The organism is Marinobacter sp. (genome assembly GCF_048269445.1).
Lineage (GTDB): Bacteria > Pseudomonadota > Gammaproteobacteria > Pseudomonadales > Oleiphilaceae > Marinobacter.
Genome location: NZ_JBLXIQ010000004.1, coordinates 113208 through 170878 on the forward strand (window position 1 = coordinate 113208; position 57671 = coordinate 170878).

At 57.1% G+C, this 57671-nt stretch carries 49 protein-coding genes (2 of these 49 cut by a window edge); 10 read left to right on the forward strand and 39 right to left on the reverse strand.

All coding sequences use genetic code 11. From position 1 onward, the window contains the following. Together ACN0XM_RS09595 and sohB are read right to left on the reverse strand one after the other, a co-directional pair. A protein-coding gene (locus ACN0XM_RS09595) for a YhdH/YhfP family quinone oxidoreductase (RefSeq protein ID WP_417566716.1) crosses the window boundary here: on the reverse strand, positions 1-616 show its 5' portion. 383 nt of this gene lie to the left of the window's left edge; the window shows 616 of its 999 coding nt (coding positions 1-616); the start codon lies at positions 614-616; its stop codon lies off the left edge, out of view. A 24-nt stretch (positions 617-640) separates the two neighbouring features. After that, positions 641-1705, reverse strand: a complete 1065-nt coding sequence (gene sohB / locus ACN0XM_RS09600; protein ID WP_417566717.1) for a protease SohB — start codon at positions 1703-1705, stop codon at positions 641-643. 233 nt (positions 1706-1938) lie between these two features. Here sohB and ACN0XM_RS09605 point away from each other — a divergent pair, with 233 nt between their 5' ends. Next, positions 1939-2253, forward strand: a complete 315-nt coding sequence (locus tag ACN0XM_RS09605) for an SCP2 sterol-binding domain-containing protein (protein ID WP_417566718.1) — start codon at positions 1939-1941, stop codon at positions 2251-2253. A 63-nt stretch (positions 2254-2316) separates the two neighbouring features. On the opposite strand, the gene ACN0XM_RS09610 is transcribed toward ACN0XM_RS09605, so the two are convergent. The 5 genes from ACN0XM_RS09610 to ACN0XM_RS09630 all read right to left on the reverse strand — a co-directional run bounded on the left by ACN0XM_RS09610 (position 2317) and on the right by ACN0XM_RS09630 (position 6924). Then, positions 2317-2964: a multidrug transporter gene (locus ACN0XM_RS09610; protein WP_417566719.1), complete on the reverse strand. Its 648-nt coding sequence runs from the start codon at positions 2962-2964 to the stop codon at positions 2317-2319. A 4-nt stretch (positions 2965-2968) separates the two neighbouring features. Next, positions 2969-4675 carry a chemotaxis protein gene (locus ACN0XM_RS09615; protein WP_417566720.1) on the reverse strand — a complete coding sequence of 569 codons (1707 nt, stop codon included), beginning with the start codon at positions 4673-4675 and terminating at the stop codon, positions 2969-2971. 218 nt (positions 4676-4893) lie between these two features. Then, positions 4894-5604 carry a DNA polymerase III subunit epsilon gene (gene dnaQ / locus ACN0XM_RS09620; RefSeq protein WP_417566721.1) on the reverse strand — a complete coding sequence of 237 codons (711 nt, stop codon included), beginning with the start codon at positions 5602-5604 and terminating at the stop codon, positions 4894-4896. A 39-nt stretch (positions 5605-5643) separates the two neighbouring features. Next, on the reverse strand, positions 5644-6087 hold the full coding sequence (rnhA, locus tag ACN0XM_RS09625) for a ribonuclease HI (RefSeq protein WP_417566722.1): 444 nt from the start codon (positions 6085-6087) through the stop codon (positions 5644-5646). 33 nt (positions 6088-6120) lie between these two features. After that, positions 6121-6924: a class I SAM-dependent methyltransferase gene (locus ACN0XM_RS09630; RefSeq protein WP_417566723.1), complete on the reverse strand. Its 804-nt coding sequence runs from the start codon at positions 6922-6924 to the stop codon at positions 6121-6123. 96 nt (positions 6925-7020) lie between these two features. On the opposite strand from ACN0XM_RS09630, the gene gloB reads away from it, so the two are divergent. From gloB to ACN0XM_RS09665, 7 genes are all read left to right on the forward strand, one after another. Next, complete coding sequence (gene gloB / locus ACN0XM_RS09635; protein ID WP_417566724.1) at positions 7021-7815, forward strand: hydroxyacylglutathione hydrolase; 795 nt, start codon at positions 7021-7023, stop codon at positions 7813-7815. 168 nt (positions 7816-7983) lie between these two features. After that, on the forward strand, positions 7984-9684 hold the full coding sequence (locus ACN0XM_RS09640) for a LysM peptidoglycan-binding domain-containing protein (protein WP_417566725.1): 1701 nt from the start codon (positions 7984-7986) through the stop codon (positions 9682-9684). Between the two features lie 12 nt (positions 9685-9696). After that, positions 9697-11520, forward strand: coding sequence for an extracellular solute-binding protein (locus ACN0XM_RS09645; RefSeq protein ID WP_417566726.1), 1824 nt, complete (start codon positions 9697-9699; stop codon positions 11518-11520). A 15-nt stretch (positions 11521-11535) separates the two neighbouring features. Continuing rightward, a complete protein-coding gene (locus tag ACN0XM_RS09650; protein ID WP_417566727.1) occupies positions 11536-12621 on the forward strand; it encodes a microcin C ABC transporter permease YejB in 1086 nt (361 codons plus the stop codon). Continuing rightward, positions 12618-13646 (forward strand): ABC transporter permease, encoded by a 1029-nt coding sequence (locus ACN0XM_RS09655; protein WP_417566728.1) that lies wholly within the window; start codon positions 12618-12620, stop codon positions 13644-13646. The genes ACN0XM_RS09650 and ACN0XM_RS09655 overlap by 4 nt, the downstream gene beginning before the upstream one ends. A gap of 1 nt (position 13647) precedes the next feature. Beyond that, positions 13648-15270: an ABC transporter ATP-binding protein gene (locus tag ACN0XM_RS09660; RefSeq protein ID WP_417566729.1), complete on the forward strand. Its 1623-nt coding sequence runs from the start codon at positions 13648-13650 to the stop codon at positions 15268-15270. Between the two features lie 66 nt (positions 15271-15336). Continuing rightward, a complete protein-coding gene (locus tag ACN0XM_RS09665; RefSeq protein WP_417566730.1) occupies positions 15337-16122 on the forward strand; it encodes an enoyl-ACP reductase FabI in 786 nt (261 codons plus the stop codon). Positions 16123-16223: 101 nt separating this feature from the next. Here the strand turns inward: ACN0XM_RS09665 and ACN0XM_RS09670 are convergent, their stop codons facing one another. Further along, on the reverse strand, positions 16224-16637 hold the full coding sequence (locus ACN0XM_RS09670; RefSeq protein WP_417566731.1) for a PilZ domain-containing protein: 414 nt from the start codon (positions 16635-16637) through the stop codon (positions 16224-16226). A 23-nt stretch (positions 16638-16660) separates the two neighbouring features. Then, positions 16661-18484, reverse strand: coding sequence for a DUF1631 family protein (locus ACN0XM_RS09675; RefSeq protein ID WP_417566732.1), 1824 nt, complete (start codon positions 18482-18484; stop codon positions 16661-16663). A 175-nt stretch (positions 18485-18659) separates the two neighbouring features. On the opposite strand from ACN0XM_RS09675, the gene ACN0XM_RS09680 reads away from it, so the two are divergent. Next, entirely contained in the window at positions 18660-19736 is a 1077-nt protein-coding gene (locus tag ACN0XM_RS09680) for a 3-deoxy-7-phosphoheptulonate synthase (protein ID WP_417566733.1), read from the forward strand. A gap of 42 nt (positions 19737-19778) precedes the next feature. Here the strand turns inward: ACN0XM_RS09680 and cobA are convergent, their stop codons facing one another. From cobA to leuC, 20 genes are all read right to left on the reverse strand, one after another. After that, the gene (gene cobA, locus ACN0XM_RS09685; protein WP_417566734.1) at positions 19779-20630 is read right to left on the reverse strand and encodes a uroporphyrinogen-III C-methyltransferase; all 852 of its coding nucleotides are present in this window, start codon (positions 20628-20630) and stop codon (positions 19779-19781) included. Further along, positions 20627-21901, reverse strand: a complete 1275-nt coding sequence (gene serS, locus ACN0XM_RS09690; protein WP_417566735.1) for a serine--tRNA ligase — start codon at positions 21899-21901, stop codon at positions 20627-20629. Before serS ends, cobA begins: the two co-directional genes overlap by 4 nt. Before the next feature lie 87 nt (positions 21902-21988). Next, positions 21989-23326: a replication-associated recombination protein A gene (locus ACN0XM_RS09695; protein WP_417566736.1), complete on the reverse strand. Its 1338-nt coding sequence runs from the start codon at positions 23324-23326 to the stop codon at positions 21989-21991. Beyond that, complete coding sequence (gene lolA / locus ACN0XM_RS09700) at positions 23326-23913, reverse strand: outer membrane lipoprotein chaperone LolA (RefSeq protein ID WP_417567078.1); 588 nt, start codon at positions 23911-23913, stop codon at positions 23326-23328. The genes ACN0XM_RS09695 and lolA overlap by 1 nt, the downstream gene beginning before the upstream one ends. 78 nt (positions 23914-23991) lie before the next feature. Then, positions 23992-26580: a DNA translocase FtsK gene (locus ACN0XM_RS09705; RefSeq protein ID WP_417566737.1), complete on the reverse strand. Its 2589-nt coding sequence runs from the start codon at positions 26578-26580 to the stop codon at positions 23992-23994. 6 nt (positions 26581-26586) lie between these two features. Beyond that, positions 26587-27828, reverse strand: coding sequence for an O-succinylhomoserine sulfhydrylase (locus ACN0XM_RS09710; protein ID WP_417566738.1), 1242 nt, complete (start codon positions 27826-27828; stop codon positions 26587-26589). Between the two features lie 27 nt (positions 27829-27855). After that, positions 27856-29382, reverse strand: coding sequence for an amidophosphoribosyltransferase (purF, locus tag ACN0XM_RS09715; RefSeq protein ID WP_417566739.1), 1527 nt, complete (start codon positions 29380-29382; stop codon positions 27856-27858). A 34-nt stretch (positions 29383-29416) separates the two neighbouring features. Further along, on the reverse strand, positions 29417-29986 hold the full coding sequence (locus ACN0XM_RS09720; RefSeq protein WP_417566740.1) for a CvpA family protein: 570 nt from the start codon (positions 29984-29986) through the stop codon (positions 29417-29419). 92 nt (positions 29987-30078) lie between these two features. Then, positions 30079-30747, reverse strand: a complete 669-nt coding sequence (locus tag ACN0XM_RS09725; RefSeq protein WP_417566741.1) for an SPOR domain-containing protein — start codon at positions 30745-30747, stop codon at positions 30079-30081. 137 nt (positions 30748-30884) lie between these two features. After that, complete coding sequence (gene folC, locus ACN0XM_RS09730) at positions 30885-32210, reverse strand: bifunctional tetrahydrofolate synthase/dihydrofolate synthase (RefSeq protein WP_417566742.1); 1326 nt, start codon at positions 32208-32210, stop codon at positions 30885-30887. Further along, the gene (gene accD / locus ACN0XM_RS09735; RefSeq protein ID WP_417566743.1) at positions 32194-33120 is read right to left on the reverse strand and encodes an acetyl-CoA carboxylase, carboxyltransferase subunit beta; all 927 of its coding nucleotides are present in this window, start codon (positions 33118-33120) and stop codon (positions 32194-32196) included. Before accD ends, folC begins: the two co-directional genes overlap by 17 nt. A gap of 46 nt (positions 33121-33166) precedes the next feature. Further along, positions 33167-33979 (reverse strand): tryptophan synthase subunit alpha, encoded by an 813-nt coding sequence (gene trpA / locus ACN0XM_RS09740; RefSeq protein ID WP_417566744.1) that lies wholly within the window; start codon positions 33977-33979, stop codon positions 33167-33169. 19 nt (positions 33980-33998) lie between these two features. Further along, on the reverse strand, positions 33999-35207 hold the full coding sequence (gene trpB, locus ACN0XM_RS09745) for a tryptophan synthase subunit beta (protein WP_417567079.1): 1209 nt from the start codon (positions 35205-35207) through the stop codon (positions 33999-34001). After that, complete coding sequence (locus ACN0XM_RS09750; RefSeq protein ID WP_417566745.1) at positions 35200-35829, reverse strand: phosphoribosylanthranilate isomerase; 630 nt, start codon at positions 35827-35829, stop codon at positions 35200-35202. The genes trpB and ACN0XM_RS09750 overlap by 8 nt, the downstream gene beginning before the upstream one ends. Next, complete coding sequence (truA, locus tag ACN0XM_RS09755; RefSeq protein WP_417566746.1) at positions 35826-36734, reverse strand: tRNA pseudouridine(38-40) synthase TruA; 909 nt, start codon at positions 36732-36734, stop codon at positions 35826-35828. Before truA ends, ACN0XM_RS09750 begins: the two co-directional genes overlap by 4 nt. A 106-nt stretch (positions 36735-36840) precedes the next feature. Beyond that, positions 36841-40092 (reverse strand): FimV/HubP family polar landmark protein, encoded by a 3252-nt coding sequence (locus ACN0XM_RS09760; protein ID WP_417566747.1) that lies wholly within the window; start codon positions 40090-40092, stop codon positions 36841-36843. Positions 40093-40406: 314 nt separating this feature from the next. Further along, entirely contained in the window at positions 40407-41522 is a 1116-nt protein-coding gene (gene asd, locus ACN0XM_RS09765) for an aspartate-semialdehyde dehydrogenase (RefSeq protein WP_417566748.1), read from the reverse strand. Positions 41523-41652: 130 nt separating this feature from the next. Further along, on the reverse strand, positions 41653-42726 hold the full coding sequence (leuB, locus tag ACN0XM_RS09770) for a 3-isopropylmalate dehydrogenase (RefSeq protein ID WP_417566749.1): 1074 nt from the start codon (positions 42724-42726) through the stop codon (positions 41653-41655). 132 nt (positions 42727-42858) lie between these two features. Beyond that, on the reverse strand, positions 42859-43506 hold the full coding sequence (gene leuD / locus ACN0XM_RS09775; RefSeq protein ID WP_417566750.1) for a 3-isopropylmalate dehydratase small subunit: 648 nt from the start codon (positions 43504-43506) through the stop codon (positions 42859-42861). 16 nt (positions 43507-43522) lie between these two features. After that, a complete protein-coding gene (gene leuC, locus ACN0XM_RS09780) occupies positions 43523-44941 on the reverse strand; it encodes a 3-isopropylmalate dehydratase large subunit (protein WP_417566751.1) in 1419 nt (472 codons plus the stop codon). A 420-nt stretch (positions 44942-45361) separates the two neighbouring features. Between leuC and ACN0XM_RS09785 the strand changes: the two genes are divergently transcribed. Beyond that, a complete protein-coding gene (locus ACN0XM_RS09785; protein WP_417566752.1) occupies positions 45362-46234 on the forward strand; it encodes a LysR family transcriptional regulator in 873 nt (290 codons plus the stop codon). Positions 46235-46237: 3 nt separating this feature from the next. Here the strand turns inward: ACN0XM_RS09785 and ACN0XM_RS09790 are convergent, their stop codons facing one another. The 10 genes from ACN0XM_RS09790 to ACN0XM_RS09835 all read right to left on the reverse strand — a co-directional run. Continuing rightward, the gene (locus ACN0XM_RS09790; protein WP_417567080.1) at positions 46238-47386 is read right to left on the reverse strand and encodes an MFS transporter; all 1149 of its coding nucleotides are present in this window, start codon (positions 47384-47386) and stop codon (positions 46238-46240) included. Between the two features lie 226 nt (positions 47387-47612). After that, complete coding sequence (locus tag ACN0XM_RS09795; RefSeq protein WP_417566753.1) at positions 47613-49088, reverse strand: gamma-aminobutyraldehyde dehydrogenase; 1476 nt, start codon at positions 49086-49088, stop codon at positions 47613-47615. A 29-nt stretch (positions 49089-49117) separates the two neighbouring features. Beyond that, a complete protein-coding gene (locus ACN0XM_RS09800) occupies positions 49118-49930 on the reverse strand; it encodes an ABC transporter permease (protein WP_099616370.1) in 813 nt (270 codons plus the stop codon). After that, entirely contained in the window at positions 49920-50867 is a 948-nt protein-coding gene (locus ACN0XM_RS09805) for an ABC transporter permease (RefSeq protein WP_417566754.1), read from the reverse strand. The genes ACN0XM_RS09800 and ACN0XM_RS09805 overlap by 11 nt, the downstream gene beginning before the upstream one ends. Then, a complete protein-coding gene (locus tag ACN0XM_RS09810) occupies positions 50864-51919 on the reverse strand; it encodes an ABC transporter ATP-binding protein (RefSeq protein ID WP_417566755.1) in 1056 nt (351 codons plus the stop codon). Before ACN0XM_RS09810 ends, ACN0XM_RS09805 begins: the two co-directional genes overlap by 4 nt. Before the next feature lie 84 nt (positions 51920-52003). Then, positions 52004-53158, reverse strand: a complete 1155-nt coding sequence (locus tag ACN0XM_RS09815; RefSeq protein ID WP_417566756.1) for an ABC transporter substrate-binding protein — start codon at positions 53156-53158, stop codon at positions 52004-52006. A 247-nt stretch (positions 53159-53405) separates the two neighbouring features. Continuing rightward, positions 53406-54311, reverse strand: coding sequence for a LysR family transcriptional regulator (locus tag ACN0XM_RS09820; protein WP_417566757.1), 906 nt, complete (start codon positions 54309-54311; stop codon positions 53406-53408). Between the two features lie 97 nt (positions 54312-54408). After that, complete coding sequence (gene aroC, locus ACN0XM_RS09825) at positions 54409-55503, reverse strand: chorismate synthase (protein ID WP_417566758.1); 1095 nt, start codon at positions 55501-55503, stop codon at positions 54409-54411. Positions 55504-55540: 37 nt separating this feature from the next. Beyond that, positions 55541-56443, reverse strand: a complete 903-nt coding sequence (prmB, locus tag ACN0XM_RS09830; RefSeq protein ID WP_417566759.1) for a 50S ribosomal protein L3 N(5)-glutamine methyltransferase — start codon at positions 56441-56443, stop codon at positions 55541-55543. 95 nt (positions 56444-56538) lie between these two features. Beyond that, positions 56539-57671, reverse strand: the 3' portion of a protein-coding gene (locus ACN0XM_RS09835; RefSeq protein ID WP_417566760.1) for a patatin-like phospholipase family protein. It continues 82 nt past the right edge of the window; only the last 1133 of its 1215 coding nucleotides appear in the window; its start codon lies beyond the right edge, outside the window — the gene reads right to left on this strand; it ends in the stop codon at positions 56539-56541.

The following is a 57671-nucleotide window of genomic DNA, read 5'->3' on the forward strand; positions in this document are numbered from 1 at the left end:
TTTCGCGGCCAACGACTTCTTTGGCGCCGAGGGCTTTGAGGTCATCCGCGTGGTCGGCTTTGCCGCTGATCGCGACAACGTCGAAGCCGAGGTTCGAAAGCAGTTCGACAGCGACGGAGCCGACTGCCCCGGAGGCGCCTGAAACAGCTACTTTGCCCTGCTCCGGTTTGGCGCCCATGGTCAGCAGTTTCTGGACGCAGAGGCCCGCGGTAAGGCCGGCGGTACCATAGATCATGGCGGTTCGGGCGCTCCAGCCAGCGGGCATAGGTACGCACCAGGCCGCCGGCACTCTGATGTATTCACCAAATCCGCCGTCAGTGTTCATGCCCAGATCGTAGCCGGTGACGATGACCGGGCTGCCTGTTGATGGGGTTCCCGTGGCGGATTCCACCACTTCGCCGGCGGCGTCGATGCCGGGGGTGTGGGGAAAGGAGCGGCTGACGCCTTTGTTGCCGGAGGCCGAGAGAGCATCCTTGTAGTTGAGCGAGGAGTGGCTGACCCGAATGAGGACTTCGCCTTCAGGGAGGTCAGCGGTACTGAGGGTTTTCTCTGCACCGACATACTCTCCGTTGTGTTCTTCAACACGCCAGGCTTTGAACTCGATGTTGGTTGTCATAGTTGTTCCCCGTTTTTCGGTAAGCTACTGGAATTTCTGGTTGCGGAAGGCACCCAGTACTTTCCAGACGGTATGTTCAAGCGCTGCACTGGTGGCCAGCCCGAGCTTTTCCGGGAGGGTCCGTTTGCGCTGGTATGCTACGGAGACTACGTCTGCCCGGTCGCAGGCCTCAATAAGATATTCGTCGGAGGTCTTGATCTCGTCGATCAGCTTCACCTCCAGTGCCCGTTTGCCAAACCAGATGTCGCCATTGGCGACTGCGGCAATGTCCAGATCCGGCCGGCGTTCACTGACATATTCCTTGAACAGGACGTGGGTATCTTCCAGGTCTTCCAGGAACTTCTGGCGCCCTTTGTCGGAGTTCTCGCCAAAGATGGTCATGGTCCGTTTGTGCTCGCCGGCGGTCAGCACTTCGAAATCGACATCGTTTTTCTGGAGGAAGCGGTGGAAGTTGGGAAGCTGGGCAACCACGCCGATGGAGCCCAAAATGGCAAAGGGTGACGCAACTATTTTGTCTGCCACGCAGGCCATCATGTAACCGCCGCTGGCGGCGACTTTATCGACACAGGCCGTCAGGCGGATACCCTTGGTGCGGATGCGGTCCAATTGGGCGGCTGCAAGGCCGTAGGAGTGAACCAGTCCGCCACCACTTTCGAGGCGAATGACGATTTCGTCTTTTTCCGGTTCAGCCACGCTCAGCACAGCAGTTATGGCCCTGCGTAGAGGGTCAGTGTCGCTGGCTTTGATGTCGCCGTCAAAATCAAGCACGTAGACGCGCCCGCGGCTCTCTTCCACGACCTCATTTTCCTGCTTTTTCGCCTTGGCCGCTTTTTTCTCCGCTTTCTGCTCTTTCTTCCGGGCCTTTTCGAACGCCTTACGTTCGTGGTCAGCCATCAGTCTGGACTGAATGGTCTCACGAAGTTTCCGGTATTTATCATTGAGATTCCGGATCTTGAGCTCTCCCTCGCCTTCATGATCGCCCCGGTCCTTCTGGGCTGCCGACATGATGACAGAGATCACAACCAACGCCGCCACCACAAAGGTCACGATCTTGGCCAAAAACAAACCGTATTCTGTCAGGAACTCCAAAGTGCTTCTCCAACTGATAGTGCAAAGACAAGAGTGTAACTTACCGAATTTATGGTGATAAGGAGAGCAAAAAAATTAAAACAAGCGTTCGATCGACCTTGACAGAACCGACCACTCACCATAAAGTCGGACTCCGAGGTCGGCTCCACGCGGGCGCCCGAACAGGCTCGTGAAGCCACGGGGCATCAAGCCGCCGTCACCATGACAAGACAACCATCAAAAAGGGTAAAACAATGTCTGTAGCTCAGGTATTTGAAACGCTCGAACAGAATTTCAACGCAGACGCTGCGCAGGGCCTGGACCTGGTTTTCCAGTTCGACGTCGAAGACGACAAAACCTACCACCTGGTCATCAACGATGGCACCTGCAAGATGCACGAGGGCGACCATGACGACCCCTCCGTTACCCTGATCATGAATTCCGAAACCCTGAAGGGTATCGTTTCTGGCGAGACTGACGGTATGCAAGCGTTCATGGCTGGTCAGCTGCGCGCTGAAGGCGACATGATGCTGGCTACGAAGCTGGGTGAGCTGTTCAAGATGGGCTGATAGCCCTGACTGAGCAAACAGAAAGCCTGCGCTGTGCGCGGGTTTTTTTATGCCCGGAATCCCTTACTGGTCCCAGAACTGGACTGCTGCCCTCGCCTGGTCATTGACCGGAACCGCGACCAGCCCGGTGGACGATATCCGAACGTCAAAGGTGGCGCCATCACGCATGGGCATGAATGTCGCATTACCGGAGACACCCTCCAGGAATGGAAGATTGAACATCCGGTCCAGCTGCCACAGATCCACCCGGAGTTTCCTGGAAAGACTGATAACGGTCCGGGGTGCGTTGCGTTCTTGCTCCAGAGAAGTATAACGGCCACTCAGGCTTTCGAGTCGGTAGGCAGGGGCGATGCCTAGCCAGTGGACAGGCCCGGTAAACCGGATGATCCTGGCGTCCATCTGCCACTGATCACCGCGAAGTGAGCGCTCGTTGGATGCGCCGCCTTCAACCTGAAGGGTTACCCGCCAGACCTGCTCTGTCTGACGCTTAGTGGAGATAGTTGCAACGGTCTGCAGGCCTTCAAGAGGTTGATAGCTGCCAAGGTTCACCGCAATCACCAAGCTGTACAGGCCCACCAGAATGAGGCTGAATACAACCATCCCCTTCAGCCAGTCGAGCAACCATCGCGGGCGCAGAAAAAACAAAAGGCCAGCAAATACCAGCACTCCACCTGTTACGGTGAGTACAATGATTGCGAGCTCATGGGACATGGGATTAAAGGCCTACATCGTCCAGCGATGATTGGGCGAGTTTCAGCAGGTCAATGTTGCGGTCTTCGCTCTTGCCGATGCTTTCTATGTAATATTCCAGGGACGTCAGGGCATCAGCCAGCGCCTCCAGAACCTGTTCAGCCGGCGCGTCTTTGGCATCCAGAAGGCGGTCCTGAATTGAGGCGGCAACGCGCTCAAGAACGCTGGCAGCGGCAGGGTCGTTCACCATTCGCAAACCGCCCCAGATGCTGTGGAGTGTGGCCGGCAGGTTAGCCAGATGGAGTTTATCGTAGTCGGATTCGATAAAGGCTGTGATCGCCCGTTTTGCCAGGGTCAGCGCACCGCGAGCTTCATCGGCAACCACATAGAGGGCTTCCCTCAGATACACGGACTCTTCCCGCTTTCTCTCGCCGCTGGCCAGACCATCGGTCTCCGAGGTAATGCCACGGGTGACAATCTGCATGACGGCGTCTTCGATACCGAGAACCGAGTCGGCAAGGCGATAGAGTTCTTCTTCACCCGGCAGGCGGGACTCCTCCTCCCAGCTACGCAGTTTACCGGCTTCCTCCCGTGAAACAGCTGCCAGCTTGTTCAGGTCAAGCATGACCAGGGTGTTGGCCAGGCGTTCCAGAGCATCGGCAATAGACGACAGCTCCGCAAGGTCGGGCTCGATTCCGCGCTCGATGATGTCCAGTTTGTCTTTTAGCTGGTTCAGTTCATCCTGTAGAGCTTCCGACAGAGATTTGAGCACGTCCGTCCCCGGACCATACAGACGACGGGCATGGGCTTCGAGCATGGCGTCCGAATAATCGGCCGGGGCGAGGTGGTAGGCAGAAAGAATCTGGGTAATTTCCGGATTGGCGGAGCCGCTCCGGTAAAGCAAATAAACCAGATCACGGATCAGCGAATCCGGTGCGTCTTTGGTTGTTGCGACCTTACCAACATAAACCACTTCCCGGGCGTACTTTTCAATCCGCATGAACATGCGCTTTCGGGCTTTGGTGATCATCATCGCCCGATCAAGCATGGTCTCAGCCACAATACCCACCAGGCACCACATCTGGCCCATGGGGGCGCCCTGGCAAAGCCGGGCGAAACCCCGCGCCGCGCGCCCGATCAGCTTTTTGTTCACCGCATCATTGCGCTCGTGGAGCATTCCCAGAAGTGCAACCTGGAAGGTAAGTCGCATGCGCCGGGCCAATATTTCGTACTCGGCTTCATCACCTTCGAACAACGGAACAGAGAAACCGGCACAGAAATCCGGCCGCTCCTTGACGTCGACATCAAAAAAACAGGATTCTGGATAGGGCTTTTCCTTGCGGGCTTCCCGGAGATCGTTGATGACCGGCAACAGAAGCTCCGGGTGATCTTCCCGTTGCTGGTGGTAGTACTCCACGTACCGGCGAAGAATAAACAGTGCGCTGTTCAGTGTGGTCAGGAGGATGTTTTTATCGTCATTGGCGCCAACGGGTACATCGTTGGCCATGGTCACCGCTTCCTGGCAAAGCAGGGTGCCGCCCCGCAGTTCCACCAGAATAAAAATACCCCTTAACTGGTTGATGAAATCAACACAGTTCTGGAGATCCTCACCTCTTTCGCGGTTTTCCTGAAAGCGTTCAAGGCTGGATTCTGCCTGCTTGATGGTCTGTTCTATTTCACTTTTGACCAAATCAAACGACTGCGATTTCGTCGCGAGAGACGACTGAACCATAAACGCTTCCCGTTAACTTTGCGGAGACTACCGCATCCTCTTTGGTGGATATTGGCCCGGCGATGGCGAACAAGGCCTTTTTGTTATGAGCCGGTCTAACCCTTTTCCGGCCAAAGCGAGCTCGCAAAAAACTCGCGAACTTATCATTACTTATAACACAAAACTCAAGTAGCTCAAGAAAGGCGGAATGTAACATTTGGTACAGGCCGACGCAGTTCTCATTCCGTGCTCTGGAGTTTGCCCCACACGGTTTCGCCGGCCTGTTTTTCAAGGCGGGACATGAATTCTTCGTGGGCATCACGTTCCGATTCGGAAGCCCGGACCACGGTCAACGGTTCCCTGTCTGATGACAATCTTCGGATACCGCTGGCACCACCCCCATTTTCGGCATTGGCATCCAGAGACAGCGCGGTCTGTCCGCCCGTCAGCAATAAATAGACATCGGCCAGAATCTCGGCGTCCAGCAACGCTCCGTGAAGATCCCGGTTACTGTTATCAACACCGTAGCGCTTACACAGGGCATCCAGGTTGTTTTTCTGCCCTGGGTGTCGGGCCCGAGCAATGGCCAGGGAGTCCACGACGCCACAATGGTCGGCGGTTTTTCGCACCGGTTTCAGACGTGCGAATTCGGCATCCATGAAGCCCACGTCGAACGCGGCATTATGGATAACCAGCTCTGCACCCTTGATAAACTCGAAGAACTCGTCGGCAATTTCGGCAAACTTCGGCTTGTCGACAAGGAATTCGTTGGTAATCCCGTGAATGGTGATGGCTTCAGCCTCAACCTCACGCTCCGGATTAACATATACATGGTAGTTGCGCCCGGTGAGTTGGCGCTCCATTAATTCAACGCAGCCAATCTCGATGATCCGGTGGCCGTCTGACGGGTCGATGCCCGTGGTTTCTGTATCCAGTACGATCTGTCTCATTACCTGTACCCGGTTATCTACATTCTGTTATTCGGGAGCCTAAGCATTTGCGAGCTCTTCAACCCCACGGTTAGCGAGTTCGTCGGCCAGTTCGTTGTCAGGAACGCCGGAATGGCCCTTGACCCAATGCCAGTTGACTTTGTGTCTTGCGACCTCGCCGTCCAGTTCCCGCCAGAGATCTTCATTCTTCACCGGCTTTTTGGCTGAGGTTTTCCAGCCATTGCGCTTCCACCCTGCCATCCATTCGGTGATACCTTTCCGAACGTACTGCGAGTCAGTGAACAGCTCCACCTCACAAGAACGCTTGAGCGCTTCCAGCCCCCGGATAGCGGCCATAAGTTCCATTCTATTGTTGGTGGTCGCTGCCTCGCCGCCGTGCAGCGTTTTCCGACGATCGCCGTAACGCAATACAACGCCCCATCCTCCGGGGCCCGGGTTGCCTTTACAGGCGCCATCGGTGTAAAGGATTACCTTGCCGGCCATTCAGTCTCCTGGATCAGTCAGTCAATGTGTCATTCAGTTTTGGTATTTGTGTTCCGTTTCCGCTGCAATTCCCCGGCTACAACCCCGTGAGGCACCGACCGTCCCGGTTCCCGTCAGGCTGATTACCTTGCTCTGGCGCCAGGCAGGTCGCCTGGGAATCCGGGCATGCACGCGTTTTTTCGCAAGGATACAGTAATAGGCTCCCACCGGCAGGAATCTGTTTCCCGATAGGCGGTTATCAATCCGGCTGACAGCCTTCCGGCCACTTCGTTGTAGAGGTGATCTGAAAAACCGCGTAACCGATGCCTCAACGTTGAAGCCTAATAGATGAAGCCAGTCCTCCATGCGCCCCCGCAGCAGGAAACGACCGCCCCACGGCCCCTCGTTGCTCCGGGATATGAGTTTCCGAACACCCCAGAGGCTGAGGGGATTAAAACCGATCAGGGCCATTGTGCCCTCCCCCCTGAGCACTCGCGCAGCCTCCCGGATAACTTCGTGCGGATAGGGTGAAAAATCGGCAGTGTGGTGCAGCACCACCAGGTCCATGGAATCACCGGGAAATGCCAGCTCGTCGGCGTCACAAATGGCGACACCATCGGGTATCTGAGGATTCCAACGGGGAGTTGTCATGATTCGCTGAGCAAAATCAGTACCGGTAGCCAGAGGAAGCCGGTGGCTCACGCCAACCTGAAGTTGCCTCGCGCCGGTCAGGCGCTGCAACTCCGCATCGACAAATCGCCGCTGATCAGCGAGCAGTGCCCTTCCCAGAGGCGTCTGGAACCAGCGTTCGAAACTTTCGTGCCTGGCCGAAAAATCAACTGCGTCGGATTTAATCACCGTTGCGCCACTCCAAGGAGGCCGAACCTGTGGTTGGGGCCTTGTGTTTAATGCTCTATCATATCAGTCACATTCGATAAGCACATGTGGGGCCCTATGCTGACCATTTCCGCGATACCTGCCTTCAGTGACAACTACATCTGGTGTCTGTCTGACGCCTCCAGTGGCAAGGCCCTGATCGTGGACCCCGGACAGGCACAACCGGTTCTCGACCACCTGACCGCACAGCATCTGACTCTGGATACCATTCTGGTTACCCATCACCATCCGGACCACGTCGGAGGCGTCAAGGAACTCCGAGCAGCCTTCCCTGACTGCCGGGTGACGGGTCCTGCCGACTCTCCGTTCCAGGGCGGCACCAACAAAGTCCACCCGGGCGACGAGGTGATCTGGGAAGACATAACCTTCCAGGTGCTCGGTGTGCCGGGCCATACCCTTGATCACATTGCCTACTTTACCGATGTCGAGGTTGCAGGGCGGCCGGTTCTTTTCTGCGGCGACACCTTGTTCGTATGTGGTTGCGGACGGTTATTTGAAGGCTCGCCAGAGCAGATGCGCCAATCCCTGCAGACCTTGCGGGCTTTGCCGGGCAAGACCGCAGTCTATTGCGCTCATGAATACACTCTGGCGAACCTTCGCTTTGCCCGCAGCTGGCTGCCCCGGGATGACGCATTGAAGGATTTTGAGGAACAGTGCCAGACGGCGAGGGCCGCAGGCAAAGCCACAGTTCCCTCGGTTCTGGAAGATGAAAGGCGCCTGAACCCGTTTCTGCGCTGGGACGATCCTGCGGTTGTTGATGCTGCAAGGTCCTACTGTGCCAGAGAGGGACTGCCCGCCGATTCGGATAACGCCATATTTGCCGCCATAAGACACGGCAAGGACAACTTCTGACGCCGGGGTGTACGCGATTAACAAATCCTCTCATCGACGTAACGAGAGGTTTCTTGACCCCCTGAAAAGCGGTCCCATAGAATCATTTCAACTTTGTGACCGTAAATTATTCAATATGCCGGAGTTTCAGACGTGGAACCCGGCTTCAACTGGAACCGGATGTCTCTTATGTCGGTCAGACGATTGTCGTTTGTGTTTCTCACCGGAGCCCTCCTTAGCGGATGCAGCATTCTGGACGGACAGGCTCAGGAAAACCCCCTGAACTCCGAAAAGGTTACTGTGGCAGCGGGTGACGACGGCCTTAAACAGTCCGTTGAATCCGGAAAGAACGCAGAAGCTGCCCGTAATGAGCCGCTGGATGAAGCCATAGCGCCTGAGCTAAAGGCCGCGGCGAGGAATGCCCGCGACAAACTTGACAACCCGCTCCAGGATCCCCCTGAAGCGGAGGTTGCCGAGAAAGATCTTTGGGCAAGACTCCGGTCCGGGTTTGAACTGAATCATGACGTGGATAACGAGCGCGTTCGTGACCAGCTGAACTGGTATGCCAGTCACCCGGGTTACATCGACCGGGTGGTCGAGCGGGGAAGCCGTTACCTGCATTACATTCTGAACCAGACGGAAAAACGGGGGCTTCCTGCGGAATACGCCCTGTTACCCGTGGTTGAAAGCGCTTTCGATCCTTTCGCTTACTCTCATGGTCGCGCCGCAGGCCTTTGGCAGTTTATTCCCTCAACCGGTAAATATTTCGGACTGACCCAGAGCTGGTGGCATGATGAACGCCGAGATGTGGTGTCTGCGACCGATGCCGCCCTCACCTATCTTGAGCGCCTGGCAAACCGGTTCGATGGTGACCCTACCCTGGCATTGGCCGCCTATAATAGCGGTGGTGGCACTGTATCCAGCGCCATGCGCCGTAATCGCAATAGCAAGAGACCCACTGACTTCTGGTCACTCCAGCTGCCACGGGAAACCCGCCACTACGTGCCGAAGCTCATCGCGCTCGCGAAGATCTTTGACAATCCCGAGGCCTATGGCATCGAGTTACCTCCACTAAAAGACGAACCCTATTTCGAAATCGTCGAAACCGGATCCCAACTGGATCTTGCCCAGGCGGCCGAAATGGCCGGCGTGGATATTGATGAAATCTACCTGCTCAACCCCTCTTATAACCGCTGGGCAACCACCCCTGAAGGCCCGCACCGTTTGCTAATACCAGTCGAAAATGCGGAAACCTTCCGTTCAATGCTGGCGCAGATGCCGGCCAAAAACCGGGTTTCCTGGCGTAATTATGTGGTGAAATCCGGCGACAGCCTGAACTCCATCTCCAGAAACTTTTCGACAACGCCCTCGGTGCTTCAGCAAGTCAATAACCTGAACAGTGACCTGATCCGGATCGGCCAACGTCTATTGATACCCTCTGCCTCCAAGGCCGGTGCCGCCTATGCCCTCAGTGCTTCCCAACGGCTTGAGCGCAAGCAGTCCCGAGAAAGGGACGGCAACAAGGTTCAGTACACGGTTCGCAAGGGAGATACTTTCTGGGACATTGCCCGCGAGCACCGGGTGTCGGTACGTCAGGTTGCGGCTTGGAATGGCATGGCACCGGGTGACCCTCTGATGCCTGGCAAGAATCTCGTTATCTGGTCCAAAACCAGCCAGCCGACGGTGGTTGCAACCAACAGCACCCGTGGCAAGGCGATGGTTCGCAAGGTGGGCTACCGTGTTCGCAAAGGTGACTCCCTTGCTCGCATCGCCAGCCGGTTTTCCGTGAATGTGCGGGACATCGCAAGCTGGAACGACCTGAACACCTCGCGTTATCTGCAACCTGGACAAAGTCTGGTACTCTACGTTGACATCCGAAACAGTCCCTGACGTGCGAGACTCATGACAAGAAACCGGAAAGCCTCAACCCTTACGTCACTCTTTTCAGCACTGGCGCTCGTCGCTCTTCCCGTTTTCTCCCAGGTTTCTGCCGCAGAACCGGCAGAACCTAGGCATGGCATTGCCATGCACGGGGAGCCGAAATATCCGACCGGGTTCAGCCACTTTGACTACGTAAATCCAGAAGCGCCTAAGGGCGGCACCGTGAAGATGGCCGTCGTCGCCAACGGGTTCGATTCCTTCAACCCTTTCGATATCCGGGGCGTGGCCGCAGCGGGCATCAGCACCTACCTTTACGACACTCTGCTGGAATCCTCCGATGATGAGCCGTTTTCAGCCTATGGCCTGATTGCCGAATCCCTGGAAACACCCGAGGACCGCAGTTACGTGGTGTTTAACCTCCGGGAACAGGCAAGATTTCAGGATGGCGAACCGATCAGCGCCGAGGATGTGAAGTTTTCATTCGAGACCCTGACCACGAAGGGCCACCCCTTTTTCAGAAACTATTACGCGGACGTCAGCAAGGTAACCATTGAAGGGCCTCGTCGTATCCGTTTTGACTTCAGCGACACAAGTAACCGGGAACTGCCACTAATTCTCGGGCAAATGCCTATACTTCCAGCCCATTACTGGCAAAGCCACGAATTCGGAGAGAACGGCCTTACCCCCCCGGTTGGCAGTGGCCCTTACCGCATCGGCAGCTTTGAGGCCGGGCGCTCGATCACCTATGAGAGAATTGAGGACTACTGGGCCAAGGATCTGGGTGTTCGCAAAGGCCGGTTCAACTTCGACCAGATTACCTACGACTACTACACCGATGACACCGTTGCCCTGGAGGGCTTCAAGGCTGGCAGCTTTGACTTTCGGCTGGAGTCCTCGGCCAAGAACTGGGCCACCGCCTATACCGGTGACAGGTTCGAAAACGGAACGATCGTAAAGGAAGCCATTGAGCATCATCGTCCGACCGGTATGCAGGGCTTTGCCTTCAACGCCCGCAGAGACGTGTTTTCCGATCCTCTGGTCCGCGAAGCCCTTGCCTACGGATTCGACTTTGAGTGGGCCAACAAAAACCTTTTCTTCGGCCAGTACACTCGCACTGACAGCTATTTTGAGAACAGCGAACTTGCATCATCAGGCCTTCCCCAGGGCCGAGAACTGCAAATACTGGAACCTTTCCGGGATCGGCTCACCGACGCTGTTTTCACCGAGGAGTACACCCCACCAAAAACAGAAGGCCAGGCTGGCTTGCGGCAGAATCTGAAAACCGCGCTGGAACTCCTCAGGAAGGCCGGGTACGAAATTCGCGATGGCAAGATGGTGCATGGGGAAACCGGAGAACCATTGGCGTTCGAGATCCTGTTGTTCCAGAAAAGCTTTGAGCGGGTTGTGCTCCCCTTCAAGAACAACCTCACCCGGCTGGGTATCGATGTCACCGTCCGACTGGTAGACAGCAACCAGTACATTCAGCGCCTGCGGGAGTTCGATTACGACATGATAACCCAGGTTATCGGGCAGTCAGACTCACCGGGTAATGAGCAACGGGAATACTGGCACTCGTCCACGGTCAACGCGAAGGGATCCCGTAACTACATGGGCGTGAGTGATCCGGTGGTCGATGCACTGGTCGAGATGGTAATTCAGGCTCCCAACCGGGAAGAGCTGGTGTACCGGACAAGGGCCCTTGACCGGGTTCTGCTGAACGGCCATTACGTGATTCCTCACTGGCATCTGACCACTGACCGCGTCGCCTATTGGAACTTCCTGAAGCGTCCCGCGGAGACACCGAAAAACGGCGTCGATCTGAACAACTGGTGGGCGAAGCCCTGAGGAATCGGCCGCTACATGGGCATTTACATACTCAGGCGTCTGGCGCTGATCATCCCCACCCTGATCGGCATCATGCTACTCAACTTTGTGATCGTTCAGGCCGCCCCGGGCGGTCCGGTTGAGCAGCTTATCGCGGAGATGGAAGGCCACGGCGGCAGTGCCCTGGCTAGGGCGTCCGGTGGCGGCAGCGAAGGAGAAGTTTCCAGTTCTTCCGGCGATACCCGGGGCTCCAGGGGCATTCCCGAGGAGCTTCTGAAAGAGATCGAAGTGATGTACGGCTTCGACAAGCCGGCCCACGAGCGGTTTTTCAAGATGCTGAGAGACTACGCCACTTTCAACTTCGGCGACTCATTCTTTCGCGAAAAGAGTGTTATTGATCTGATCCTGGACAAGATGCCTGTGTCCATCTCGCTCGGCCTCTGGTCGACCCTGATTATCTATTTCATTTCTATTCCCCTGGGCATCCGCAAGGCCGTCAACGACGGCTCCCGATTTGACGTCTGGACCAGCTCGGCCATCGTGGTCGGTTATGCCATACCGGGTTTCCTGTTCGCCATCCTGCTGATTGTCCTGTTCGCCGGCGGCAGCTATTTCGACTGGTTTCCGCTGCGGGGGCTCACGTCTTCGAACTTTGAGGAAATGACCTGGTACCAGAAGGTTGGTGATTATTTCTGGCATCTGGCCTTGCCGGTTACGGCTAACGTCATTGGCGGTTTCGCCACGCTGACGCTGCTCACCAAGAACTCCTTCCTTGATGAAATCGGGAAGCAATATGTGGTGACTGCAAGGGCCAAGGGGCTCGACGACAAAGAAGTGCTTTACGGGCACGTCTTCCGCAACGCCATGCTGATTGTTATTGCCAGCCTGCCCGGAGTTCTGGTTGCCCTGTTCTTTACTGGCTCGCTTCTGATTGAAGTCATCTTCTCCCTGGATGGCCTGGGGCTGCTCGGGTTCGAAGCAGCCCTGAACCGGGATTACCCGGTAATTTTTGGTACGCTGTATATATTCACGCTGATGGGCCTGATACTGAAACTGATCAGCGATATCACCTATGTGCTGGTGGACCCCCGAATCGACTTTGAAAGCAGGGAGGGTGCGTGAGCTTCCGGTCGCTGACACCCATCCAGCAAAGACGATTAAGGAACTTCCGGAAAAACCGCCGGGGATTCTGGTCACTCTGGCTGTTCCTCGGGCTCTTCGGCCTTTCCCTGGTGGCCGAGCTGATTGCCAACGACTCCCCATTGATTGTTTCCTACAATGGAGAGTTCTATTTTCCGGTTGTTGAATCCGTTCCGGAGGAAACGTTTGGCGGCTTCCTGCCGACTGAAGCCAATTATCGGGATCCTTTCATTTCCGACGAGATCAAGGCCAATGGCTGGATGCTCTGGCCTCCGATCCGGTTCAGTTACAATACGATTAATTACGATCTGGATGTCCCTTCGCCGGCTCCGCCCAGCGCCGAAAACTGGCTGGGAACCGATGATCAGGGCCGGGACGTGGCTGCCAGGGTTATCTATGGTTTCCGCATTTCCGTGCTCTTTGGTCTGACCCTGACCTTCGCCAGCTGCATAGTCGGTGTTGTTGTCGGGGCCATTCAGGGCTTCTACGGCGGCAAAATCGATCTGGTTGGCCAGCGTTTCATCGAAATCTGGTCGGGTCTACCGGTACTTTATCTTCTGATCATCCTGTCCAGTATTGTTCAGCCAAATTTCTGGTGGCTGCTCGGGATTATGCTGCTGTTCAGCTGGATGGGGCTGGTGGATGTGGTACGTGCAGAATTCCTGCGGGCCCGTAATTTTGAATATGTGAAGGCTGCCCGGGCCCTGGGGCTGGACAACGGCAAGATCATGTTCCGGCATATTCTGCCCAACGCCATGGTAGCCACCCTCACCTTCTTGCCCTTTATCCTGACCGGCGCAATTACGGGTCTTACCTCCCTGGATTTCCTGGGCTTTGGTCTGCCCTCGGGCTCACCATCCCTCGGCGAACTGATCGCCCAGGGAAAAGCCAATCTACATGCACCGTGGCTCGGTATTTCCGCGTTTGTATCCCTGTCGCTGATGCTCACCCTGCTGGTGTTTGTCGGCGAAGCCGTTCGTGATGCCTTTGATCCGAGAAAGAGCTGATATGGACCACCTGCTTCAGATTTCCGATCTTTCTATCCGGTTCGATCACGGCCCTGTGGCCGTTGATTCGCTGTCACTGACCATTCGCGAAGGCGAAACGCTGGCGCTGGTGGGCGAAAGCGGCTCCGGGAAATCCATCTCGGCGCTTTCGATTCTCCGTTTGCTGGATGAGCGGCACGCCAGCTATCCAGGCGGCAAAATCCTGTACCGGGATGAGAACCTGCTTGCGGCCAGTGAGAAACGGCTTCGTCAGATCCGCGGGCGGGAGATCGGAATGATCTTTCAGGAACCAATGACCTCCCTTAACCCGCTGCATACGGTGGAAAGGCAGATTGGTGAGACGCTCGAGCTTCACAAGGGAATGCGCGGCCCGCAGGCCAGGAAACGCTCTCTGGAGCTGCTGGAACTGGTTGGCATTCAGAAGCCGGAGAGCAAACTGGGCGCTTACCCCCATCAATTGTCCGGCGGGCAGAAGCAACGGGTAATGATCGCCATGGCCCTGGCCAATGAGCCGGATTTGCTGATTGCGGACGAACCAACGACCGCGCTCGATGTTACTGTCCAGAAACAGGTTCTCGAATTGCTCCGGGACCTGCAGAAAAAGCTGGGCATGGCGATTTTGCTGATTACCCACGATCTGACCATAGTACGCCGCTACGCGGATCGGGTGGCGGTGATGGAGCATGGCAAACTGGTGGAGGAAGCAGAGGCAAAGAACCTGTTTTCCTCTCCGCAACATGCCTACACGCAAAAGCTGCTGAATGCGGAGCCCCCGCAAGCACCTCTGGCACTGGGACAGAATGCCCAGATATTGCTCGCTGTTGACCAGCTGGACGTTCGTTTTGCTATCCGAAAAAGCCTGTTTGGCAAAGTGAAAGAGTCTTTCCATGCGGTACAGAGCGTCGGATTTGAACTGAACCGCGGTGAAACCCTCGGAATTGTCGGTGAAAGCGGCAGCGGCAAAACCACCATTGGCCACGCCCTGCTCAAGCTCACCGCCAGCACCGGCAGCATCCGCCTCGCTGGAGAAGAGCTGGCATCGCTCAATCAGAAGGAGTTCCGCCCCTGGCGCCGCAGGGTTCAGATCGTGTTCCAGGATCCGTTCGGAAGCCTCAGTCCAAGGATGTCAATTGCCGAAATTGTTCGTGAAGGCCTTGAGATTCATGATCGGCAAAACGCCAGCGAGCATGACCGGAAAGTGATTCAGGCGCTCACAGATGTTGGTCTGGATCCCGAGGCGAGACACCGCTACCCTCATGAATTCTCAGGGGGCCAGCGCCAGCGGATTGCCATTGCCCGGGCTCTGGTGCTGCAACCGGACCTGATAATTCTCGACGAACCGACCTCAGCCCTGGACCGCACCGTCCAGAAGCAGGTGATTGAGCTATTGCGGGATATCCAGGCCCGTTATGGTCTAAGCTATATTTTTATCAGCCACGATCTGGCCGTTGTGCGTGCCCTCAGCCATAAACTGCTGGTGCTGCAACATGGCCGAATTGTGGAATACGGAAACGCGGCTGACATCTTCCATTCACCCCGCGCGGACTATACTCGTGAGCTGCTGAGTGCCGCGTTCTTTTACCAGAACACAACTGTTTCACAGAACTCAACTACGACTATTTGAGCGTTACCCCGGGCAGACCACATGGGGGATAATGCACTAAAATCAGGAACACAGGGAGAACGACCCATGGGAATCCTCAGTGGCAAGAAAGCACTGATCGTTGGCGTAGCCAGCAAACTGTCCATCGCTTACGGCATTGCCGAGGCCTTTGCCCGGGAAGGCGCCGAACTGGCGTTTACCTACCAGAATGAAAAGCTTCAGCCACGGGTTGAAAAATTCGCGGAGCAATGGGGCAGCAAGCTCACCTTCCCCTGCGATGTCGCCAGCGATGAAGAAATTGAAAATGTCTTCAAAGAGCTCGGCAAGCACTGGGACAACATTGACATCATCGTGCACGCCGTCGGCTATGCTCCAGCCAACGAGCTTGATGGCAACTATGTTGATGTAACCACCCGCGAAGGCTTCCGCATGGCCCACGACATCAGCTCCTACAGCTTTGTTGCCCTGGCAAAGGGTGCCCGTAGCATGATGCACGAGGGCAGCTCCCTGATCACCCTGAGCTATTTGGGAGCTGAAAAGGTTCTGCAAAACTACAATGTGATGGGCCTTGCCAAAGCATCTCTTGAAGCGAATGTTCGCTACATGGCTGCCAGTCTGGGCCGCGATGGTATCCGGGTAAACGCCATTTCCGCAGGCCCGATCAAGACGCTGGCCGCCTCCGGCATCAAGAGTTTCCGCAAGATGCTGGCGGAAAATGCGAGGCGCGCACCGCTTCGTCGCAATGTAACCATCGATGAAGTGGGTAACGCCGCCGCGTTTCTGGGTTCGGACATGGCCAGTGGCGTTACCGGCGAGATCATGTACGTTGACGGTGGATTCAACATCACCGGTATGGGCGAACTGGAAGAATAGATTTTCCCTCCCCGCTGAATCAAAAGAGCCGGCTTGATGCCGGCTCTTTTCGTATGACGGATGGTAGCCTCGACTGGCTACTCTCTCCCTCAGCCCCAGCGTCAGCCCTCTGCCATTGCCTTGGCTACCGCCTCCACCCACTCGACGTAAGCGGTTTCGTCAGACTCGATAATCCGCACGCCTACCAGAAAGGCAGACTCGTGTGGCCGGCACCAGACCACTTCGACCATCAACCGGAAGGGCTGATCGTGGTTGCCCAGAAACACCGTCGCCGCCAGCAGCGCGTCCAATGAGACCGGCTCGGCGGAAAACAGGCAAAGCCCGCCGGCCGACATATCGCGAATACCGCAAACTAGCTCCTTGTCAGCGGACGAAGTGTCTTCGGGCGTTCCCGGAGGACCGGATTCGAGCTCCAGACTAACCCGGGCCCTGGCCGTTAACCGGTAATCCGCACGATTATCCTGATCAATATTGGGTTCCTGCTGGGTTCCGAAGCTGTAGTCATTATCTGTCATTGTTGTTATTCCTGCATCGGCGATCAATTTCGGCCTACCCGGATACGGCCAACCACCCTGCTGAGGGTGTCATCAAATTCTGCTGAGGCTCCCAACACCCGGATCCGCCTCTCAACGATACCCGCTACCAGCTCATCTTCAATGAACTCGCGACGATTTAGCCCCAGCCGGTCCACAAACACCAGCTTTCGGGAAGCGTTGATCCGTACTGCCAGCTTTAGCCTTACAGGCTCTTCCGAAGCGTCGTCTGGCTGCGCAACAATCCAGCCACCGAGGTTGATGCCATCGACCTGCTTCTCCGCCAGAAGCGTGTTCTCCATTCGGACTCGTTCCTGCTCGGCTTTCTCATCGGCTACACGCCGTTTTTCCACGATCTGCCGCTGCTGCTCAAGTTCTGCTTCCCTTGCTGCCTCCAGCTCCCTGCGACGCTCCTGGACGGCGTCTTTCTCACGCCGGAGTTCTTCTGCCCGCAACCTGGCTGCTTCGGCGGCCTGCTCCCTCTGCCGGCGTTGCTTGTCACACACACGGGCCAAAAGCTCCACGGTCTCTGCCAGCACCTTCCCAAAAGGCGTGAGTATAGGCAGTGGCCGGATTTGCTGCGCACCCTGGGCTTGCTGAAAATCGCTCCAGGACTGCAGCCCCAATTTTACGCCAGCACCGTTGGTCCAGAGAATCTCAGCCGATTCGGGCAAAAACGCATAGAAATTGCGGCGCTGCTCACCCGAGCCTTGCCCTTCAACAAACCACTGGCCCTCAAAGGCTTCGTATTCGTCTTTCGTGGGTGTTGTGAACCCCAGCCATCTCGGATCCCATTGAAAACTGCCGGCCGCCGGTAGCGCGTCAACCAGGTCCGGCACCTCACCCCGAAGCCGGGACACCATGACTGCCTCAATCCCGGACAGCGCATTCTCCGGAAACGGCTTGTGGTACACCCGGCCCCAGACATCAAGAATGCGGTCACCGATTTGCTCCCCCACGTGATAGAGCCGGTTCCGGTCCTTGTCCGACAGCGACGGATCGCCAACCCAGACCAGCCACTCCAGGAGTTTGCTGGCGTGCCGGAAGGTTTCGCCCTCCAGGCCGGAATCCCAAACCGTCTGTTTCAACAGACCGTGCCAGTAGTCCAGGATAAACCTGACGATGGAGGCGGGCACCCTGCGACCTTGAAGCGCGCGACCAATCAGCGCCCTCGAAATCTGGTCGGCCTTGCGTTGTTTGGCCGCCCCTTGCTCCGTCTCCAGCAGTCGCTGCCTGAGCTTTCCAGCCTGGGCATTCCGTTTCGCGGCATCTTCCTGCCACTGTTGGCAAAAGCCTTCCAGGGGTTCCGCACTGCCAGATTCAAAACTTGCTGATACGGCGATGACGAGGGCATCAAGCTGCTCAAGCAGCACCTTGCCGGAACGACCTCCGGAATCACTCCACCCGCGCCACTCCGGCAGACTGTCTAGCCACGACAGCAGAGTGTCACTGAATGCTCTATTTCCTTCCAGATTCATTCGCCACGCGAAGTAAAACCGGAGCCGCGCAATCCTGCGGGCGAGACCCGGGTGCAGCCCGCTGGTTTTCAGGAAAACATCCATAATGCGATCGGCCACATAGGCAGCATTGATCTGGCGAGCCGACCATTCGAGGTGTACGGACCGGATAACGTGGGTAACTCGCTCATCCCGTTGCTCCGACCAGCAGGACAGAAGCAGCGGGCGCCAGTCGCTCACTGCTTCTGGTGCAAACTTACCCGCCGGGTACGGAAGGTCGGGGACCCGGATGCCGGCCAGGACGTCGTCTATTTTGCCCGAAACCGCTCGCCGGGAAGGCCCATCCTGCGGCATCTGCCTGTTTTGTGACATCCGTTCCCCGTACTTAAGAAGCGTTGAAAAGGCCCTGTAAATGACGCAGTATAACCAACTCGCCGGCGTTTACCGCAACCTTACACCGGTGTTATTCGCGTCAAAATGTAACTCTGCTGGCACAGTCAAACGCACATCAGGGTTGCAGGGATCAGAATCGGGGAAACTGAGAAACATGTCGGGCAACAAACTAGAGAATTTGAATGTGGCGAGCCAGGAAACACTGATCACTCCTGAAGCGCTGAAAAAGGAGATGCCACTCTCTGACAAGGCCGCTGAAACCGTCACCAAAGGTCGTCAGGCCATCTACGACATTATGGACGGCAAAGACCACCGGCTGTTCGTGGTCGTTGGCCCCTGCTCCATTCATGACGTTGAAGCCGCCCGGGATTACGCCACTCGACTGAAAAAGCTGGCCGACGAAGTCAGCGACACCCTGCTGATCGTAATGCGTGTCTATTTTGAAAAGCCACGCACCACGGTCGGCTGGAAAGGCCTGATCAATGACCCGCACCTGAACGACACCTTTGATATTGAGCAGGGCCTGCACATCGGTCGTCGTCTGCTGCTGGACATCAACGAGCTTGGCTTGCCGGCGGCCACCGAAGCACTCGATCCGATTTCCCCCCAGTATCTGCAGGACACTATCGCCTGGTCCGCTATCGGCGCACGTACCACAGAATCCCAGACCCACCGGGAAATGAGCAGTGGTCTGTCCATGGCGATCGGCTTCAAAAACGGCACCGACGGCAGCCTTGATGTCGCAGTCAACGCCATGAAGTCGGTCTCTCACCCCCACAGTTTCCTGGGCATTGACCAGCAGGGCCAGGTGGCAATCATCCGTACCAAGGGTAATAACTATGGCCACGTTGTTCTGCGTGGCGGTGGTGGCAAGCCCAACTATGATTCAGTGAGTGTGGCGTTGTGCGAGCAGGCTCTGGACAAGGCCGGCCTGCGCAAGTCTGTCATGATTGATTGCAGCCACGCTAATTCCAGCAAGGACCCGGCTATCCAGCCCCTGGTTATGCAGGATGTGACCCATCAAATACTTGAGGGTAACTCCTCAATTCAAAGCCTGATGGTTGAGAGCAACATCAATTGGGGCAACCAGCCTCTCCCCGAGAATCTCGCCGACCTGAAATACGGGGTCTCCGTAACCGATGCCTGTATTGATTGGCCAACCACCGAGAAAGCCATTCGGGATATGCGCGAAAAGCTGAAGGACGTTCTGCCGAAGCGCACCACCGGCTAAGCACTATCCGTATCAAAGCGGGCAGTATCAAAACGGGGAGCTTCAGCTCCCCGTCAGTCCACCCACCCAGTCCAGCCGGTCCCTCAGGGCCACAACATGGCCGATAATCACCAGCGTCGGTGCCTGAACCGCTTCCGCCTCCACCCTGTCAACAATGTTGCAGAGATTACCAGTCACCACACGTTGCTCTCTCGTGGTCCCCTTTGACACCAGCGCCACAGGCATGTCTGCAGACATACCATGGTTGATCAGTTGCCGGCAGATGACAGGCAGGCCCACCAGTCCCATGTAGAACACCAGAGTCTGGTTGTTCTGGACGAAGTCCTTCCAGGGCAGATCGCAAGTATCGTTCTTGAGATGGCCGGTAATGAATCGGACAGACTGGGCGTGGTCCCGATGGGTCAGTGGTATGCCGGCATAGGCGGCGCAACCGGAGGCGGCGGTAATACCCGGTACTACCTGAAAGCGCACCCCGGCATCAGCCAGGGTTTCAATCTCTTCCCCACCACGCCCGAAAATGAACGGATCACCGCCCTTCAGGCGAACGACCTTGCGGCCCTGTCTGGCCAGATCCACCAGGCGCTGGTTAATCTGATCCTGAGGCAAGGTATGGTTGGCCCGCTGCTTTCCGACGTGAATCATCTCTGCTGATTCAGGGATCAAAGCCAGTATTTCCGGTGAGACCAGGCGGTCATAGAGCACTACTTCCGCCGAGGTAATCAGCCGCCAGGCCTTGAGAGTCAGCAGTTCAGGGTCGCCCGGCCCGGCCCCGACAAGGGCCACCTCGCCTTCGGATGTGTTCGGATTCGAGGTAACCGGATTAACCCTGTACCGGACGGGTGCAGGGCGTGCACCAACGCCCTTCCCTGGTGCGCTTTCTGGTTGATCATTCATTGGATTCGGTCAATGCCTCCCATGTAAGGCTTCAGCACGTCCGGAACCTGAATGCTGCCGTCTGCCTGCTGGTAGTTCTCCATAACCCCAATCAGGGCACGGCCAACAGCAAGGCCCGACCCGTTCAGGGTATGAACAGGTTCTGGCTTCCCGGTTTCCGGGTTACGCCAGCGTGCATGCATGCGCCGTGCCTGAAAATCGCGGGTGTTGGAACAGGACGAGATCTCACGGAACTTGCCCTGTCCTGGCAGCCAGACTTCCAGATCGTAGGTCTTGGCCGCGGAAAAGCCCATATCGCCCCCACACAGCGAGACAACGCGATAGGGCAACTCCAGCAGCTGAAGCACCTTTTCGGCATGGCCGGTCAGCGTTTCCAGGGCGGCTTCGGAGTCTTCGGGGCGCACCACCTGGACGAGCTCTACCTTATCGAACTGGTGCTGGCGGATCATGCCACGGGTGTCACGGCCATAGGAGCCGGCTTCGCTGCGGAAACACGGGGTATGGCAGACCATCTTCAGGGGCAGCTCTTTGGCGTCCAGAATGCTGTCAGACACCAGGTTTGTGGCCGGCACTTCGGCGGTCGGGATCAGGTAAAGTGGTTTTTCCCCCTCGGTTTTGAAGAGGTCTTCCTCGAATTTTGGCAGTTGGCCGGTGCCATAGAGCGTATCCGCATTCACCAGATAGGGAACGTAGGTCTCCAGGTACCCATGCTCGCCGGTGTGCAGATCCAGCATGAACTGGGCCAGAGCACGATGAAGCCGGGCCACCGGGCCACGCATTACTGCAAACCGGGAGTGGGCAAGACGGGTTGCGGTTTCAAAGTCCAGGCCATTCAGGCTCTCACCCAGGGCGACATGGTCTTTCGGCTCGAAATCGAACTGCTTGGGGGTGCCCCAGGTACGAACCTCAACGTTGTCTTCTTCGCTCTCGCCAGCGGGAACGTCTTCATCCGGAAGATTGGGGATGCCCGCCAGGAAGGCGCTCAGCTCTTCCTGAAGTGCGCGCAGCTCATCCTCCGCCTCGGATTTCTGCGTCTTCAGATTCTCCACTTCGTCCAGCAACGGCTGTATGTTCTCACCGGCAGCCTTGGCCTTGCCGATCGATTTGGACCGCTTATTCTGCTCGCTCTGCAAGGTTTCCGTGCGTACCTGCAAGGCACGTCGGCGCTCCTCAAGCTGCTCGAAGGAGGCGATATCGAATTCGAAATTCTTGATGGCCAGCCGACGGGCGATCTCTTCTGTCTGGGTACGGACACGTTTGGGATCGAGCATGATTATCCTGAATCTTCCGGTTAGCGATGTAATGATTGACTGGCCATTATACCTGCACAGGCGCTGGTGGCTAGCGCAGTAAAAGGCTCAGCGGTAGCGTTTACGGGGGCTTTCGGCGTTGCGGGAATCGAGCCGCTGGCGCTTTTCGGCCAACTTGATTTCCAGCCCGCGACTGACGGGTTCATAATACCGGCGCTGATGGATGGCTTCGGGAAGGTAGGACTCCCCGGCTGCAAACCCCTCGGGCTCGTCGTGGGCATACCGGTAGGAATCGCCGTGGCCCATGCTTTTCAGAAGCTTGGTGGGTGCGTTGCGAAGGTGAACCGGGACCTCGTAGTCCGGGTCCCGCCTTATGTCTGCCATACACTGGTTAAAGGCCTTGTAAACAGCATTACTCTTGGGCGCCATTGCCAGATAGATGACGGCCTGGGCAAGCGCGAGTTCACCCTCCGGAGAACCGAGCCTCTCCTGGGCATCCCAGGCCTCCATGCTTAATTGCAAGGCGCGCGGGTCGGCATTACCAATGTCTTCACTGGCGATCCGAACCAGTCGCCGGGCAACGTACAGTGGGTCACAGCCACCATCCAGCATCCGGCAAAGCCAGTACAGCGACCCGTCCGGGTCCGAGCCGCGGACTGACTTATGCAGCGCGGAAATCTGATCGTAAAAGACATCACCGCCTTTATCGAACCGGCGCAGACTGGTCTGCATCACTTGCTCAAGCTGATCGGCCGTTATCCGGTCATTGCCTGCCTCATCCGGTTCCGCCAGGTCGGCGGCCACTTCCAGGATATTCAGGGCGCGACGGGCATCGCCTCCGGAGGCCGAAGCCATAAGGGCTAACACATCGTCTTCTACCTTCAGGCGACCGCCAAAACCCTCCTCGGCTACAAGGGCTCGACGCAACAGCCGGAGAATGTCTTCGTCCTCAAGATTCTTGAGTACATAGACCCGAGTGCGGGACAGCAGCGCGCTGTTGAGCTCGAAGGAAGGGTTTTCGGTGGTGGCGCCCACAAAAATGAAGGTGCCATCTTCGATGTGAGGCAGGAACGCATCCTGCTGGCTCTTGTTGAACCGGTGAACCTCGTCCACAAACAGCAGAGTGTCCCGGCCCTGGGACTGTTTTCGATTGTGGGCCCGCTCGACGACAGCGCGAATCTCCTTCACGCCGCTCAGGACGGCGGACACCGTCTCAAAGCTAAGATCGCTGACATTGGCCAGCAACTGGGCAAAGGTGGTTTTACCAACCCCGGGGGGCCCCCAGAGGATCATTGAGTGGAGCTGACCCTGCTCTACCGCGCGACGAAGCGGTTTTCCGGGGCCGACCAGGTGGGTCTGCCCGACATAGTCGTCCAGGGTCGCCGGCCGCATTCTTGCCGCAAGAGGCCGGAAACCTGCAGCTTCGGCGAACAGGCTGTCCTGCATCAGGCCCCGTCCCGAATGATATCAACGCCCTCCGGATAATCGAGGGTAAAGGCGCTGGCTTCGACCGGCTCATTCAACCGGATCCGGTCAAAACTCAGAACACTGAGCTGGGACAGCGAATCCTGCATCCTCATTTCCTGCAGTTCACCCTTGAAAAAAGTCAGCCTCAGCGAAACGAACAGCGAATCCGCGTTCCGGGGTTCAAGGGTAAACTCACGGGTGTCGTCGCCGATTCGGCGGCCGGACACCCGGTAGGTCTCTTCCAGGTTATCCACTTCACCGCTGAGCAGTAACGCCGGTGTGGATTGGACCCGGTCGTCCAGGTTATGAATCGTCACCTGCTCAAGATCCGGATCGTAAACCTCGACGGTTTCGCCGTTGCTCACAATGAACTGGGACAGTGGCGCACTGGTTTCCCAGTAAAACAGGCCTGGACGTTTGGCTTTCAGGGAGCCACGGGTTTCCTGCACCTGGTTGCCATTTCCGTTGACCACGATCTGGATAAAATCGGCCTGGTAGGATTCGTAGCTTTCCAACAGGGAGGCCAGTTCATCGGCCCCGGAGCCAGATTTTGGTTCCTCTGCCATGACAACACTGGTGAAAAAACCAATAAACGCCAGCGCTAGCAGGCGGTTCAGAAATGACTTTTGCATTGTGACTTACTCCTAATCTCTCGGTGGGGGCGGAGCCAGAACTTCGCGCGCGCCATTGTGGCCCGCAGCGCTCACCACGCCCGATGCTTCCATGGCATCAACCAGGTTTGCGGCCCGGTTGTACCCGATCTTGAATTTTCTCTGTACGGACGAAATCGAGACTCGACGACCTTCGGTGACAAAGGCAACGGCCTCGTCAAACAGGGCATCGCCCTCACTGTCGCCGCCTTCGGACAGGTTCGGCACACCCGGCAGGCTCTCACCCTCGGCCCCGTTCAGAACATCGTCCACGTAAACAGGTTCGCCCCGAGCTTTCCAGGCGCTGACCACTCGATGAACCTCATCATCATCCACAAACGCCCCATGCACGCGAACCGGCAGCCCCGAACCGGGTGGTAGATACAGCATGTCACCATGGCCCAACAGCTGTTCAGCGCCGCCCTGATCCAGCACGGTCCGGGAATCGATCTTGGACGATACCTGGAATGACATCCGGGTTGGAATATTGGCCTTGATCAGACCGGTGATCACGTCAACGGATGGTCGCTGTGTCGCCAGAATAAGATGGATGCCGGCCGCCCTCGCCTTCTGCGCAATTCGGGCGATCAACTCCTCGACCTTTTTGCCAACGATCATCATCATGTCGGCAAATTCGTCGATCACCACCACAATAAATGGCAGCGTTTCGAGCTCCGGTCGCTCCTGCTCATCATTGGCAAGGTATTCGTCCGCTTTCCAGAACGGATCCAGAAGCGGCTCACCGGCCGCGGCCGCGTCCTTTACCTTGCGATTATAGCCGGCTAGGTTACGAACCCCGAGCGTGGCCATCAGTTTGTACCGTCGCTCCATTTCAGCAACGCACCAGCGCAGAGCATTGGCCGCTTCCTTCATATCGGTGACCACAGGCGCCAAGAGGTGGGGAATGCCATCGTAAATGCTCAGCTCTAGCATCTTCGGGTCAACCATGATGAAGCGGACTTCCTCGGGGCCCGCCTTGAGCAGCATGCTCAGCAGCATGGCGTTAACGCCAACGGATTTACCGGAACCGGTGGTACCGGCTACCAGCAGGTGCGGCATCTTTGCAAGATTCGCAACCATAGGATTGCCACCGATGTCGTTACCCAAGGCCAGGGTCAGCGGTGAGCTGGACTCCTGAAATACCCGCGCGCTCAGCACTTCACTGAGACGCACCATTTCACGTTCTTCATTGGGAATCTCGATACCAACCACCGACTTGCCGGGAATTACCTCAACCACCCGAACACTCAGTACCGCCAGTGACCGGGCCAGATCCTTGGCAAGGTTAGAGATCTTACTGACCTTCACACCGGCGGCGGGCTTGATTTCAAAACGAGTGATGACGGGGCCGGGATTAACCTCGACCACTTCCACGGACACCCCGAAGTCCGCCAGTTTTTCTTCCAGTAATCGGGACATATGCTCGAGAGATTCTTGCGAATAGCCCCTCTCTTTATGTTCCTCGGGGGGATCAAGCAGGGAAATTGGCGGGATCGGGCTTTCGATATCCTCCAGCAACGAGGGCTGTTTGTTACCCTTGTCTTTTGCCTGGGGCGGCTGTTCGTCTTTCTTGAAGGGTGAAATCTTCAGGGAGCGGCCCGCCGGCTGTGGCGCCGTTGCTTTTTGCGACTTTTCAGGTTTGCTCACACTGGCAGGTGACTCATCCCGGGAACTGAAGCTCTCCAGTCGAGCTGGTTCCGGATCAACGTTTGCATACAATCCATCCAGACCCGGTTCAACACGATCCTCGGAGGACTTTGCAGCTGATTTGGGTTTCTTGGGCTTTTTCGGACCAAAGCCCGGGATACGTTGCCACCAACGAACCCCCTTTGCCGTGTTTTCTGTCCCTGGCACGCGATCCTTGATTACCGGCGGTTCGGGTTTCGAAGCTGGCCTGGCAGCAGGCGCTTCCCGGGACTCGGGCTTAGCCGGTTTGCTGCCACCGCTGAACAGGCCTCTGATCGCCAATCCGGTTTTCAGGGTCAGGCTACCCACCTGATCCATCAACCGGAACCAGGACAATCCCGTGGTAACCGTCAGGGCAAAGAGGAAAATTGCGATTAAAAGCAGCGTGGTTGCCGGAAGGTTGAAGAAGCGCACCATGGCATCCGACACCGCCGTCCCTAGCACTCCGCCGGACGATACGCCAAGGCCGAACACCGAGTAGAGTGACAAAAGGCTGGCTGCCGAGAGCAGAATCAGCAGAAACCCGCCGAAGCGCATCAGAAACAGCGGCCAGTGCATATCCAGGAAATCATTGCGGCGGCGGATAAGCATCAGGGCGTAGCCTGCGATCATCAGAGGGAACAGGTAAGCCACGTGGCCAAAGAAATCCATGAACAGGCTTGCCAGCCAGGCACCCGTGCGGCCGGCATAGTTCTGGACACTGGTGTCGTGGCCGATGCTGGCCCAGCCCGGGTCGGAAGGACTGAAGGTCACCAGTGCCATGGACAGGTAAATACAGAGAGAAATTAACGCAATCACAGCGCCTTCACGGGCGCCCTGTGCAACCAGTCGGCGAAAGCGCAGCTGTTTCTCTGTCAGTTCCTGTGGTGCTTTCTTCGCTCTTGCAGATTCAGCCATGAATGCTCAGACGTTGTCGGTGCTTGCGTTCTGAAGCACCTGAAAGCCCCTTGCAAGGTCGGTTTTCAGGTCTTCAACTGCTTCAATCCCAACGGAAATACGAATCAGGTTTTCCGTGATCCCGGCACGCTCCTTGTCCTCCGGCGACAGTCGCCCGTGAGTTGTGGTTGCCGGGTGAGTAATGGTGGTTTTCACGTCACCGAGGTTTGCAGTAATGGAAATCATCCGGGTGGCGTCGATGAATCGCCACGCCTCTTCACGGTCGCCTTTGAGCCGGAAAGACAACACACCCCCGAATCCCCTCTGCTGTTTCTTCGCGAGTTCATACTGGGGGTGGCTCTCAAGCCCGGCATAGAATACACGTTCCACCGCCTGCTGTTGCTCCAGCCACACGGCCAACTCTAACGCATTGTCACAGTGGGCGCGCATACGAATTGGTAAGGTTTCCAGGCCCTTCTGAAAAACCCAGGCATTGAATGGGCTCATGGTCGGGCCCGCTGACCGCAGGAAACCATAAACTTCTTCCATCATCTTTTCAGAACCCACCACGACGCCACCGACGCAGCGACCCTGACCGTCCAGATATTTGGTGGCGGAGTGGATCACGATATCCGCGCCTTGCTCCAACGGCCGCTGAAGGACCGGTGTGCAGAAACAGTTATCCACCACGAACAGGGCATCACTGTCGCGAGCCAACTGGGCCAGCTCTGCCATATCCGCCACTTCACAGAGCGGATTGGACGGCGTTTCAATGAACAGCATACGGGTTTCCGGTCGGACCGATGCCCTCCATTCTTCCATGTCCGTCAGGCTGACAAAGGAGGTGGTCACTCCAAATCTTGCCATGTATTTCTGGAACAGCACATTGGTGGTGCCGAATACGCCCCGCGAGCACACAACATGATCGCCGCTCTGCAGCAGCGCCATACACGTGCTCAAGATTGCCGCCATGCCGGAGGCAGTCGCTACCGCACGCTCACCACCCTCCATGGCCGCAATCCGGGCTTCAAAGGCCTGCACTGTCGGATTGGTGAAACGGGAGTAGATGTTACCCGGCTCGTCTCCACCAAAACGCGCGGCCGCCTGGGCGGCGCTGCCGTAAACAAAGCTGGACGTGGGGAAAATGGCGTCGCTGTGTTCAAGCTGGCCGGTGCGAATCTGACCAGCCCTCACCGCCAGGGTGTCGATGGACATACCATCAAGATCCGATTCCGGAATCCAGACAGTTTCTTCACGGCGTAAGGTCATCAACGTCTCCTGCCAGATACGGCTGCTTCAGTCTTCGTCGTTGTACAAGTCAATAATACCGTTATCACTGGATGTGGCCCCGGTACTCTCAAAACGTTTGTCGTCATTGCGCATTTCTTCCAGCCGGTTCAGGTAGGCCGCGTCGACATCTCCGGTCACATAATTTCCGGTGAAGACCGAGCATTCCCAGCCTTCAATATCATCGTTCACGTCGCTGACGCAGGTTATCAGATCATCCAGGTCCTGATAGAGCAGCCAGTCAGCACCAATCAGCTCCCGGATCTCTTCAACGGTACATTCGTGAGCAATCAGCTCGCTGGCAGAGGGCATGTCGATCCCGTAAACGTTCGGGTAGCGAACGGGGGGTGCTGCTGAGGCAAAATAAACCTTCCGGGCACCGGCATCCCGGGCCATCTGGACAATTTCCTTACAGGTAGTACCGCGCACGATCGAATCGTCCACCAGCATCACATTTTTACCGCGGAACTCCAGACCAATGGGGTTCAGCTTCTGGCGAACGGACTTCTTGCGCATCTTCTGGCCAGGCATGATGAATGTCCTGCCGATGTAGCGATTCTTGATGAAGCCTTCCCGGAATTTAACGCCCAAACGATGAGCCATCTGCAGGGCAGAGGTCCGACTGGTGTCGGGAATAGGCATCACGACATCGATATCATGGTCCGGACACTCTCGCAGAACTTTCTCAGCCAAAGTCTCGCCCATCCGCAGGCGCGCCTTATAGACCGACACTTTATCGATGATGGAGTCCGGGCGGGCAAAATACACGTGCTCGAAAATACACGGAAAGAGATGCGGATCCTCCGCGCATTGATGGGTGTACAGGGTGCCATCAGTTTCGATATAGACCGCCTCGCCGGGAGCGATATCACGAACCAGATCATAACCCGCGGCACTCAACGCCACACTTTCCGAAGCGATCATGTATTCCTTCCGGCCATCCTCAGCAGTTCGCTCGCCATAGCAGACCGGTCGAATTCCGTTGGGGTCCCGGAAACCAACAATACCGTAACCGGTAATCATCGCAATCACGGCATAGGCACCGCGGCAGCGCTTATGGACGGCGCTCACCGCTGAAAAAATCTCGTCTTTGGTAGGATCGAGCTTGCCCAGCTTCTGCAGTTCATGCGCGAACACATTCAACAGCACTTCCGAATCGGAATTGGTGTTGATGTGGCGAAGATCGGTCCGGAACAGATCATTGCTGAGGTCGTCGGCATTGGTCAGGTTGCCGTTATGGGCCAGAGTGATCCCGTAAGGGCTGTTAACGTAGAACGGCTGGGCTTCAGCAGAACTGGCACTGCCAGCGGTTGGGTATCGCACATGCCCGATACCCACGTTACCGACCAGGCGGCGCATATGACGGGTGTGGAATACGTCCCGTACCAACCCGTTATCCTTGCGCAGATAAAAACGCTCATCCTGAAAAGTAACAATGCCCGCCGCGTCCTGGCCCCGGTGCTGAAGTACAGTCAGCGCATCATAGAGCGACTGATTGACGTTGGATGTACTGACGATGCCGACAATGCCACACATGGATAAGGTTTTCTCCGAGTGTTAAAACTGAATGTTAGCGGGACGCGGACGCTGGTTCCACGCCTTCCTGCAGTGTACCGGGATCCGGTTCTGACGCACCCTCGGGCGCAGGCCCCAGAAAACGCGCAAATTCATCGCCCAAAGTCCGACGGGACCAGTCCTCAACGACCGCCAGGCGATCAATGATGATCGACGTTCGCCACCAGGTATCCTGGGCCAGTGGTGTATACCGGGTGAAAGCGATGGCAACAATCACGACCACAACACCCCGTAAAAGCCCGAACCCCATGCCCAGTACCCGATCCGTGGCTGAAAGCCCGGTGGCCCTGATCAGGTGACCAATCATGTTGTTAATGATAGCTCCGACAATGAGCGTTCCAAAGAAGAGTATAGCGAAGGCAGCAATGAGCCTGACCAGAGGCGTTTCCACCGTGCTCTCCAGCAGGCTTTGCATTTGTGGATGGAAGGTTCTGGCAAGGATGAACGCGCCAATCCAGGTCACCAGAGACAGTGCTTCTTTTACAAAACCCCGCTTCAGACTGATGAGCGTGGAAACTGTAATCAGGGCGATAATGACCCAGTCAATCCAGATCAGCGCTTCCATGAAAAACCCGGTGGAGAAAAGGAAGCGCGAATTCTATCAGGAAACCCCGATTCGCCAAACCGCCTTGCCCACATAAAACCGATTGCGCGCGGCTATTTTTCGCCGGAGGTGACCAGGCTGTTAACGCCAAACGCGTCATCCAGGGCTCGCTTGGCTGCTTCGGCTTCGGACTTGGTGGCAAACGGGCCGCTAAAAACCCGGGTAAGCGTGGCATCACCCCGGACGACAGCCTGAAGGTGAGAGCCATAGCCCTTTTCCCGAACCTTATCCCGTAACCGGCGGGCATTGTCTTCGTTGCCGAAACTTCCCAGCTGAACCACCCAGGAGCCCTCAAGAGAACGCTGGTACTCGACCGCCTCGGGCTCAGCGGGTTCCGCAGCCGGCTCCGGATCGTCTCCCGTAATTTCAGAGGATTGCTGAGTATTGTCCGCCGCAGACTGGCCAGCACCAGCAGGTTCCCTGACTTCAGAAAACGGCTCAGCCCCGGAGCCTTCTTCAAGAATCCGATACGCGGGTGAGTCCTTGTTCTCCCCTGCCCCGGATTCTGGCACCTCAGGTGCATTTTCCCGGAGTTCATAGGAAGGCGCCGGAGCCACTTCGGTTTCTGGCGTCTCAACTTCCGGGAAAGGGGGTTCTTCCGGAATTTGGATGGTTGTGGAACTGCGTTCCGAGTGAGGCTCGTCAAAAAGCATGGGAACAAAGATAACCGCCAGGGAAACGAGTACCAACGCCCCGATTATTCTCTGTTTCAATCCATCCACGTTACCAGGCTCCCATCTGTTTTGACTGCGCTGTTTTGACTGCGCCGTGAGAGACGCCTACCCGCAGATACTAACCGCCCAGCAGCCGGAACTCAAAGGCGGACCCATTGCTATGGACAAAGTTTAAGGCGACCAGGTCAGCCCATGGACTCATTTTTGCGAAGCAGAAAGTCCCGGGCCTGTGCGACGGTATAGAACGAACCGAATACCACCACCAGATCATCCGCTGACGCACTCGACAACGCTTTACCCAACGCCTGCAGGACGGTTTCGGAGATACTCACAGATGTCAGCCCAGTAGTTGCCACCCGGTTTTTAAGGGCCTCACCGGATAGCCCCCTGGGCACATCAAGTCCTGCCAGGTACCAGTGATCCACCGCTCTTGCCATCGCTCTGCCAACGCCTTCAACATCCTTGTCGGCCAGCGCTGCATAAACGGCGTGAACCTCTTTACCCGGCGATTTCAACCGCTCCAACTGGCCGGCCAGCCAGCCAGCAGCATGGGGATTGTGGCCCACATCAACAAAGATATCCGGCCCCTTCCCAAGCCGCTCGAATCGTCCGGGGACACTCACGGTGGATAGCGCCCTTTCGATCGTTGGAATATCCAGATCCGGCTCAAGATTTCGAATGGCCACCACTGCCGCCGCGACGCTCTTGACCGGCAATGGACCAGCGGGCAAGCGAATTTGCTGCCCCGCATATTCCAGAGTCTGGCCGGAATTCGGGCCCTTGTCGTCGATCTGCGGTGACAGATGATAATCCCGATCCATCAGTGCAAGCTTGACTTTCTGCGCGGCAACCTGCTGCAGCACAGAACGGGGTGGATCATGGTCGGCATAAACAGCGGGAATACCCGGCCTGAGTACGCCGGCCTTTTCAAAGCCGATCACCTCCCGGTTATCTCCGAGAAAGGCAACGTGATCAATGTCCACCGATGTCAGTATGGCCAAATCGGCATCCAGGACATTAACCGCATCCAGTCGCCCACCCAGACCGACCTCCAGAATCCAGTGATCCACACCTGCATTGGCGAAAGCCACGAATGCCGCCAGAGTCCCAAATTCGAAATAGGTCAAAGAGACCTTTCCCCGGGCTGCCTCGACCGCCTCAAATGCCTTAACCAACTCCTCATCCGCGATATCTATACGGTCCAGGCGAACACGCTCGTTGTAGGCCTGAAGGTGAGGTGATGTGTAGGCTCCGGTGCGGCGCCCCGCAGCCTGCAACAGTGCCTCAACAACCGCAACCGCACTGCCCTTGCCGTTGGTACCGGCGACAGTGATGATACGTGCCTCCGGTTTGCGCCGAAAAAGCCGTCGAAGCACAATCAGGACCCGATCAAGTCCCAGGTCAATTTCGGTGGGGTGTATCGCCTCGAGGTAGGTGAGCCACTGGTCGACGGTGGCGCCAGCCCCCGGCGAAGCCGGAGGCTGGACAGAGCCATTACTCGGTGGGGGCATCGGCTTCCGGCTTTTCTGACACTTCAAACTCGATAGGCTCTTCCGTGCCTGGACGCTCCTGACCGGTGAACTTGGCGAGAACGTGGGCAATCCGCTCCCGCATCTGGTGACGGTGGAGGATCATGTCGATTGCGCCATGCTCCAGCAGGAACTCACTGCGCTGGAATCCTTCAGGCAGCTTTTCACGAACCGTTTGCTCAATGACCCGCGGCCCTGCAAAGCCAATCAGTGCGTTGGGTTCGGCGATGTTCAGATCGCCCAGCATCGCCAGACTGGCGGAAACGCCGCCGAAGACAGGGTCCGTCATGACCGAAATATAAGGAATTCCTTCCTGCTTCATACGCTCCAGAACCGCCGCGGTCTTGGACATCTGCATCAATGACAGAATCGCTTCCTGCATTCGTGCGCCGCCACTGGCGGAGAAGCAGACGAGAGGGATGCGGTGCTCCAGGGCAACGTTCGCCGCCTGGACGAATTTCTCGCCCACCACCTGACCCATGGAGCCACCCAGGAAACCGAACTCAAAGGAGCAGGCAACGAGCGGAACACCCAGGGTGGTCCCCCTCATCGCAATCAGAGCATCCTTCTCTCCCGTCGCTTTCTGGGCCTGGGACAGACGGTCCTTGTATCGCTTGGTATCCTTGAACTTCATGCGATCCCATGGCTCAAGTTCTGCCGAAATCTCTTCCCGGCCGTCTTCGTCAAGGAATACATCCAGGCGCCGACGGGCGGCAACCCTCATGTGGTGATTACATTTGGGGCAAACATCGAGGTTCTTCTCAAGCTCCGGCTTGTAGAGAAATGCGCCGCATTTCGGGCATTTCTTCCATAGCCCCTCCGGCACACCGGTTCTCTGCTTGGATTCCGAGCGAATCTTGCTCGGCATGATCTTGTCCAGCCAGTTACTCATGATTTCATCCTGTCCTTTGATGCCTGTCTGCCCTCACCCCTTTAAATCAGGAGGCCAGGCTGTCCAGTGCTTCACGCATCGGGTGGAGCAGATCCGTCAACGCTCGTTTGAGCTGGCCGGTATCTGCCTGATTTCTGGCTATTGTATCGACCAGGACACTGCCAACAATTACACCATCGGATACCCGACCCACCGCAGCAGCCGTTTCCGCATCCCGGATACCGAAGCCGACGCCCACGGGAAGCGCTGTCAGTTCGTGAATGTGGTTCACTTTTGCGGCAACCTCGTCCACGTTAATTGTGGCAGAGCCTGTCACACCCTTGATTGAAACATAGTACACATAACCGGAAGAGTGCTCACTGATTGCCCGAATTCGGTCATCGGTGGTGGTTGGTGCCAGCAAGAAGATAGCGTCCAGGTTGCGCTCGGTAAACAAAGGAGCCACCTCGTCGGCCTCTTCCGGCGGCAAATCGACCGTCAGGATGCCATCCACACCGGCATCCTTGGCCGCATCAGCGAACTTTTCATAGCCCATGGCCTCCATGGGGTTCAGGTACCCCATCAAAACCACCGGGGTACTGTCGTCGGTCTTGCGGAACGCCTTGACCATGCCGATAACCTGCCGGAGGGAGGTTCCGTGCTCCAGTGCCCGCTCGCAGGCCAGCTGAATAACGGGGCCGTCTGCCATCGGGTCTGAGAATGGTACCCCCAGTTCAATAATGTCAGCGCCAGCCGCCACCAGGGTATGCATCAGATCTACCGTGACATCGGGATGCGGGTCACCGGCGGTAATGTAGGGAATAAGTGCCTTGCGACCTTGTCCTTTGAGGGTTTTGAAAACCCCTTCGATTCGGCTCATGCCTGCTCCTGTTGATTTTTCAGATCTCGATGCCTTCAAGCTTGGCTACGGTGTTGATGTCCTTGTCGCCGCGACCGGAGACATTGATGACCACGGTCTGGTCTTTGTCCATGGTTGCTGCCAGTTTGATGGCGTAGGCCACCGCGTGGGCGGTTTCCAAAGCGGGCATGATGCCTTCAACACGGGTCAGTTTCCGGAAACCTTCCATGGCTTCATCGTCAGTGACCGATACGTAATGGGCCCGGCCAATATCTTTCAGCCAGCTATGCTCCGGCCCCACTCCAGGGTAATCCAGGCCGGCACTGACGGAATGGGTAGCTGCAATCTGGCCGTTCTCGTCTTCCATCAGGTAAGTTCGGTTACCATGCAGCACGCCCGGACGACCAGCGCAGAGAGGCGCTGCGTGCTTTCCGGTGTCAATGCCCAGGCCACCGGCTTCAACGCCATACAGCTCCACGGATTCATCCGCGAGGAACGGATAGAACATGCCTATCGCATTTGAACCACCGCCAACACAGGCCACCAGCGCGTCTGGCAATTTACCGGTTTTCTCAAGACACTGACGACGGGTTTCCCGACCGATTACCGACTGGAAATCCCGAACCAGCATCGGATAGGGGTGCGGTCCGGCTACCGTGCCGATGATGTAAAAGGTCTCATCAACGTGCGCGACCCAATCCCGCATGGCATCGTTCATGGCATCCTTCAGCGTTTTAGAGCCACTCTGGACGGCATGGACCTGGGCGCCCAGCAGTTTCATCCGGAAGACGTTCAGAGACTGACGCTGCACATCCTCGGCACCCATAAATACATGACATTCCAGGCCCAGGCGGGCGCAAACCGTTGCAGTTGCAACACCGTGCTGGCCGGCACCGGTCTCTGCAATAATTCGTTTTTTGCCCAGGAAACTGGCGAGTAGCGCCTGGCCAATAGTGTTGTTCACCTTGTGGGCGCCGGTGTGGCAAAGATCTTCACGCTTGAGCCAGATCTGCGCGCCGCCAGTCTCCCGGGTCAGCCGCTCGGCAAAGTAAAGAGGCGTGGGCCGGCCAACGTAATCCGCCAGTTCCTTATCGAACCGCGCCTGAAACTCAGGATCTTTCTTAAGGCGGTTATATTCTTTCTCGAGCGTCATCAGGGAATCCATCAGAGTCTCGGAAACAAACCGCCCACCGAAGGCCCCGAAGTGACCCCGTGCGTCCGGCAGTGCGCTCAGCATTTCTTCAGTCAGTTTTACAGACACGGTGAACCTCTTTGATAAAATGAGAAATTTTCTGGGTATCCTTGATGCCTTTGCTCTGTTCGACACCGCCGCTGACATCCACCGCCCAGGGTTTTACCTGGTTTACCGCGGCAAATACGTTAGCAGATGACAACCCGCCGGCCAATATCAGCGGCAGTGGCCGGTCCTCCGGTATCAGACCCCAGTTGAAGGCCTTGCCGGTACCGCCGTATTTTTCCGGATCCCAGGCATCCACCAGCAAACCGGCGGAATCCCGGAACTCCTCGAAAGCGCACTCAATCTGACCGGGCTCCCGAACCCGGATAGCTTTGATCCACCGGCGCCCGAATCCCAAGCAGAAAGCAGCAGTTTCATCGCCATGAAACTGCAGAAGGTCCAGCGGCACCTTGTCGAGCACCGCCTCGACTTCCTGCCTGGAGGGATTCACAAACAGGCCGACAACGGACACGAACGCGGGGACACGACGAACCAGAGCCGCAGCTTGATCCGCATTGACTGCCCGGGGGCTTGGCCCATAAAAGACAAACCCCAAAGCGTCTGCGCCGCACTCCACCGCCGCATCAACGTCCTCAGGACGAGTCAGGCCGCATATCTTTACGCGTGCGCTCATTGGCTCAGAACCCGTTGTTTTGGATGGATGTGTGTAGGCGTAACAGGGCTGTTTTCCGCCCGACTGAACCAAGGACTCAAAAAGCCGGGCCCACACTCGGCAGCAGGCAACCGAAATTCCTCGGGATAACCCACATCAACCAGATACAGACCATGGGGAGGCGCGGTAACACCGGCGACAGTCCGGTCTTTGGCAGCCAGTATCTCATGGATCCACTCGACTGACTGCTTCCCTGAACCCACCGCCATCAACGCCCCGGCAATATTCCGCACCATGTGATGCAAAAAAGCGTTGGCCTGCACATCTATTACGACAAAATTGCGTTTCCGGGTTACCGAGATCCTCTCCAGGAAACGGACCGGCGTTCGGGACTGGCAACCGGCAGCACGGAATGACGAAAAATCGTGCTCACCAGCGAGGGCCTGTGCCGCCTCATGCATTCGCCCGGTATCGAGAGGACGGAACGTCCAGCTCACCTGCCCCCGCTGAATACCGGGGCGGACCGGGTGGTTGTAGATGATGTAGCGATAGCGGCGATACGTGGCTGAAAAACGGGCGTGGAAATCGCCCTCGCCATTCCCGGCCCAGTGCACGGCAATATCATCAGGCAAGGCGGTATTGATGCCCATTACCCAGGACCGGAGATTCCGAACAGAAGGGGTATCGAAATGAGCAACCTGGTAACTGGCGTGGACACCCGCATCTGTGCGCCCGGCACAAACCAGATCCACCGGGTGATCGGCCACTTTTGCGACCGCGTTAGTCAGTTCCGCTTCGACCGACCGAACGCCGGATTTCTGGAGCTGCCAGCCGTGGAACCGGCGACCATCGTACTCAAACGCAAGTGCGACGCGCCCTGCACCGATGGCGTTATCCGTGGTGAGTTGCTGGGTTTCGAGAAACAAGGGCGAATCCGGAAGATATGTTTCTGTAAAAACAAAGCGCCGGCTTGATGCCAGGAATCAACCCGGCGGCCGGCGCTCGCTGCCTGTCAGATCTGATTATAACGAATCAGGACAGATTTTTAAGGAGATCTTGAGCCTCCACTTTCTGATCTTCGTCGCCTTCCAGGGCAACCTCTTCAAGGATGTCCCTGGCGCCATCAGCGTCACCCATCTCGATATAGGCCCGCGCAAGGTCTAGCTTGGTGGCAGCCTCATCGGTGCCGGCGAGGAAATCAAAGTCGTCGTCATCCCCAAGATCACTTTCGTCAATATCAGCAACAATGGAGGAACGGGAGGACTCTTCGGCAACCTCGTCGGATGCAACCGGCAAGTCCAGATCTACATCCGATGCCTGATCGACATCCGCCTCGAGTTCCTGGTCTTCAAGGCCGTCTGCAACACCCTGCCGCTCAAGCTCCTCGCCCCCCTCAACTGTCTCTTCAGGACCGGCTTCTTCCGCATCCCCGAGACCATCGCCTTCTGCGAGGGTATCCTCAAGGCCCAGCTCCTCATCCAGGGAAGCAACTTCTTCCTCATCTCGATTTGCCGAATCCGCGGAATCAGAGAACTCTTCCATCAGCGCCAGGTCTTCATCCGACACATCCAGCTCAAGGTCATCCAGGGAGGATTCTTCCATCTCGCTGCCGCCCAGCTCGTCCTCTTCACCGGCAACCTTGTCGAGCTCGGCATCAAGCTCATCAAGGAAGGACTCGTCCAGAGAACCAAGATCTGTTTCTGAATCTTCTTCAGGCCGGTCGACTTCATCATCGACCCCGCCTGACTCGCTCGCTGGCGCCTCAGCTTCCACATCACTTTCGTCGAGCTCCAGACTCAGGTCTTCTTCAATTTCATCCGGCCTGGTTTCAGTGTCGGAGGATTCATCAAGATCCATCTCGAACTCTGATGACATATCCCACTCACCGGATTTCTCAGCCTCAGGAGTTCCTTCCGACCCAGCCTTTCCTTCTCCGGATTCAACCTCAATGCCCGACAGGTCAAATTCGATCAGATCGTCCTTGCTTTCGGCTTTCGGATCTTCAGATTCTGATGCTTCCGGTTTTTCAAACTCATTCAGGTCAAAGTCTTCAAGATCTGAATCGAAGTCACCGAACTCGTTTTCCGCAGGCTCTTCCTGCTCCGAGTCGAACTGATCCGCCAAGAGCTCTTCTGATGCCGGCTTGTCTTCATCATGCCCGGAGTTTCCATACGCCTCTTTTTCGGAATCGTAAGAGGCGGCGAAAGAGTCTGAGCGCAGCTGTGATTCAAGGTCATCAATGCTGGGCATGGACTCCGCTTCTTCGAGTCTCGCCCGCAACTCATTTGCTGTTATCAGAGCTTCTTCATCATCCAGTGACTCGATCTCACCAAACTGCTTTTCAAAGGACTCACGATCCTGCGTGTCGGCATAGACACCCAACAACTTCAGGCGGAGGTCAGCGCGGCTCGGCTCGCGAGAAATTGCCGTTTCAAGCGTCTGCGCTGCCTGATCGTGACGGCCATAGGCAATGTAGGTATCTGCTTCCTCAAGGGCATCACTAGTCGCTGCCCCCTGATCGTCCTCATCCAGGCTCAGGTCAAATGAATCGGCACCCTCCTCCGGTTCGCTGTTCAGCTGTTCGTAGAATGCCTTTTCACGGTTCGCATTGCGGCGGGCAAGAAGTAGCAGCAGCAACAGGAGAACGATCAGGCCACCCCCAAGAGCAATTTGGTACATCGGGTTGTTGGTGATCGCATCAATAACATTACCCGGGAAGCCCTTATCTGCAGCAGGGGCCTGGGGCGCAGACTTTGGTGCCGGCTCTGCTGCCTGCGAAGGCTCAGAGGCCGCCGGAACTGGCTCGGCTACGTCTCTACTCGCTTCCTCAGAAGTGGCGTCAGGAACGGCCATCCCGGATTCATCTGTGCCCGTGACCGCAGTGTCCCCCGAACCTTCACCGGCCTCCGCGATGGTCTGCTCACCGGATGGTAAGGCAGACCCTGCAGCCATTTCTTCCGGCGTCTTTTCGGTCGCAGCCATTTCAGCGGTTTCCGAAACGGGCCCGGCCTGCTCTCCAGGCACGGTGGATTCACCCTCTCCTGTCACAACTTCATCCGCACCGGCGGTTTCTTCCTGGGGTGTTGCGCCCTCAGTCGCCGCAGCTTCGGCTTCCTCGGTCTCACCTGAAGTAGCCTGCTCCGGAGCGTCAGCCCCGCTTGCCTGCTGCATCTCAGCAAGCTGGGTATTTTTCAATTCAAGCAGACGCTGGAGTGTCTGAACCTGGTCCTGAAGATCTTCTACCCGACTGTTCAGTTCTGTATTTTCCCGCCTTGCGCTTTCCAGTTCTTCCATCGCAACGGCAGTACCGGCGTCAGCTCCGCCAGGCAGCTGCCCATCGCCACCGGCCGAGCCGCCCTCGGAGGTGTCTCGACCGGCTTCCCCGGAGACAACAAGTTTCAGCTCGTCACCACCCGCAGCCGACTCCTGGGCCACAGGCTGCTGTTGCTGCTGGGCGGCAGTTGCATCAACAGTACGCTGGGGAGACTGAAATTCCTGGTTCTGCTGGCCGACGATACGGGTTGCCTGAGCGCGCGTCCGGCTCTGAATCTGGTCAATTGAAGGTATGCGGAGCACTTCGCCGCGCTTCAGGCGGTTGATGTTGTCGCTGATGAAGGCATCGGGATTCAGGTCCTGTATTGCAAGCATGACCTGCTGCATGGAGACGCTGTCATCAGGCCGTACGCGGGAGGCAATAGTCCACAAGGTATCGGATGGCCCGGTTGGCCCGAAGGTATTCGCCTGATATCCCGCACCCAGCGACTGCTCTGCCTGCGATTGGCGACGCAAAGACTCCTGGCTGCGGGTTGCTGCTGGCTGCCGGGATGTTTCGGTGGAAGCCGCCGCTGGAACGTTAAGCTGCTCCTGCACGCCCGATTCCTCTGCATACACGGGCGGGTCAACGAGGACTGCGTATTCACGCATCAATCGACCGCTCGGCCACGTCATTTCCAACAGGAAATTGAGGTACGGCTCTCTCAAAGGCTCACGCGAGGACACGTTGACGGCGAGGCTGCCGTCGTTTCGGGTTACCACCTGGAACCTGAGCTTGCTGAGAAACTGGTTGCGATCCAGCCCCACCCGCTCGTACGCCTGTTCCGAAGCAATGTTGACGAATACGTCCCCTGGATTAATGCCACGGCTCTGGGGCAGAACGATCTCTGCATCCAGTGGCTCATTCAGATAGGACTGAAGTTCAATTTCACCCAGCCCAAGGGCCTGTGCGACGCCGGATCCAAGCCCTCCCGCCAGAGCCAGGGCAACCGCAAGCTTGCGTACCTTCATGCTTTTTCCTTTCCAGTCTCCGTTATTCGTTACTGCTCTTTTTCAAACAGAATGGGACGAGGTTGGATGACTTCCGTCTGGATAGTTCTAGTTATTATGTGTTCTTTTTAATATTCAGCCCGGCAAGTATTGTTGATAAAACCTCTTTTATCAATCGATCAGCCGCAATCCTTGCACCATTTTTTTATCAATCGCGCGGAACTGCCTAGCGCTCTTGAAAATAACAGGGGCGGAGGCTGAAATCAGCCTCCGCCCCCTCACCGGTTTACTGAAACCGGACACAGTTGGCATTTATTGCCTCTGTGTAACAATTCTTAACGCTCCTGAAGGATTCGGAGCATGCGGCGCAGCGGTTCGGCAGCGCCCCAAAGCAGCTGATCACCAACCGTGAACGCCGATATATACTCCGGGCCCATCGCCAACTTGCGGATTCGGCCAATCGGCACACTCAAGGTGCCGGTAACCTTGGCCGGGGTCAGCTCCTCAATGGTCGCATCGCGATCATTGGGGATCACTTTCACCCAATCGTTGGCCTTGGCCAGGATCGATTCGATTTCCGAAACCGGCAAATCCTTCTTCAGCTTGATGGTCAGAGCCTGACTGTGGGAGCGCATGGCGCCGATCCGCACGCAAATACCATCAATGGGAATTGGATTGTCGGAGCGGCCGAGTATCTTATTGGTCTCGACACCGGCTTTCCACTCTTCCTTGCTCATACCATTATCGAGTTGTTTGTCGATAAACGGAATCAGACTGCCAGCCAGGGGCACCTCGAAGTGCTCGGTCGGGAAACCGTCCGAGCGCATGGTTTCAGTGACCTTCCTGTCAATCTCGAGGATTGCGGAAGACGGATCACCCAGCTCGGTTTTCACGCTGTTGTTGAGCTCTCCCATCTGGTTCAACAATTCACGCATGTTCTGCGCGCCGGAGCCGGATGCTGCCTGATAGGTCATGGGGGAAACCCACTCGATCAGGTCCTGCTCAAGCAGGCCGCCAAGCGCCAGCATCATCAGGCTGACGGTACAGTTGCCGCCAATGTAATCCTTGACGCCCTTGTCCAGAGCGGCATCGATCACGTTACGATTAACTGGATCCAGAACAATCACCGAATGGTCTACCATCCGGAGTGTGGATGCAGCGTCAATCCAGTAACCTTCCCAGCCTGCGTCGCGGAGCTTCTGGTAAACCGCGCCGGTGTAATCGCCACCCTGACAGGTCACGATGACATCCATGGTTTTCAGAATCTCAACGTCGAACGCATCCTGAAGAGCGGGCACGCCCTCCTTGCCTACATCCGGTGCCGGCTTGCCAGCCTGGGATGTGGTGAAAAAGACCGGTTCGATATCGGCGAAATCGTTTTCTTCACGCATGCGCTGCATGAGGACCGAGCCCACCATGCCACGCCAACCTACAAGTCCAACTCGCTTCATGTGCGATCTTTAGACCTCGTTTTATGCCCACCCGCTACCGTTATCGCTGGCAGGGACAGGATGGATGATCCCGCGGCAACTGCATCCTGTTGCCGTCGGGTCTCGAATACATTGACTTCAGAAGCGCTGGTTACAACGCGGCGAGGACTGCCTCACCCATCTCCCGGGTCGAGACCTGCTTCGCATCTTCAGACATGATGTCTGCCGTACGCAGCCCCTGATCCAGAACCTTGCTGACTGCTGCTTCAATCGCTTCAGCGGCTGCTTCCTCGTTGAGACTGTACCGCAACATCATTGCAGCACTAAGGATAGTGGCCAGCGGATTGGCAATGCCCTTACCGGCAATGTCCGGCGCCGAACCATGGCAGGGCTCATACATACCCTGCTTTTCGGAGTTCAGCGACGCCGAGGGCAACATGCCAATGGAACCAGTCAGCATAGCCGCTTCGTCTGAAAGAATATCACCAAACATGTTGCCAGTCACAATCACATCGAACTGCTTGGGCGCACGAACCAGCTGCATGGCAGCATTATCCACGTACATGTGGGACAGCTCCACATCCGGGTATTCCCGACGCAGATCATTCATGATTTCCCGCCAAAGAACAGTCACTTCCAGCACATTCGCCTTATCAACGGAGCACAGCTTCTTGCCCCGCTGCTGGGCCGCCTCAAATGCAACCCGGCCAATGCGACGAATTTCCGATTCTGTATAGGCGTAAGTGTTGTAGCCCTGACGCTCTCCGCTTTCCAGCTCGCGAACGCCGCGCGGCTGGCCAAAATAGATGCCGCCAGTCAGTTCCCGGACAATCATGATATCCAGGCCGGACACCACCTCCGGCTTCAGCGAAGACGCGGAGGCCAGCTGAGGATACAGGATAGCCGGGCGCAGATTGGCAAAGAGCTCCAGGTTGGAACGCAATCCGAGCAGACCCTTTTCAGGACGCTTGGCCATCGGCAGGCTGTCCCACTGGGGGCCACCGACGGCGCCCAGCAGGATGGCGTCGGCCTTCCTGGCTTTGTCCAGAGTCTCCTCCGGCAGCGGGCTGTCGGTGGCATCAATTGCGGCTCCACCCACCAGTCCGGATTCGAAGTTAAGGCTCAGATTGAACTGTTCGTTGATCTTGTGGAGTACCTTTTCCGCTTCGGCAACAATTTCCGGGCCAATGCCGTCGCCGGGGAGCATTAAGACTGTTCTGGACATCTGTTTTCCTTTTTTCCTTGTTCGGTTCCGGCTTGTCGGATCACGCCTGCCGCTAATCCTACTTATGTTTGCCGGTTATATTTTGAACATTCATGCAGGTCGGATTAGCGAACGCGTAATCCGACACTCAGGTCAGCCACCGGCGCCAAACAACCAGGGCGCAGTGTTACGGCGGCTGTCTTCATAGGCCTTGATAGCATCCGCCTCTTCCAGTGTGACGCCAATATCATCCAGGCCATTGAGCAAACAATGCCGACGGAAGTCATCCACCTCGAAATTAAAGGTCTCACCAGATGGCGTTGTCACCGTCCTGGCTTCAAGATCCACAGATAGCTGATAACCTTCACCCTGCTCCACTTCCCCGAACAGCTTATCAACCACTTCTTCTGGAAGAACAATAGGTAACAGGCCATTCTTAAAACAGTTGTTATAAAAAATATCCGCAAAACTCGGGGCAATAATCACCCGGAAACCGAAATCTTCGAGGGCCCAGGGCGCGTGCTCTCGGCTGGAACCACAACCAAAATTGCGGCGCGCCAGGAGCACACTCGCATTCTTGTATCTGTCCTGGTTCAGAACAAAATCCGGATTAGGGGGACGCTCGGAGCAATCCTGATCCGGCTTGCCTTCGTCCAGGTACCGCAGCTCATCAAACAGGTTCGGGCCAAAGCCGGTACGTTTGATAGATTTCAGAAACTGCTTGGGAATAATCATGTCCGTATCCACATTGGAACGGTCCATGGGGGCTACAACGCCCTGATGTTGCGAAAATGCGCGCATGGTTCTCTCCTGTGGATCAGTTCATCAACTCACGGACATCAACGAAATGGCCAGTCACCGCAGCGGCTGCCGCCATGGCCGGGCTCACCAGATGGGTACGCCCACCAAAACCCTGACGACCCTCGAAGTTCCGGTTTGAAGTGGAGGCGCAATGCTCGCCCTGGCCCAGCTTGTCCGCGTTCATGGCCAGGCACATGGAGCACCCTGGATCCCGCCATTCCAGCCCGGCTTCGATAAAGATCTTGTCCAGACCTTCCTGCTCCGCCTGCACTTTCACCAGCCCGGAACCCGGCACCACCATGGCCTGCTTCAGGGTCGGAGACACCTTCCGGCCTTTCACCACGGCTGCGGCCTCGCGCAGATCCTCAATCCGACTATTGGTGCAGGAACCGATAAACACCCGATCCAGCTTGATTTCAGTGATCGGCATATTCGGCTTTAATCCCATGTATTTAAGGGCGCGCACGATGCCTTCACGCTTGATGGGATCTGCCTCCTTCTCAGGATCCGGCACATGGCCCTCAACCCCGACGACCATTTCCGGAGAGGTACCCCAGCTCACTTGCGGCTGGATCTCTGAACCTTCCAGCTCAACCACCTTGTCGAATACCGCGTCTTCGTCGCTGTGCAGTGTGCGCCAGTACTCCACCGCCGCATCCCACTGCTCGGCTTTCGGCGAAAACGGGCGGCCGCGCACGTACTCAATGGTGGTGTCGTCCACTGCAACCATGCCTACCCGGGCTCCCGCCTCGATGGACATATTGCAGATGGTCATGCGGCCTTCCATGCTCAAACCACGGATAGCCTCACCACCAAACTCGATGGCATGACCGGTTCCGCCAGCGGTCCCGATTTTGCTGATAATGGCCAGAACAACATCCTTACCGGTCACGCCCGACCCAAGCTTGCCATTCACCTTCACCAGCATGTTCTTCATCTTCTGCTGAACCAGGCACTGGGTGGCCAGCACGTGTTCAACTTCACTGGTACCAATACCGTGAGCCAGACACCCGAAGGCGCCGTGGGTCGAGGTGTGGGAATCGCCACAAACAATGCTCATACCGGGCAAGGTCGCACCCTGCTCTGGCCCGATCACATGAACGATGCCCTGGCGCTGATCCTTGATTTTGAATTCAAGAATACCGAACTCATCGCAGTTCTTATCCAGGGTTTCCACCTGAATCCGGGAGACCGGGTCGACGATGCCTTCCACGCCCCGTTCACGGTCGGTGGTCGGTACGTTGTGATCCGGGGTGGCAATGTTGGCATCAATCCGCCACGGCTTCCGCCCGGCCAGCCGCAGGCCTTCAAATGCCTGAGGCGAGGTAACTTCGTGCAGTAACTGGCGATCAATGTAAATCAGCGCGGAGCCGTCGTCCCGCTGTTTGACAAGGTGATCGTCCCACAATTTGTCGTATAAGGTCTTGCCCGCCATGGTTCTCTCTCACTCTCTGGGGGTTTCTGGTTATCAGATTCGATGTCCCTATCTTACCGCCTGGGCATGGATAACCTCAATTCATGTTTTTTATCTTTGGCATCCTTTTTGGTTATACTTTGGTGAAGGTCGCGGATGGGTATAACGGTTTCAAAACACGCCAACAAGCACGTCCATGTGGGCTCGTTTCGGGCCGTCCATGGCCCTCAACGGTTTTGAAACCGTTATACCCATCCACTCCCCGAAACTCAGAGGACTCCTCAACTGCTCGGGGCGCAGGCAGGGACAGGCTTTCCAAAACCGTGGAGCGCCAGGGATGGCGCGACCGAGCCCTACAGGGACGTATTCACGGGCGTGTTTTGGAAAGCCTGTCCCTGCCTGCAACCTCCTCCAAAGTTTCAAGCTAAAAGGACCGTTTCCGTGGACTCGAACGCATTAAAAGCCTTCCTGACAATCGTAGATCAGGGCTCATTCTCAGAGGCCGCAGAAACCCTGCACCTGACACAGCCGGCGATCTCCAAACGCCTGGCCTCCCTGGAAAACCAGCTCGGCACCACCCTGATTGACCGCAGCCACCGCCAGATCAGGCTGACCGATGCCGGCAGCCGGTTGCTTCCTCACGCCCGTAGAATTCTCGACGAAATCCACAATGCCCGGATTGCCCTCTCCCCGGATTCGGGACAGGTGGAAGGTGAACTACAGATCATTGCCAGCCACCACATCGGGCTGCACCACTTGCCAAACTGGCTGCGGCGATTCAAACGGGAATACCCGCAGGTTTCCATCAATCTGCAATTCATGGAATCCGATGCGGCTTATGAGCAGATGCGCAAACGAAATGCGGAACTGGCTTTTGTTACCCTGAGCGATAGCATGGAGCCGAGCTTCCAGGTATTCGCCCAATGGCCGGATCCCATGATGTTTGTGGCAGGAGCTGAGCATCCGCTTGCGGCGCTGAGTAAACCGGCGCTTTCAGACCTTGCCGACCACCCTGCGCTACTGCCGGACACCACAACAGCCACCTACCGGGTAGTCAGCCGGTTGTTCCTGGAAGCCAACCTTCACCTGAACCCTCAGATGCCAACCAATTACCTGGAAACCCTGAAAATGATGACCAGTGTAGGCCTTGGCTGGAGCGTTCTGCCCCTGCGGATGGTCGACGACAGTCTTCGCGTGCTGGAAGTAAACAGGCCCGTTTCCCGGGTTCTCGGCGGCATAGGCCTCACGGGCCGGCAGCTGAGTAATGCGGCAAAGGCATTACTGGCAATAGTTCAGGAAGAGGAAGGCGCCTGAATTTCAGACTTCACCATGGACCGGCGGCGGCCGAAGGCCGCGCCAGGTAATCACGATCGCAATCGCCATGGCTGCGGCACCGCCCCAGAATGCCGCGGACGTACTGAAACCATCCACCAGAAAACCGGAAAGCCACGCCCCCAGTGCACCACCGGCGCCAAATGTCAGACCGCTATACAGCGCCTGCCCCTGGCCATGGTGATGCTTTCCGAAAAAGCCCTGGATGTATTGAACCGAAATGGCATGAAGCGCGCCGTAGGAAGCAGCGTGCAGCAACTGCGCAAACAGCAGCACCGCCAGCACATCGGTCACCTCGGCAATCAGCACCCACCGAATCATCGTCAGCATAAGCGCACCGATTGCAATCTGCCGAACGGTAAAATTCCGGGTCAACCGGTGCATAACCAGAAACAGCGCAATTTCCGCAACAACACCCAACGACCACAAAAGCCCGATCGCCAGCTTGCCGTAACCGTGCTGTGCAAGGTGAATGCTGAAAAAAGTGTAGTACGCTCCGTGAGAGACCTGAAGCAGAAAATTCATCAGGAAAAACGTCACCACCGCGGGATGAGTAATAATCGCCTTGAGACTGCCCTTCGGCGCCGCTGGTTTCCGTTCCCCCCGCTCAGCAGGCAACAAAAACGCGGATATGGCTATTCCCGCAAACACCGGCAACAGCAGCCAGGGCAGACTCCCGATCGGCACAAGCTCAAGCAAACCACCCACCAACGCCACGGCCCCGATAAACCCGACCGATCCCCAAAGCCGAACCTTGCCGTACTTCTCCTTGTTCTTGCCAAGGGTGCGCAGCGTGATCACTTCATACAGCGGGAGAATGGCATTCCAGAAAAAGGTAAACGCCAGCATCACCAGCATCAGCCCGTAAAACCCCGGTTCCAGAAACACCCCGGCAAAGAACAACGAACCGGTAATAGCCCCGAACCGCACCAGCCGCACCCGCTGGCCGGTCCTGTCCCCGAGCCAGCCCCAGACACTCGGCGCAACGACCTTGGTCAGCTGAATTGTCGCCATCAGCGTGGCAATTTGCAGATAGGAAAATCCCTGTCCTTCGAGGTACAGGGACCAATAAGGGAGGAGCCCGCCAAGAAGGGCGAAAAACCAGAAATAGAGATTGGAAAGTCGAAAGTAAATGGCAAACCTCTTTCAGACTATCGAAAAGCCATGGCCTGACTATCGAAAAGCCATGACGTCAGGGGCTCAGCTTACGGCCCAAAAATGTGTAGCGCCAGAGATGGCGCTACCAAGCCCTAAAGGGATCATTCGGGGCCGCTTTTGCGCGGGCCTGCTCCCCCCGGAGGTGTTACTCCAGCCGTTAGACCTCAGGAGTTATCAGCGTCCATGCGGAGGAACCGTGCGGTCAGGCGTACTTTATCATCACATGGCGCACAGTGGTGTAGTCCTCTAGCGAATACATGGACATGTCTTTACCGTAGCCGGATTGCTTCATGCCACCATGGGGCATTTCATTGACCAGCATAAAATGGCAGTTAACCCAGGTACAGCCATAACGCAGTCGTGACGACACATCCATGGCGCGGCTGACATCATTGGTCCAGATGGACGAGGACAAACCGTATTCCGAGTTGTTGGCCCAGGCGACCACATCATCGGACTCGTCAAAGCGGGTCACAGAAACAACAGGACCGAAGACCTCACGCCGCACGATTTCATCGTCCTGGCGGGCGCCGGCAATGACTGTGGGCTGGTAGTAGAATCCCGGGCTCTCCGGCTTGCCATTGCCTCCGCCGGTGGTGACCTCCATATGAGGTTGCTCCGCCGCCCGTTCCACAAAACTGGCCACCCGCTCCCGCTGGCGTTGAGAAATCAGAGGAGGAATCTCGTTTTCGTCATCATTGCTGCGATCGTAGACGATGCTGGCAGCGGCGTCAGTCAGCTCTGCTACCAGCCGATCGTAGATGCCGGCACCGGCGTAGACCCGGCAGGCGGCGGTGCAGTCCTGGCCGGCATTGAAGTAACCAAAGGTACGCACCCCCTCAATTACCGCGTCGAGATCGGCATCGTCATAGACAATCACGGGGGCCTTGCCCCCCAACTCCAGGTGAGTCCGCTTGACGCTCTTTGCGGCGTTAGTGAGGATCTTCTTGCCGGTGGCAATATCCCCGGTCAGTGACACCATGTCCACCTCGGGATGGGTTACCAGGGCATTGCCCACGCTTTCTCCCCGCCCCAGCACAATATTCAGCACCCCCGGAGGCAGCACTTCCGCGGCCACCCGGGCCAGCAGCAGGGAAGTCAGCGGCGTCTGCTCCGAGGGCTTGAGCACAACCGTGTTGCCGGCGGCCAGGGCGGGACTGATCTTCCACGCTGCCATCATCAACGGATAGTTCCAGGGCGCGATGGATCCCACCACCCCTACCGCCTCACGGCGGATCATGGAGGTATGACCTTCCATGTATTCACCAGCCGCACTGCCCTGCAGGCAGCGCGCGGCCCCGGCGAAGTAACGCAGGCAATCAACCACCGCCGGAATCTCCTCTGCCAGCACGATGTGGTAAGGCTTGCCGCAGTTGAGGGCCTCAAGCGCGGCAAATTCCTCACTCATCTGCTCAATCCGGTCCGCCAGCCGCAGCAGCAAGGTGGAACGTTCGCCCGGCGTGCTTCGGGACCAGCCCGAAAAGGCCTTGCGGGCAGCAGTCACAGCCTGGTGCACCTGCTCGTCAGTGGCCTCCTGCAACCCCAGGATTTTAGTACCGGTACGCGGGTTTAGTATGGGTTCCTCGGGACCATCTCCGTGCACCAGCGAGTTGCCGATGAGCATCCGGATATCTCGGGGCAACTGTCCCCGGAACTGACCGCTTGTATTGGACATCATGGTTTCCTCGTCGTTGTCGCCGGCCCGCCCTACTTGCCTTGGCCGGCGATGGTTTCGCTGCCGCGGGTGAAGTAGTAGGCCATCAGAATGGGTAGAAAAGTTATGATCACTACAAATACTGCCACCACGTTGGTGACCGGCCGTTGCCTTGGGCGCACCAGTTCGCTGAGCATCCAGATAGGCAGGGTTTCCTGCTGGCCGGCCGTGAAAGTGGTGACAATGACCTCGTCAAAGGACAGGGCAAAGGCGAGCATGCCTCCTGCCAGCAGTGCGGTGGCCAGATTGGGTAGTAATACGTGGCGAAAGGTCTGGAAGCTGTTGGCGCCCAGATCCAGAGACGCCTCCAGCAAGGACGGCGAGGTTCGCCGCAGGCGCGCGACGGCATTGTTGTAGACCACCACCACACAGAAGGTGGCGTGCCCCAGCACTATGGTCCAGAAAGAGAAAGGAATGCTGGCAATGTCAAAGGCCGAGCGCAGGGCAATGCCGGTCACCACGCCTGGCAGCGCAATGGGCAGAATTATCAAAAGCGATAGCGCTTCCCGCCCGAAGAAACGGGTGCGGGCAACGGCGGCCGCAGCCAGGGTTCCCAGCACAATAGCGGCGCCGGTGGCAATGCAGGCAATCTTCAGGGAAAGCATGAAAGCATCCCAGATATCCTGGCGCTCCCACGCCACGGAGAACCATTTCAGGGTGTAGCCCGGGGGCGGAAACTGATAGCTTTTTTCTTCCGTGGTGAAAGCGTAGAGAAAAATAAGCACCAGTGGCAGGTGCAGAAACAGCAGACCCGCGATCGCCGCCAGTTTCAGGCGCCGGGGTGCACCGGAACGGTTAAAGCGCATTGAAGGCCCCCATACGTTTGGCAATCCATAGATAGATGGCCATCACCACGATAGGTACCATGGAGAAGGCTGCGGCCATGGGCAGGTTGCCCGCCGTGCCCTGGTGAACATAGACCGCCTGACCAATGAACAGGCGTGACGACCCGACGATCTGGGGTGCAATATAGTCCCCCAGTGTCAGTGAAAAGGTGAAAATGGAGCCGGCGACAATACCCGGGAGCGCAAGAGGGAAAATGATCTTGCGGAAGGTCTGACCGGGGCGGGCGCCCAGGTCACCGGAGGCATCCAGCATGGAAACGGGTACCCGCTCCAGGGCTGCCTGTATCGGGAGGATCATGAATGGCAGCCACAGATACAGGAATACCAAGAAGGTGCCAATATAACTGAAGGTCAGCGACGGCCCACCAATGACCGGCAGCGACAGCAGTGCCTCGACCAGAGGACTGAGGCCAACCTTACTGACACCCCAGTTGAGCACCCCCTCGTTGGCCAGGATCAGTTTCCATGCGTACACCCGCACCAGGTAGCTGGACCACAGTGGCAGCATCACCGCAATAAAGAACAGACCCTTCACCCAGCCCCGGGCATAGCGAGCCGCATAGTAGGCTATGGGGAAAGCGATTATGGCGGAAGCCACCGTCACTGTAGCCGCCATCAGCACAGTGCGCAGCACAATATCCAGATTCGATGGCCGCAGCAGCTCCAGATAGGTTTTGAAAGTGAACTCCCTGACGATCCGCCCGGAAAACTCGTCGATGGAGTAGAAACTCTGCACCAGCAGGGCCAGTAGCGAGCCCACGTATACCACCCCAATCCAGAGCAAAGGCGGGCCCAGTAACAGCGCCAGCAGAATCGCCGGGCGGCGATAGAACAGATCCGACAGGCGCCCCAGAACACCACCGCGGAACAGGGTCAGGCTCGCATCCCGGGTGTTCATACCTGCTTCATCCCGTGCATGTCATCCAGATGCCAGCGGGCATGCGCCATCCCGCCCACCACGGGCTCGACGCCCACAGCCGGCACCGCCAGGGCCAGTTCGGCGCCCTTGACCGCGAGAACATAGCGGCGGGTAGCACCCTGGTACTGCACGTGGCGAACTTCGCCAGTGACAGTAATGGTGCCCGCTTCATCCGTAAGACCCTCTGGGACCAGACGGATCTTTTCGGGGCGCAGACTCCAAAGTCCCGAGGGCGCGCCAATGCGCTCACAGAAATCCGGCTCCAGGATATTCGAGGAGCCCACAAAATCAGCAACAAAACGGGTCTCGGGACGCTCGTAGATATCCACGGGACTCCCCACCTGTACCACCCGGCCCTCATTGAACACTGCCACCCGGTCACTCATGGACAGGGCCTCGCCCTGATCATGGGTGACAAACACGAACGTAATTCCCAGCTCCCGTTGCAGGGACTTGAGCTCAACCTGCATCTGCTCCCGCAGCTTCAGGTCCAGAGCCCCCAGGGGCTCATCCAGCAGCAGCACCTTGGGGCGGTTGATCAGCGCCCGGGCCAGGGCCACACGCTGGCGCTGGCCCCCGGACAGCTGTCCGGGCTCCCGATTGACGAACTCCGAAAGCCGCACCAGTTCAAGCATCTCTTCCGCCTGGCGGCGGCGCTCCTTTTTGCCCACACCTCGAATCATCAGTCCGTAGGCAACGTTGTCCACAACATTCATATGAGGAAACAGAGCGTAATCCTGAAATACCGTATTGACCGAGCGGCGATAGGGAGGAACCCCGTCTACCTGCTCCCCGAAGATAATGATATTGCCGGCGGTGGGCTGTTCAAAGCCTGCCACCAGCCGCAGGCAGGTGGTCTTGCCGGAGCCAGACGGCCCCAGCATGCCGAAGAATTCACCCTCATGAACTGTCAGATCCACCTTATCCACTGCCTTGACCGCATCGAAGTGGCGGCTAACACCGGCCAGACTGACTGCGACTGGAGACGATGCCTCCCGGCTCGGCGACACTTGATGGGAAGTTTCTGGCATTGAGATAAACACCGTATTTTGTTGCATTAAGAACTCTCCGCGCCGGTACCACAGCGGTGCTGCCGGATACCGGGCCCTGTTTTTCTAGCGGCCGCCGAGAATGGCGATGTAATCAGTCACCCAGCGGTAATAAGGGACACAACCGGCAGGGTCACTGCAGTTGGAGACCGGAGTACGCCAGAAGCTGATGCGCTCGAAGTTCTGCAGGCCGTTAGTCTCGCAACCGTTCTCGCCCAGCAACTCGTTGTCTTTGCAGGCTTCCAGGACCACAGGCACTGAGCCGAACCAGGACGCCAGATCCCCCTGCAGTTTCGGGTTCAGGGAATGCTCCATCCACTTGTAGGCGCAATTGGGGTTGGCGGCTTCGGAGTGCATCATGGTTGTGTCCGCCCAGCCGGTGGCGCCCTCTTTCGGGATCACCGTAGCCACAGGCTCACCCTGGGCCTTGAGGATATTTGCCTGGAAGGGCCAGGCAGAGGAGGCGATCACGCCCTCATTGGTAAAGTCATCGATCTGCACAAAGGCATCGTGCCAGTAGCGGCCTACGAGTTTGCGCTGCTCTCGCAGCAGATCGAGTACCGCTTTGTACTGCTCCGGGTTGAGCTCATAAGGGTCGTCAATGCCCAACTCAGGCTGATGAAACTTCAGATACAGCGCGGCATCTGCAATGTAGATTGCGCCATCGAATGCCTGCACCCGACCCACATTGGAGGTGCCATCCGGCAATTCCATTTCTTCAAATACCACGCGCCAACTGGTGGGTGGCTGGTCCTTGAAGGTCTCGGTATTGTACATCAGCACATTGGCGCCCCACTGATAGGGCACTCCGTAGTGGACACCGTCCACGGTGTGCCAGGGAGATTCCTTCAGGCGCTCATCGATGGTGTCCCAACTGGGTATCAAATCGGTGTTGATGGGCTGAACCCGGTCACCCAGGATAATGCGCAGGGAGGCATCCCCGGAGGCGGTGACCAGATCAAAACCGCCCTCGTTCATCAGCGCAACCATCTCGTCCGAGGTACTGGCGGTCTTGACCTGAACCTTACAGCCGGTTTCCCGCTCAAAACCGGTCACCCAGTCATAGCTTTTGTCTGTCTGACCCCGTTCGATGTAACCCGGCCAGGCCACAATATTGACCTGACCCTCACCAGTACCAACCGACTTTTTCATGTCGGCCGCTGCTGTCATCGTTGTCACCATAAAGGCAGCCGCCACCAAGGTAGTGCAAGCATTTTTCATGATTATTCTCCTGCTTGGAAAAGCTGGCCGCTATCGGCCCCTTCGAATGTCCTGCAACATGTATTTTCTGATTATAGGTAGTGCCCCTCATATCGCCACATATAAAAACAGAAAACATATATCGTTATTTCCGATATCATCGAAAGCGAAGAAGTTCAGCGAGTAACAGAGCCAAGGCAGGGAAAATAATCTCGGGGGTTCCGATGAATCTGGGGAAGCGGCGTGACACGTCGCCCGAACAGGCGCCTTAACGGTGCTGCAACGAGGGTTGCTCCAGGGCCAGATCGATAAATGCACGGGCCGGCTCGCTGACTGCGGCGCCACGGCGCCAGGCCAACCCAACTTCTACCGGCGGCAGCGGCTCGGCCAGCGCCACGCCGTCAATGCGGTCGCCCTCCAGGGACCAGGGGCGGTAAACCAGATCAGGCAGCACGGATACCCCGGCCCCGGTAGCCACCAGGCTGCGCACCGCTTCTACGGAGGAGGTGCGCATGGCCATCCCCGGCTTGCGGCTGGCGGCTGTCCATAATTCAGCGGTGGCAAGACGGATCTCGTCGGTATTGAGGAGAATAAAGCGTTCTTCCAGCAGAGCTTCCCGGGAAACTGCGGCGGAACCGGACAGCCGGTGCCCATTGGGCAGCCAGGCACGAAAAGGCGAGGTTTCCATCACCGCGGTATTGAGGGCACCGCGTTCAGACAGGGCCGAAAGGATCAGGATAGCCACGTCCAGTTCACCACTAAGCAGGTAATGCTCCAGGTATTCGGGCGCGTCCTCCACTACCCGCACCGCGGTGGCACCGAAAGCTCGCCGGTAACGAGCCAGCAAATCCGGCAGGGCGTAACCGGCAACGATGGAAGTCACGCCGACATTGAGCGTACCGGAGACCTGAACCTGGTCTTCAAACACGCCCCGGGCGTAGCTGACCTCCGCCAGAATCCGATTGGCATGGCGGAGAAAGGCATGACCCTTGTGGGTAAGCCCCATGCCACGCGAATGACGCTCCAGAAGCACCACCCCCAGGTCTGCCTCCAGATCCTTGATTGCTTCGGTGACCGTTGACTGGGACACGGACAGGTCCCTTGCAGCGCCAGAAATCGAACCTATCTCCGAAACCGCCACGAAATAGCGCAACTGCCGAAATGAGAAGCTCATGTCACAGGCCTGTACCGAACCGTGCCATTCACTGGCACGGTTATCCCTTTGCCGGGCAGCCGTTTGCCAACGCCGCTACTCCGAAGCTAAAACGAAATCAGAGTTGTCCAATAACCGGGGTGGAAACCGAAACATCCCCATTCTGCCCCCGATGCCGTAAATAATGATCCATCAAAACAATGGCCATCATCGCCTCGGCAATCGGCGTCGCCCGGATACCGACACAGGGATCGTGTCGCCCGGTCGTAATCACCTCACAGGCATTCCCATGCACATCAATGCTCCGTCCCGGTATACGCAGACTTGAGGTGGGCTTCAGCGCAATACTCGCAACAATCGGCTGACCGGAAGAAATGCCACCCAGCACGCCACCTGCGTTGTTAGAGAGGAAACCCTCAGGGGTCATTTCATCCCGGTGTTCGGTACCCTTCTGCTCGATGCAGTCAAAGCCGGCGCCAATCTCCACACCCTTCACCGCATTAATACTCATCAGGGCATGGGCCAGATCCGCATCCAGGCGATCGAAGATCGGCTCACCGAGCCCGGGAGGTACGCCTTCGGCAACCACGTTGATCCGCGCACCGATTGAATCACCTTCCTTGCGGAGGGCGTCCATGTAGGCCTCCATCTCGGAAACCTTTCCTGCGTCCGGGCAGAAAAACGGGTTCTGGTGCACCTGGTCCCAGTCCAGCTTTTCGGCCTTGATCGGGCCAAGTTGGGACAGATAGCCGCGAATACGGATACCCAGGCGTTGCTCAAGAAACTTGCGCGCGACCGCACCAGCAGCCACCCGCATGGCCGTTTCCCGCGCCGAAGAACGCCCGCCGCCACGATAATCCCGAACACCATACTTGTGCGTGTAGGTGTAATCAGCATGGGCAGGACGGAACTGCTCGGATATTTTCGAGTAATCCTTGGACCGCTGATCGGTGTTTTCAATCATCAGCCCGATCGGCGTTCCGGTGGTTTTACCTTCAAAAACCCCGGACAGAATTTTCACCTCGTCCGCTTCCCGGCGCTGCGTCGTGTGACGGGAGGTGCCCGGCTTGCGGCGATCCAGATCCCGTTGCATATCCGCTTCCGACAGCTCGAGCCCCGGGGGACAACCATCGATAATGCACCCCAGCGCCGCCCCGTGACTCTCGCCGAATGAGGTGACCGTAAACAGTTTTCCGAATGTATTTCCCGACATAATTCAGTATCTTGTTAGGCTTATATAAGAAATTGGATTAACTGGAAGCCTGCCATTGACGCAGATCCTGCTCAGTAACCACAAACACACCATCACCGCCATTCTCGAAATCCAGCCAGGTGAACGGCAAATCCGGATAAGCTTCATCAAGCGCCACCCAGCTATTGCCAACCTCGACAATCAGCAGGCCTCCCGGCGTAAGATGATCAGCAGCGCCGGCGATGATCCGGTGGGCAATTTCCAGCCCGTCCTGCCCGGCGGCCAGCCCCAGTTCTGGCTCATGACGGTATTCGTCCGGCATGCTGGCGAGATCTTGCGCATCCACATAGGGCGGGTTGCTAACAATAATGTCATAGCGCCCGCCGATGTTGTCAAAGACGTCCGATTGTACGGTACGAACCCGGTCCCGGACTTCGTGAAGCTCGATGTTCGATTCAGTCACCGCCAGGGCATCAGCGGAAATGTCCGAAAGATCTACCGCCGCCTCTGTGAAAACAGACGCCGCACCAATGCCAATACAACCACTACCGGTACAAAGATCAAGTATGCGCTCAACCGGCTTGTCGCCCAGCCACGGCTGAAAGCCATTCTCAATCAGCTCACCGATGGGTGAGCGAGGGACCAGCACACGCTCATCAACGTGAAACGGCATACCCATAAACCAGGCTTCGCCCAACAGGTATGCCAGGGGCACGCGCTCATCCACTCGCCGTCGAATCCGCTCCAGAATCAACTCCCGCTCTTGCCGGGTAAGCCGGGCATCCAGGAACAGGGTGTTGTTCTCCAACGGCAGATGCAGGCTGCGCATGACCAGCTGAACGGCTTCATCCCAAACATTATCGGTACCATGGCCAAAAAACAGGGGCGAAGCCGCAAACTGAGAGGAGGCGTAACGGAGGTAATCCCGAACGCTGTAGAGGTCATCGATAGGGCTGGTCACAAACATGAATCCTGTGCGAGAGCGTGTCAGCGCTGGATTATACGCTGTTTATTCACCGGACTGCAGCCTTGCAGGCACGGTCCGACTGCACCGTCTCAGATCGCCAGTGGGCCGGAACTGCTGCGACTTTCCTCAAACCGGTCCAGAGCGGCTGCCATGCGCTCGCGGCCCAGCTGAATCAGTTCAGGTGCCTTGTGGTAATCGTAACTGCGACTGGCATTTTTTGGCACGTTTACGAGTAGATCCGGCGGATAGCCGGCAATCTTGTACTGCACAAGTGCGCTCTGCATGGTCTCGATGGTGAGGTTCATCACATCGAACTTGCCGATACCGAGCTTGTCCCAGTCGATTGTTTCATGATCCTCCTGGGCCTTTTTGTCAGTCGATTTCTTTTCGACGTGTTTCTGATGCTCTTTTTTCTGCACCTCCCTGGAAATCTTGTCTTCCGCGCTTTCTCCGCTGTCCGGCTTGCGGGCTGCCAGCGATTTCAGGGTATCCCAGTCAAACCAGCGCGAAGCTTTCTCTCGAACAGCGTCTACCCACTCATCCATATCTGAGCCGCCGTCCACGGCGGAGGCAAAGGCAGCATCCGGGATACGGCGACGCCGGTCATCCTCACCACTGAGGTTAACCGCCACAATCATGTCGGCATGGGAAGATATCGTAGGAATAATCGGCAAGGGATTAAGCAGTGCTCCGTCTACCAGAACCCGGCCATTAAGAACCAGAGGTGTGACCACGCTCGGTATGGCCACAGATGCCCGGATAGCCTGATCCAGCGGGCCTTCCTGGAACCAGATTTCTTTGTGGGCCAGCAAGTCGGTGGCGACGGCGGTAAAGGCAATCGGGAGATCTTCTATGCGGGTATCACCCAGCATTTCCCTTACGACAGAAAAAATCTTTTCGCCACGGATTGCCCCGACCGAATTGAAGGTAACGTCGAGCAACTTAAGGACATCGAACTGCCCCAGACCGGTCACCCAGTCCTTGTAGTCCTGCATCTTCCCCGCTGCGTACATGCCGCCGACCAGCGCGCCCATGGAGCAGCCCGAGATAGCGACAATGTCATATCCACGCTCTGCCAGTATTTCGATCGCGCCAATATGGGCGTAGCCTCTCGCTCCGCCACTTCCCAGGGTGAGCGCAACGGTTGTACGGCGCTTGCTCCGGTGTCCGGCCTTCTCCGGGTTTGCCGGTGTCTGGGTGGCCGACGCATCTGAACTTTGTA

Bases quoted from the DNA above. Each gene is read 5' to 3' on its own strand.
- ACN0XM_RS09605 (WP_417566718.1), top strand. From the start codon at position 1,939: ATGTCTGTAGCTCAGGTATTTGAAACGCTCGAACAGAATTTCAACGCA.
- ACN0XM_RS09610 (WP_417566719.1), bottom strand. From the start codon at position 2,964: ATGTCCCATGAGCTCGCAATCATTGTACTCACCGTAACAGGTGGAGTG.
- ACN0XM_RS09615 (WP_417566720.1), bottom strand. From the start codon at position 4,675: ATGGTTCAGTCGTCTCTCGCGACGAAATCGCAGTCGTTTGATTTGGTC.
- dnaQ (WP_417566721.1), bottom strand. From the start codon at position 5,604: ATGAGACAGATCGTACTGGATACAGAAACCACGGGCATCGACCCGTCA.
- rnhA (WP_417566722.1), bottom strand. From the start codon at position 6,087: ATGGCCGGCAAGGTAATCCTTTACACCGATGGCGCCTGTAAAGGCAAC.
- gloB (WP_417566724.1), top strand. From the start codon at position 7,021: ATGCTGACCATTTCCGCGATACCTGCCTTCAGTGACAACTACATCTGG.
- ACN0XM_RS09640 (WP_417566725.1), top strand. From the start codon at position 7,984: ATGTCGGTCAGACGATTGTCGTTTGTGTTTCTCACCGGAGCCCTCCTT.
- ACN0XM_RS09645 (WP_417566726.1), top strand. From the start codon at position 9,697: ATGACAAGAAACCGGAAAGCCTCAACCCTTACGTCACTCTTTTCAGCA.
- ACN0XM_RS09650 (WP_417566727.1), top strand. From the start codon at position 11,536: ATGGGCATTTACATACTCAGGCGTCTGGCGCTGATCATCCCCACCCTG.
- ACN0XM_RS09660 (WP_417566729.1), top strand. From the start codon at position 13,648: ATGGACCACCTGCTTCAGATTTCCGATCTTTCTATCCGGTTCGATCAC.
- ACN0XM_RS09665 (WP_417566730.1), top strand. From the start codon at position 15,337: ATGGGAATCCTCAGTGGCAAGAAAGCACTGATCGTTGGCGTAGCCAGC.
- ACN0XM_RS09670 (WP_417566731.1), bottom strand. From the start codon at position 16,637: ATGACAGATAATGACTACAGCTTCGGAACCCAGCAGGAACCCAATATT.
- ACN0XM_RS09675 (WP_417566732.1), bottom strand. From the start codon at position 18,484: ATGTCACAAAACAGGCAGATGCCGCAGGATGGGCCTTCCCGGCGAGCG.
- ACN0XM_RS09680 (WP_417566733.1), top strand. From the start codon at position 18,660: ATGTCGGGCAACAAACTAGAGAATTTGAATGTGGCGAGCCAGGAAACA.
- cobA (WP_417566734.1), bottom strand. From the start codon at position 20,630: ATGAATGATCAACCAGAAAGCGCACCAGGGAAGGGCGTTGGTGCACGC.
- serS (WP_417566735.1), bottom strand. From the start codon at position 21,901: ATGCTCGATCCCAAACGTGTCCGTACCCAGACAGAAGAGATCGCCCGT.
- ACN0XM_RS09695 (WP_417566736.1), bottom strand. From the start codon at position 23,326: ATGCAGGACAGCCTGTTCGCCGAAGCTGCAGGTTTCCGGCCTCTTGCG.
- lolA (WP_417567078.1), bottom strand. From the start codon at position 23,913: ATGGCAGAGGAACCAAAATCTGGCTCCGGGGCCGATGAACTGGCCTCC.
- ACN0XM_RS09705 (WP_417566737.1), bottom strand. From the start codon at position 26,580: ATGGCTGAATCTGCAAGAGCGAAGAAAGCACCACAGGAACTGACAGAG.
- ACN0XM_RS09710 (WP_417566738.1), bottom strand. From the start codon at position 27,828: ATGACCTTACGCCGTGAAGAAACTGTCTGGATTCCGGAATCGGATCTT.
- purF (WP_417566739.1), bottom strand. From the start codon at position 29,382: ATGTGTGGCATTGTCGGCATCGTCAGTACATCCAACGTCAATCAGTCG.
- ACN0XM_RS09720 (WP_417566740.1), bottom strand. From the start codon at position 29,986: ATGGAAGCGCTGATCTGGATTGACTGGGTCATTATCGCCCTGATTACA.
- folC (WP_417566742.1), bottom strand. From the start codon at position 32,210: ATGCCCCCACCGAGTAATGGCTCTGTCCAGCCTCCGGCTTCGCCGGGG.
- accD (WP_417566743.1), bottom strand. From the start codon at position 33,120: ATGAGTAACTGGCTGGACAAGATCATGCCGAGCAAGATTCGCTCGGAA.
- trpA (WP_417566744.1), bottom strand. From the start codon at position 33,979: ATGAGCCGAATCGAAGGGGTTTTCAAAACCCTCAAAGGACAAGGTCGC.
- ACN0XM_RS09750 (WP_417566745.1), bottom strand. From the start codon at position 35,829: ATGAGCGCACGCGTAAAGATATGCGGCCTGACTCGTCCTGAGGACGTT.
- ACN0XM_RS09760 (WP_417566747.1), bottom strand. From the start codon at position 40,092: ATGAAGGTACGCAAGCTTGCGGTTGCCCTGGCTCTGGCGGGAGGGCTT.
- asd (WP_417566748.1), bottom strand. From the start codon at position 41,522: ATGAAGCGAGTTGGACTTGTAGGTTGGCGTGGCATGGTGGGCTCGGTC.
- leuB (WP_417566749.1), bottom strand. From the start codon at position 42,726: ATGTCCAGAACAGTCTTAATGCTCCCCGGCGACGGCATTGGCCCGGAA.
- leuD (WP_417566750.1), bottom strand. From the start codon at position 43,506: ATGCGCGCATTTTCGCAACATCAGGGCGTTGTAGCCCCCATGGACCGT.
- leuC (WP_417566751.1), bottom strand. From the start codon at position 44,941: ATGGCGGGCAAGACCTTATACGACAAATTGTGGGACGATCACCTTGTC.
- ACN0XM_RS09795 (WP_417566753.1), bottom strand. From the start codon at position 49,088: ATGATGTCCAATACAAGCGGTCAGTTCCGGGGACAGTTGCCCCGAGAT.
- ACN0XM_RS09800 (WP_099616370.1), bottom strand. From the start codon at position 49,930: ATGCGCTTTAACCGTTCCGGTGCACCCCGGCGCCTGAAACTGGCGGCG.
- ACN0XM_RS09805 (WP_417566754.1), bottom strand. From the start codon at position 50,867: ATGAACACCCGGGATGCGAGCCTGACCCTGTTCCGCGGTGGTGTTCTG.
- ACN0XM_RS09810 (WP_417566755.1), bottom strand. From the start codon at position 51,919: ATGCCAGAAACTTCCCATCAAGTGTCGCCGAGCCGGGAGGCATCGTCT.
- ACN0XM_RS09815 (WP_417566756.1), bottom strand. From the start codon at position 53,158: ATGAAAAATGCTTGCACTACCTTGGTGGCGGCTGCCTTTATGGTGACA.
- ACN0XM_RS09820 (WP_417566757.1), bottom strand. From the start codon at position 54,311: ATGAGCTTCTCATTTCGGCAGTTGCGCTATTTCGTGGCGGTTTCGGAG.
- aroC (WP_417566758.1), bottom strand. From the start codon at position 55,503: ATGTCGGGAAATACATTCGGAAAACTGTTTACGGTCACCTCATTCGGC.